The sequence below is a fragment of the Streptomyces sp. WG7 genome (assembly GCF_049975785.1).
GTDB lineage: Bacteria > Actinomycetota > Actinomycetes > Streptomycetales > Streptomycetaceae > Streptomyces.
Window position 1 is genome coordinate 173015 of record NZ_JBNGGE010000005.1, and the last position, 57671, is coordinate 230685.

44 protein-coding genes and 1 pseudogene (2 of these 45 running past the window's edge) are annotated in these 57671 nt (G+C 72.7%); 34 read left to right on the forward strand and 11 right to left on the reverse strand.

Annotated features, from left to right (window positions below; genetic code table 11):
- Window positions 1-371 carry the start of a TauD/TfdA family dioxygenase gene (locus tag ACP4J0_RS08150; RefSeq protein ID WP_426597934.1) on the reverse strand. Its footprint begins 424 nt before the window's first position, so only the first 371 of its 795 coding nucleotides appear in the window; its start codon is at window positions 369-371; the stop codon falls past the left edge of the window.
- Between the two features lie 17 nt (window positions 372-388).
- Window positions 389-1699, reverse strand: a complete 1311-nt coding sequence (locus tag ACP4J0_RS08155) for an MFS transporter (RefSeq protein ID WP_426597935.1) — start codon at window positions 1697-1699, stop codon at window positions 389-391.
- A gap of 426 nt (window positions 1700-2125) precedes the next feature.
- Between ACP4J0_RS08155 and ACP4J0_RS08160 the strand changes: the two genes are divergently transcribed.
- The 4 genes from ACP4J0_RS08160 to ACP4J0_RS08175 all read left to right on the forward strand — a co-directional run bounded on the left by ACP4J0_RS08160 (window position 2126) and on the right by ACP4J0_RS08175 (window position 6467).
- Complete coding sequence (locus ACP4J0_RS08160; RefSeq protein ID WP_426598015.1) at window positions 2126-3145, forward strand: FecCD family ABC transporter permease; 1020 nt, start codon at window positions 2126-2128, stop codon at window positions 3143-3145.
- Window position 3146: 1 nt separating this feature from the next.
- Window positions 3147-3920, forward strand: coding sequence for an ABC transporter ATP-binding protein (locus ACP4J0_RS08165; protein ID WP_426597936.1), 774 nt, complete (start codon window positions 3147-3149; stop codon window positions 3918-3920).
- Window positions 3921-3934: 14 nt separating this feature from the next.
- On the forward strand, window positions 3935-4945 hold the full coding sequence (locus ACP4J0_RS08170) for an ABC transporter substrate-binding protein (RefSeq protein WP_426597937.1): 1011 nt from the start codon (window positions 3935-3937) through the stop codon (window positions 4943-4945).
- A gap of 298 nt (window positions 4946-5243) precedes the next feature.
- On the forward strand, window positions 5244-6467 hold the full coding sequence (locus tag ACP4J0_RS08175; protein WP_426597938.1) for a Clp protease N-terminal domain-containing protein: 1224 nt from the start codon (window positions 5244-5246) through the stop codon (window positions 6465-6467).
- Window positions 6468-6827: 360 nt separating this feature from the next.
- On the opposite strand, the gene ACP4J0_RS08180 is transcribed toward ACP4J0_RS08175, so the two are convergent.
- Window positions 6828-7721, reverse strand: coding sequence for a helix-turn-helix domain-containing protein (locus ACP4J0_RS08180; protein ID WP_426597939.1), 894 nt, complete (start codon window positions 7719-7721; stop codon window positions 6828-6830).
- 359 nt (window positions 7722-8080) lie between these two features.
- On the opposite strand from ACP4J0_RS08180, the gene ACP4J0_RS08185 reads away from it, so the two are divergent.
- Window positions 8081-8995, forward strand: coding sequence for an MBL fold metallo-hydrolase (locus ACP4J0_RS08185; protein ID WP_426597940.1), 915 nt, complete (start codon window positions 8081-8083; stop codon window positions 8993-8995).
- A gap of 21 nt (window positions 8996-9016) precedes the next feature.
- Complete coding sequence (locus ACP4J0_RS08190) at window positions 9017-10507, forward strand: carboxylesterase/lipase family protein (protein WP_426597941.1); 1491 nt, start codon at window positions 9017-9019, stop codon at window positions 10505-10507.
- 148 nt (window positions 10508-10655) lie between these two features.
- Here the strand turns inward: ACP4J0_RS08190 and ACP4J0_RS08195 are convergent, their stop codons facing one another.
- The gene (locus ACP4J0_RS08195; protein WP_426597942.1) at window positions 10656-11264 is read right to left on the reverse strand and encodes a TetR/AcrR family transcriptional regulator; all 609 of its coding nucleotides are present in this window, start codon (window positions 11262-11264) and stop codon (window positions 10656-10658) included.
- A gap of 94 nt (window positions 11265-11358) precedes the next feature.
- Here ACP4J0_RS08195 and ACP4J0_RS08200 point away from each other — a divergent pair, with 94 nt between their 5' ends.
- Window positions 11359-12108 carry an SDR family oxidoreductase gene (locus ACP4J0_RS08200; protein WP_426597943.1) on the forward strand — a complete coding sequence of 250 codons (750 nt, stop codon included), beginning with the start codon at window positions 11359-11361 and terminating at the stop codon, window positions 12106-12108.
- Between the two features lie 238 nt (window positions 12109-12346).
- Here ACP4J0_RS08200 and ACP4J0_RS08205 read toward each other — a convergent pair whose 3' ends face one another.
- The 3 genes from ACP4J0_RS08205 to ACP4J0_RS08215 all read right to left on the reverse strand — a co-directional run bounded on the left by ACP4J0_RS08205 (window position 12347) and on the right by ACP4J0_RS08215 (window position 14574).
- A complete protein-coding gene (locus ACP4J0_RS08205) occupies window positions 12347-12661 on the reverse strand; it encodes a hypothetical protein (protein ID WP_426597944.1) in 315 nt (104 codons plus the stop codon).
- A 274-nt stretch (window positions 12662-12935) separates the two neighbouring features.
- Window positions 12936-14018, reverse strand: a complete 1083-nt coding sequence (locus ACP4J0_RS08210) for a methyltransferase (protein ID WP_426597945.1) — start codon at window positions 14016-14018, stop codon at window positions 12936-12938.
- A 142-nt stretch (window positions 14019-14160) separates the two neighbouring features.
- Complete coding sequence (locus ACP4J0_RS08215; protein WP_426597946.1) at window positions 14161-14574, reverse strand: nuclear transport factor 2 family protein; 414 nt, start codon at window positions 14572-14574, stop codon at window positions 14161-14163.
- Window positions 14575-14873: 299 nt separating this feature from the next.
- On the opposite strand from ACP4J0_RS08215, the gene ACP4J0_RS08220 reads away from it, so the two are divergent.
- The 11 genes and pseudogenes from ACP4J0_RS08220 (at window position 14874) to ACP4J0_RS08270 (ending at window position 31175) form a co-directional block, all read left to right on the forward strand.
- Complete coding sequence (locus ACP4J0_RS08220; RefSeq protein ID WP_426597947.1) at window positions 14874-16406, forward strand: HD domain-containing phosphohydrolase; 1533 nt, start codon at window positions 14874-14876, stop codon at window positions 16404-16406.
- 362 nt (window positions 16407-16768) lie between these two features.
- Window positions 16769-16936, forward strand: a pseudogene (locus ACP4J0_RS08225) (Atu4866 domain-containing protein); the annotation flags it as partial.
- Between the two features lie 321 nt (window positions 16937-17257).
- A complete protein-coding gene (locus ACP4J0_RS08230) occupies window positions 17258-18094 on the forward strand; it encodes an alpha/beta fold hydrolase (protein WP_426597948.1) in 837 nt (278 codons plus the stop codon).
- Window positions 18095-18116: 22 nt separating this feature from the next.
- Window positions 18117-18680, forward strand: coding sequence for a TetR/AcrR family transcriptional regulator (locus tag ACP4J0_RS08235; RefSeq protein WP_426598016.1), 564 nt, complete (start codon window positions 18117-18119; stop codon window positions 18678-18680).
- A 252-nt stretch (window positions 18681-18932) separates the two neighbouring features.
- Window positions 18933-19814 (forward strand): helix-turn-helix domain-containing protein, encoded by an 882-nt coding sequence (locus ACP4J0_RS08240; protein WP_426597949.1) that lies wholly within the window; start codon window positions 18933-18935, stop codon window positions 19812-19814.
- Between the two features lie 165 nt (window positions 19815-19979).
- Entirely contained in the window at window positions 19980-20846 is an 867-nt protein-coding gene (locus tag ACP4J0_RS08245; protein WP_426597950.1) for an ABC transporter ATP-binding protein, read from the forward strand.
- A gap of 89 nt (window positions 20847-20935) precedes the next feature.
- Complete coding sequence (locus ACP4J0_RS08250) at window positions 20936-22000, forward strand: iron-siderophore ABC transporter substrate-binding protein (protein ID WP_426597951.1); 1065 nt, start codon at window positions 20936-20938, stop codon at window positions 21998-22000.
- Window positions 21997-24099: an iron ABC transporter permease gene (locus ACP4J0_RS08255; protein ID WP_426597952.1), complete on the forward strand. Its 2103-nt coding sequence runs from the start codon at window positions 21997-21999 to the stop codon at window positions 24097-24099. The genes ACP4J0_RS08250 and ACP4J0_RS08255 overlap by 4 nt, the downstream gene beginning before the upstream one ends.
- 511 nt (window positions 24100-24610) lie before the next feature.
- On the forward strand, window positions 24611-25681 hold the full coding sequence (locus ACP4J0_RS08260; RefSeq protein WP_426597953.1) for a peptidase C39 family protein: 1071 nt from the start codon (window positions 24611-24613) through the stop codon (window positions 25679-25681).
- Window positions 25682-25809: 128 nt separating this feature from the next.
- A complete protein-coding gene (locus ACP4J0_RS08265; protein WP_426597954.1) occupies window positions 25810-26394 on the forward strand; it encodes an effector-associated constant component EACC1 in 585 nt (194 codons plus the stop codon).
- A gap of 32 nt (window positions 26395-26426) precedes the next feature.
- Entirely contained in the window at window positions 26427-31175 is a 4749-nt protein-coding gene (locus tag ACP4J0_RS08270) for a caspase, EACC1-associated type (protein ID WP_426597955.1), read from the forward strand.
- A 240-nt stretch (window positions 31176-31415) separates the two neighbouring features.
- Here ACP4J0_RS08270 and ACP4J0_RS08275 read toward each other — a convergent pair whose 3' ends face one another.
- Window positions 31416-32345 carry a MerR family transcriptional regulator gene (locus tag ACP4J0_RS08275; RefSeq protein WP_426597956.1) on the reverse strand — a complete coding sequence of 310 codons (930 nt, stop codon included), beginning with the start codon at window positions 32343-32345 and terminating at the stop codon, window positions 31416-31418.
- A gap of 237 nt (window positions 32346-32582) precedes the next feature.
- The gene (locus ACP4J0_RS08280; protein WP_426597957.1) at window positions 32583-33215 is read right to left on the reverse strand and encodes a TetR/AcrR family transcriptional regulator; all 633 of its coding nucleotides are present in this window, start codon (window positions 33213-33215) and stop codon (window positions 32583-32585) included.
- A gap of 62 nt (window positions 33216-33277) precedes the next feature.
- On the opposite strand from ACP4J0_RS08280, the gene ACP4J0_RS08285 reads away from it, so the two are divergent.
- On the forward strand, window positions 33278-34507 hold the full coding sequence (locus tag ACP4J0_RS08285) for a serine hydrolase domain-containing protein (RefSeq protein WP_426597958.1): 1230 nt from the start codon (window positions 33278-33280) through the stop codon (window positions 34505-34507).
- A 291-nt stretch (window positions 34508-34798) separates the two neighbouring features.
- Here ACP4J0_RS08285 and ACP4J0_RS08290 read toward each other — a convergent pair whose 3' ends face one another.
- A complete protein-coding gene (locus ACP4J0_RS08290; RefSeq protein ID WP_426598017.1) occupies window positions 34799-35515 on the reverse strand; it encodes a TetR/AcrR family transcriptional regulator C-terminal domain-containing protein in 717 nt (238 codons plus the stop codon).
- A gap of 98 nt (window positions 35516-35613) precedes the next feature.
- Between ACP4J0_RS08290 and ACP4J0_RS08295 the strand changes: the two genes are divergently transcribed.
- The 5 genes from ACP4J0_RS08295 to ACP4J0_RS08315 all read left to right on the forward strand — a co-directional run bounded on the left by ACP4J0_RS08295 (window position 35614) and on the right by ACP4J0_RS08315 (window position 42071).
- Window positions 35614-37302 (forward strand): CocE/NonD family hydrolase, encoded by a 1689-nt coding sequence (locus tag ACP4J0_RS08295; protein WP_426598018.1) that lies wholly within the window; start codon window positions 35614-35616, stop codon window positions 37300-37302.
- A gap of 177 nt (window positions 37303-37479) precedes the next feature.
- Window positions 37480-37557 (forward strand): 50S ribosomal protein bL37, encoded by a 78-nt coding sequence (locus ACP4J0_RS08300; protein WP_370443954.1) that lies wholly within the window; start codon window positions 37480-37482, stop codon window positions 37555-37557.
- Between the two features lie 114 nt (window positions 37558-37671).
- Window positions 37672-39024, forward strand: coding sequence for an APC family permease (locus ACP4J0_RS08305; RefSeq protein ID WP_426597959.1), 1353 nt, complete (start codon window positions 37672-37674; stop codon window positions 39022-39024).
- A gap of 200 nt (window positions 39025-39224) precedes the next feature.
- Window positions 39225-39881, forward strand: a complete 657-nt coding sequence (locus ACP4J0_RS08310) for a TetR/AcrR family transcriptional regulator (RefSeq protein WP_426597960.1) — start codon at window positions 39225-39227, stop codon at window positions 39879-39881.
- A gap of 576 nt (window positions 39882-40457) precedes the next feature.
- A complete protein-coding gene (locus tag ACP4J0_RS08315; protein WP_426597961.1) occupies window positions 40458-42071 on the forward strand; it encodes an MFS transporter in 1614 nt (537 codons plus the stop codon).
- Window positions 42072-42277: 206 nt separating this feature from the next.
- Here the strand turns inward: ACP4J0_RS08315 and ACP4J0_RS08320 are convergent, their stop codons facing one another.
- A complete protein-coding gene (locus ACP4J0_RS08320) occupies window positions 42278-45409 on the reverse strand; it encodes an FAD-binding and (Fe-S)-binding domain-containing protein (RefSeq protein WP_426597962.1) in 3132 nt (1043 codons plus the stop codon).
- A gap of 334 nt (window positions 45410-45743) precedes the next feature.
- On the opposite strand from ACP4J0_RS08320, the gene ACP4J0_RS08325 reads away from it, so the two are divergent.
- The 10 genes from ACP4J0_RS08325 to fxsT form a co-directional block, all read left to right on the forward strand.
- The gene (locus ACP4J0_RS08325; RefSeq protein ID WP_426597963.1) at window positions 45744-46136 is read left to right on the forward strand and encodes a cell division protein SepF; all 393 of its coding nucleotides are present in this window, start codon (window positions 45744-45746) and stop codon (window positions 46134-46136) included.
- A gap of 478 nt (window positions 46137-46614) precedes the next feature.
- Window positions 46615-47889: an ATP-binding protein gene (locus ACP4J0_RS08330; RefSeq protein ID WP_426597964.1), complete on the forward strand. Its 1275-nt coding sequence runs from the start codon at window positions 46615-46617 to the stop codon at window positions 47887-47889.
- Window positions 47886-48293, forward strand: a complete 408-nt coding sequence (locus ACP4J0_RS08335; protein WP_426597965.1) for a nucleotide pyrophosphohydrolase — start codon at window positions 47886-47888, stop codon at window positions 48291-48293. The genes ACP4J0_RS08330 and ACP4J0_RS08335 overlap by 4 nt, the downstream gene beginning before the upstream one ends.
- A gap of 120 nt (window positions 48294-48413) precedes the next feature.
- Window positions 48414-48884, forward strand: coding sequence for a DUF6099 family protein (locus ACP4J0_RS08340; protein WP_426597966.1), 471 nt, complete (start codon window positions 48414-48416; stop codon window positions 48882-48884).
- Window positions 48885-49098: 214 nt separating this feature from the next.
- Window positions 49099-50022 (forward strand): LLM class F420-dependent oxidoreductase, encoded by a 924-nt coding sequence (locus ACP4J0_RS08345; RefSeq protein ID WP_426597967.1) that lies wholly within the window; start codon window positions 49099-49101, stop codon window positions 50020-50022.
- Between the two features lie 177 nt (window positions 50023-50199).
- Window positions 50200-51732, forward strand: coding sequence for a 3' terminal RNA ribose 2'-O-methyltransferase Hen1 (locus ACP4J0_RS08350; protein ID WP_426597968.1), 1533 nt, complete (start codon window positions 50200-50202; stop codon window positions 51730-51732).
- On the forward strand, window positions 51729-54323 hold the full coding sequence (locus ACP4J0_RS08355; protein WP_426597969.1) for a polynucleotide kinase-phosphatase: 2595 nt from the start codon (window positions 51729-51731) through the stop codon (window positions 54321-54323). The genes ACP4J0_RS08350 and ACP4J0_RS08355 overlap by 4 nt, the downstream gene beginning before the upstream one ends.
- A 145-nt stretch (window positions 54324-54468) precedes the next feature.
- On the forward strand, window positions 54469-56022 hold the full coding sequence (locus ACP4J0_RS08360; protein WP_426597970.1) for an effector-associated domain 2-containing protein: 1554 nt from the start codon (window positions 54469-54471) through the stop codon (window positions 56020-56022).
- On the forward strand, window positions 56019-57146 hold the full coding sequence (locus tag ACP4J0_RS08365; RefSeq protein ID WP_426597971.1) for a MoxR family ATPase: 1128 nt from the start codon (window positions 56019-56021) through the stop codon (window positions 57144-57146). The genes ACP4J0_RS08360 and ACP4J0_RS08365 overlap by 4 nt, the downstream gene beginning before the upstream one ends.
- Before the next feature lies 1 nt (window position 57147).
- Window positions 57148-57671: the 5' end (the start) of an FxSxx-COOH system tetratricopeptide repeat protein gene (fxsT, locus tag ACP4J0_RS08370; protein WP_426597972.1), read on the forward strand. The gene runs 4105 nt beyond the window's last position; the window shows 524 of its 4629 coding nt (coding positions 1-524); its start codon is at window positions 57148-57150; the stop codon falls past the right edge of the window.

Consider the following 57671-nt stretch of genomic DNA (forward strand, 5'->3'; position numbering starts at 1 on the left):
CCGCCCTCAGGTGCCGGCCGGGCGCACTGGACCAGGACGTGGTCCTCGTCGGGGTGGCGCCGCCGGTGGGGCACCCCGCCGATGTCGACGGTGCTGTCGAAGCTGTCCGCGTGCAGGTGGACCAGGCCGCCGTTGTGCGAGGTGCGGACCCGGTGCGGGTACAGCTCGCGCAGGCGGTCGCCGATGACCAGGGCCGCCGCGACCACCAGGGCGTCGGAGGTGTTCCCGTGACCGGTGAGGATCACCGCCCCGTCGCGGGAGAGCAGTCCGGGTGCCTCGCGGACACGGTCCCCAGGGACGCGGGCCGGGGTGATGCCCGGGCCGCGGGCGGGGTTCTCTTGTGCGGGGGAGGACTGAGCGGGTGCGTGCATGTCCACAGGTTGTCCCATCAAGGGGTTGTGCTTCGCCGGGACGGGTCAGGGGTGTCGTGGTGGGCGGGGTTCCGGGAGAAGGTGCGGGCGCCGGGGGCGAGGGCGGCGGCGGCCGGTGCCGCGAAGCAGACGACCGCGCAGCCCGCGAGGACCGCCCTGGCGCCGAAGGTGTCGATGGCGGGGGCGATGACGGCGAGTCCGACCGGGGCGAGGCCGTAGGAGAGCAGGAAATCCAGGGAGGAGACCCGGGCCAGCTTGTCCGGGGCGACTTCGCGCTGGGCGGCGGTGAACCACGGGACGTTGAACAGCTCGATGCCGATGCCCGCGACGGCGTAGGAGGCCATCACGACGACCGGGTGCACGGGGAAGACCAGACTGAGCGGGGCGAGTCCGTAGGCCGCGAGGCCGGCCAGGGCGGCCCAGCCGGGGGAGCGCGGGTGCCGGCGGGCGATGAGCAGCGCACCGGCCAGCGCACCGGCGGTGTAGGCGGTCAGCGCACCCGCGAGGACGACTTCGGTGCCGTACTCGTCGCGGCTGACCAGGGGAAGGGCTACGCCGGTCGCGGAGTACCCGGTGGCTATGACGGCGGTCAGAGCGCCCAGGCCGGCCAGGAACCACGGGTGCCTGCGCGCCTCGCGGACACCTTCGGCGAACTCGTCGAGGAACGACGTCCTGCCCGTCCCGGCCGAAGGCTCCGACGCGTCCTCCGCGGTCCCGGAGCGTGCACCACGCCCGGGGACGAACGCGGCGACCAGCCAGAGCACTCCGATGCCCGCGAGCAGTGTCCGGGTGTCCAGGAAGACGGCGAGCAGGGCGGCCAGGGAGGGGCCCACGAGGGTGGTGACCCGCACGGCCAGGGTCATGGCGGCGTTGGCCTGCTGCCTGCGGTCGGCGTCGACCACCTCGGCTGTCAGGGCCTGGTAGGCGGGCCGGCAGGCGCCCTGGCCCGCTCCCGCCACCGCGGCGGCCGCCGCCGTCAGCAGCACCGAGCGGTCCAGACCGACGGCGATCACCGGGGCCGAGAGGCCGGCGGTGAGCCCCGCCCACAGGACCACGCCCCGGCGGGAGTGCCGGTCGGCCAGCACCCCGGCCACGGGCACCGCGGCGAGGAACCCGACCGTGCGTGCCGCGAGGAGCAGACCGAGATCGGTGGCGGCCAGCGTCCGGTCGAAGACGGCGAGGCCGAGCACGAAGGGCAGGGCCCACGTGGCGAGGCCCGACGCGGTGGCACCCGTCCAGAGGCGGAGGAAGGACGGGTCGAGCAGGATCGAACGCCGCCCGGGGCGTGGAGCCTCGACGGAGGAGGGCGGGGTGGAGGGGGTGGGCACGGGCAGGCACTCCTGTCCTGTCGGGGGCGACGGTGAGGACGCGAAGCGGCGTCAACTGCCGGCAGCGACAGTGAGGTCGTGGGACGACGTCGGCCGGTGCGCACGGCGGGCAACGCGGCGGCGCCGTGCCGGACGACACGCTACCGCAGTGATAATCATTTCCATTAGGGTATCTTCGGTCGATGTCGTGCGGCGGCCGGTTCGGGGGTGCGTGTTCTGTCGCTCCAGGCTGCCTGCCGCGTCCGGAGTGTGTGCCGGATTCCCGCTCGTGGGAGCGATTTCCATTATCTGGAGGAGGTGAGAGTAGTGCACATGTCTCCGCCCTCGACCTCCGCCTCTGCTGACGGAGGGACGGTCGAACCGGCCGAAGTGCCGGATCCCCGGCCGGTGTCGGCCGCACACCGACTCGCGTCCCGGAAGGCGCTGCTGCTCGTTTGTGCGGTGCTGGCCGCCGTTCTGCTCCTGTCCGTCGTCATCGCCATCGGGCTCGGCCCCGCGGTCGTCACCCCGGGGGAGACCGCTCGTCATCTCTGGGCGGCTCTCAGCGGCGGGCGCGTCGGAGCCGACGAGGTGACGACGTATCAGATCATCTGGCAGATCCGTACACCGCGCGTGCTGCTGGCGGCACTGGTGGGGGCCGGGCTGAGTGCGGTCGGGGTGGCCGTCCAGGCCATGGTGCGCAACGCGCTGGCCGATCCCTTCGTCCTCGGTGTCTCGTCCGGCGCCTCGGTGGGTGCCGTCGGCGTCACGGTCACCGGAGGGCTTGCGGCACTCGGCATCTACGCCGTTTCCGTGGGTGCCTTCGTGGGGGCGCTAGTCGCCTCGCTCCTGGTGTACGCCGCCGCCTCCGTCCGGGGCGTGCTGTCACCGCTGCGCCTCGTGCTGACGGGCGTGGCCATGTCCCTGGGGTTCCAGGCTGTCATGAGCCTGACCATCTACTTCGCGCCGGACAGCGAGGCGACGAGCATGGTCCTGTACTGGACCATGGGCAGTTTCGGTGCCGCGACCTGGGGCGCGCTGCCGGTCGTCTCCGCGGTGGTGATCGTCGGACTCGTGGCCCTGTACCGGTACGGGCGGGTGCTGGACGTCCTCTCCCTCGGCGACGAGACCGCCGCGAGCCTCGGCTTCGATCCCGACCGGTACCGCAAGGTGCTGCTGGTACTCGTCTCGCTCGTCACGGGCGTCATGGTCGCCGTGAGCGGTGCCATCGCCTTCGTCGGGCTCGTCATGCCGCACGTGGTGCGGATGGCCGTCGGTGCCACGCACGCCCGGGTGCTCGCCGTGGCCCCACTGATCGGCGCGATCTTCATGGTGTGGGTGGATCTGGCGGCGCGAACCCTGGTGGCCCCGCGCGAGTTGCCGCTCGGGGTCATCACCGCGCTCGTGGGAGTGCCCGTCTTCATCACCCTGATGCGCCGCAGGGGCTACACGTTCGGAGGACGCTGACGTGGACCTGAGACTGGACGCGCTCTCCGTGGTGACGGACGGCAGGAGTCTCGTGCGAGGGCTGTCCCTGGAGGTGCCGGACGGTCAGGTCGTGGGGCTGGTGGGGCCCAACGGGAGCGGCAAGTCCACCGCGCTGCGGTGCGTGTACCGCGCGCTGCGGCCCAGTTCGGGAACCGTCTGGGTGGGCGAGCAGGACCTGGCGGGGCTTCCGCCGCGCCACAGTGCCCGCACCGTCGCGGCCATGACCCAGGACGGCGGCGTCGACTTCGACTTCACGGTCGAGGAGGTCGTCGCCCTCGGACGCGCGCCCCACCTGCGCGGCAACCAGGCGCTCAGCGCCCGGGAGCGCGGCCTGTGTGCGCGGGCGATGGACCAGCTCGACATCGGGCACCTCGCGCACCGCGGCGTCCTGACCCTGTCGGGCGGCGAGCGCCAGCGCGTCCTGCTGGCCCGGGCGCTCGTGCAGGAACCGAAGATCCTCGTACTGGACGAGCCGACGAACCACCTGGACGTCCGCCATCAGGTCGGCCTGCTCTCGCTTCTGCGGGATTCCGGGCTCACCGTCCTCGTCGTCCTGCACGACCTCAACCTCGCGGCGGCGGCCTGCGACCGGCTCGGCGTGCTCTCCCGCGGTCGCCTGGTGGCCTCCGGCGCGCCCGCGGAGGTGCTCACGACCCAGCTGGTCGGTGACGTCTTCGGCGTCAGGGCGAGCGTCGTCGCCCACCCGCTGACCGGGGACCCCCAGCTGCTGTATTCGCTCGACTCCACCTGCTGAAAGGCTGCTCACGCATGCGTACGTCCCAAACCTCCGGCACGCTTCGCCGGCCGGCCGCTCTCGGGACCGCCCTGGCGGCCGTGCTGGTGCTCGGCGGATGCGGCGCCGAGGTCGAGTCGGACGCGGAGGAGTCCGGCAAGGTCACCGTCAAGCGCTGCGGTGAACCGGTGCAGTACACGGTGCCCGAGCGCGCTGTCGCCTACGAAGGCGGCAGCGCGGACAAGCTGTTCGCCCTCGGCCTGACCGATCACGTGTACGGCTATGTGATGCCGCCCGCGAACCCGCCGGTGAGCGAGTCCCCGTGGGCGTCCGAGTACGCCAAGGTGAAGATGCTCAGCGACGACCTCCTCAACAAGGAGGTCGTCGTCGAGGCCGAGTCCGACTTCGTCGTGGCCGGCTGGAACTCCGGTTTCAAGGATGAGCGGGGCATCACACCCGCGATCCTGGACAAGCTCGGCATCCAGAGCTTCATGCACACCGAGAGCTGCTTCAACTACCCGGGTCACCCCGAGAGGATGAGCCCCTTCGAGGCCCTCTACTCCGACTTCGAACGGCTCGGGGCGATCTTCCGGGTCGAGGAGAAGGCCGAGGAAGTCGTCGACGGGTTGAAGAAGCGCGTGAAGGCGGTCGAGGCCAAGGCCCCGGAGAGTGATCCGGTGCCCGTCTTCCTCTACGACTCCGGCACCGACCAGCCGTTCACCGCGGGCAACCAGGTGCCCCCCAACGACATCATCGGGACGGCGGGCGGCCGGAACATCTTCGACGGCCTCGACGAGCGCTGGACCCAGGTCAACTGGGAATCCGTCGCGGCGGCCGAACCCGAGGTCGTCGTCATCCTCGACTACGGTGACCTGCCCGCCGAGAAGAAGATCGACTTCCTGAAGAAGTCCCCTCACACGAGAGGGCTCCCCGCCGTGAAGAAGAACAACTTCTTCATCCTCGACTACAACGAGGGCATCAGCGGCCCCCGCACCATCGACGGCCTGGAGAAGTTCGCCGCCTACCTGCGCGGACTCGAGGGCTGAGACACCCCGCGCCACGGCCTGCCCGGCCGGGCGGAACACCCGCCCGCCCGGCAGGCCGCACTCGGGCATGGGCGCGTGCCACCCCGTCGTGTGACGAGAAGGCCCCATGGACCGCTGAGTGATCGGCCAGGCTCTGCCGGCGCTGCAAGTCCCCCGTCCGCACGGACAGAGCGAGCCGGCCGGCCGGACCGCAAGCCCGGTCGGTCGGACCGGAAGCCCGGTCGGTCGGCCGACGTGGAGCCGGAGGGCGCGGGCGGGCGTCCTTGGTGGTAAGCAACCACCACGGAGGGGTAACCCGATGGATCAGCGAACGTCCGACCGCACCGCCGACGCGACCACCGAGTTCGAGAGGGACGTCGTCAAGCTGCTGCTGGAGACGATGCGCGCGGTGGCCAAGCAGGACCGTGAGGACGTCGGTACGGAAGGCCTGTTGTACGCACTCGTGTCGGGTGAATGGGCCGCAGGCTCGGCGATCGCCCCCGGAATGAAGGCCTCCGGCTCACTCGGCGGCTCGATCGCAGGCCGGGGGACCTCGGTGTGGATCAGTGGGGACGCCGGAGACGGCGCGGTGGGGAGTCCGGACGACGAGCGGGAGATCGACGCCTGCTGGCGGGAGGTCCGGCAGGAGGAGGCCAAGAGGCTGCGCTGGAAGAACCGGAAGGAGGAGGAGCCGGAGAGCTTCGCACTCCCTCCGATGACCGCCGCGTTGCGCACCTGTCTGCGCAGGGCGCTGGAGGCGGCACGGGAAGAGGGCACCGTTTCCGTACGCGTCCGCCACGTGGCGCGAGCCCTGGTGGAGCTGCCCGATACGCGTGCCCGCGAGGCCATGGTGGTGGAGAAGCTGGACGTCTCGGCGGCCTCGGCCGCGCTCGACGCGCTGCGGGGGAGCGACGAGGCGCCGGAGCCCGGTCCGGTGCTGATGATGCGCAAGGCGGGAACGTTCGGGAAGAGCGGTAATCCACTGACCCGGAAGTTCATCGCCTGGGTATTCGGGGGCGGCGCCGGGTTCGGCTCCGCGGTCGTCGGCGCGGTGCGCTCGGAGGCACAGCGGAGTGCGGTGCGGCGCGGGGCGCCGGAGACGGAAGCGGTCGATGTGCTGCTGGGGATCCTGGCGCTGGACCGGTCGTTGACCGTCGCGGAGCGTGAGCTGCCCGAGGAGCTGACGGGAGCGAACCGGGGGGCGGAACTCCTGCGCCGACACGGCGCACGACAGGGTGCTGTCGCCCGGGTGCTGCTTCCCTCCACCGGGGTCGCGGAGGGGGTGCCCCCGGAGGTCGCCGGCTCCGCCGAGTTCGAGCGACGGCTCCTGCACGTCACGCAGTTCACCGCCTCCGCCCAGGGCTCGCCGACGGTCGGCACGACTCATCTGCTGGCGGCCCTGCTGGACGAGACCGGGACGGACCCGGAGTCCGCGGCGGAGGTCGGGCGGGTGCTGACGGAGAGTGGGGTGGACGTCGACGGGCTGCGGGCGGAGCCGGAGCTTCGGGTCCCGGTCCCCGGAGGAGCGGCACAGGGAGACTGAGACGGCCGCGGTTCACCCACGCGTACGACGAGGGCGGCTGTCGGGGGCGCCGCCACTCGTACGGAGGAAGCCATGGGCCCGGCGGTGCGGCCGTGGAGACCGCCGCACCGCCGCACCGCCGGGCTGCCGCACCGCCGGGCCGCCGGGCTGCCGCACCGCCGGGCCGCCGGGCCGCCGCGAGAGCGTGGAACGGACAGGACGCACGGGACGGTTCGGCCGGCCGGCCCGGGAGAGTGTGCGTCACCGCCGGGGGTCTTCAGGGGCGGTCCACCGCGGTCGCCGCACTCGTCGTTCTCCGGGTGCCCTCGGGCGGTCCTCCCGCTGGATGAGGTGAGTTCCGTTGTGTCGCGTCCGATGGCTTCACCGAGCGGGACCGGGAGCGGGGCGCTCCAGACGGGCGGACGGGGCGGTCGCCCGGGAGAGCAGGTGGAGTGCGGCCTGCGACGGGGAGTCGGGTTCGGCGATGGCGAGCACGATGTGCCGTTCCTCGTCCTGCGGGGGACGCAGGCTCTGCTGCGTCACGGTGAGGCTGCCGACCAGCGGGTGGTGCATCTCGTACGTCGCGGAGTCACAGGGACTGACCCTGTGATCGGCCCACATGGCGGCGAACTCCGGACTCCTCATGGTCAACTCGCCGACGAGCGAGGTGAGCAGCGTGTCGTCGGGGTGTCGGCCGGCCGTCATACGGAGGTTCTCGACGACCGCCCTCGCCTTGCTCGGCCAGTCGGCGTACAGCGCGCGGGTGTGGGGGTCGAGGAAGACGAGGCGGGCCAGGTTGGGGCGGTCGCCGGGCTCCGCCGGGCCGGCCGGGTCGATGTGGGAGGCGAACAGCGCGTGTCCCATCCGGTTCCAGGCCAGTACGTCACCGCGCCGTCCGCTGACGAGGGCGGGGACGTCACCGAAGGCCGTCAGGAGGTTGAAGGTCGCCGCGTCGGCGTGTTCGGCGGGCGGGCGGCGGACGACCGTACGCCGCTTCGCGCTGTTCGCCAGGTCGTGGAGGTGACGCTGCTCGGCCTCGTCCAGGCGCAGCGCCCGGCTGATGGCGTCGAGGACCTCCGGTGAGGCGCCCACGGACTGGCCCTGTTCCAGACGGGTGTAGTACGAGGAACTCACGCCGGCCAGCAGTGCCAGTTCTTCACGGCGCAGACCGGGCACCCGGCGCCGGTCCCCGTAGTCCGGCAGCCCCACGTCCTCGGGGCGCAGCTGAGCCCGCCGGGTCTGCAGGAAGTTCCCGAGTTCTCGCTGTCCGCTCATGGGACCCAGTATGTGGATCCCGCCGGCCGGGAGCCTGACCCGGCCAGGGATAGGCACCGCCGGGTCTGGCTCGGCCGCCGTGATGCCGCTGACATGGGTCCCGCACCGTTCACCTGCTGCGACGACGGCACGCCCCGCGCAGCGCACATCTCCTGAGGACGACCCCATGACCGAGATCTCTGATTCCTCGGCGGGCCCCGGCGAAGCCGGCGGCGAGGCACCGAACCGCACCGCCGAGCGAGGCGGCACCACCAGCCCCTGACGCCGGGGCAGCATCCCCCGCCCCGCCCCGCCCCGCCCCGCCACCGACAGCCGTCCCGCCGGACGGACCTCACGCGAAACACATTGGGAGACCGACCGTGAACACCATCACCCTGGGTGACGTCACCCTCACCCGTGTCCGGGAGTACTTCGGGCCCGTGGACATGACTCCCGAGACGTTCTTCCCGGACAGCCCCGCGAGGGCGTGGGAAGAACACCGCACCATGCTGGTCCCGGACTTCCTGGCCGACGACACCCGGATCGTCAACTCGGCGATCCAGACCTGGCTGCTGCGCAGCGAGGGCAGGACCATCCTCGTCGACACCGGCGTCGGCAATCACAAGGAGCGCCCGTACGCCCCTGTGTGGAGCCGGATGGACACCGGATTCCTCGACAACCTCGCCCGCGCCGGGGTCCGCCCCGAGGACGTGGACATCGTGATCAACACACACCTTCACATCGATCACGTCGGCTGGAACACGTATCTCGACGGGCGTACCTGGGTCCCCACCTTTCCCAACGCCACCTACCTGATGCCGAAGGACGACTTCGACTTCTGGAACCCGGAGAACGGCCACGAGAGCGTACTCGGCCGCGGCAACCAGAACGTGTTCGAGGACAGCGTCCTCCCGGTGTACCAGGCCGGCCAGGCTCTGCTGTGGGAGGACGGCCACCAGATCGACGCCGCTCTGCGCCTGGAACCCGCCCCGGGCCACACCCCCGGCTCCTCCGTGCTGACCCTCACCTCCGGGACGGACCGCGCGGTCTTCGTCGGCGACCTGCTGCACAGTCCGGTGCAAATCCTCGAACCGGACTCCAACAGCTGCTTCTGCGAGGACCCCGCGCAGGCGCGCGCCACCCGTCACAAGGTGCTGGGCCGGGCAGCGGACGACAACGCGCTCGTCATTCCCGCGCACCTGGGCGGCCACGGCGCCGCTCAGGTGGTGCGCGACGGCAGCAGGTTCGCCGTCAAGGGCTGGGCCCCCTTCACCCCGTACACCGAACAGGGCTGAGCCCTGCGGAAAGGCACTCCCGTGAACCAGCACACCGACCCCGTCGTCACCACGACGCGGGGATCCGTACGCGGCCTGCGCCAGTGCGGCGTCACCACGTTCCTGAACATCCCCTACGCCGCCCCGCCCCGCGGCGCCGGCCGGTTCGCGGCGCCCCGCCCGCACGAGCCGTGGGACGGCGTACGGGACGCCACGAGGCCGGGGCCCAACGCCCCGCAGGCCGCACGCAGGCTCGGCCGCGTGGACATGTCCCCCTACTTCGGGGACGGTTGGCACCGTGGCGAGGACTACCTCACGGTCAACGTGTGGACACCGGCCGACGCGGACGGTGACCTGCCCGTCATGGTGTTCGTCCACGGCGGTGGATTCGTCGCGGGGTCGACGAGGTCCGCGCTGTACGACGGCTCCGCCTTCGCCCGCGACGGAGTCGTCCTCGTCACCCTCAACTACCGGCTCGGCACAGCGGGGTTCCTCGACCTTCCCGGAGCACCCGCCAACCGGGGCCTGCTCGACGTCGTGGCCGCGCTGCGCTGGGTACGGGACAACATCGCCGCCTTCGGTGGCGCCCCGCACAACGTCACCCTCTTCGGCCAGTCGGCGGGAGCAACCGTCGTCGGGGGAGTCCTGGCCACTCCCGAGGCCGCGGGACTGTTCCGCCGGGCGATCGTCCAGAGCGGCAGCGGCCTGGGCGCGTTCACGACCGAGCAGGCCGCCCGCGTCACCAGGGCGGCGGCCCGGGTCCTGGGCGTCGAGCCGCACGTCGACGCCTTCGCGGAGATCCCGGACGAGCGCCTGGTGGAAGCGGCCTCCGCACTCGCCGGCACGGACCTGCGGACGGCTGCGCACCACGACCCGCTGATCGGGCTCAGCCCCTTCAGCCTGGTCCTGGACACCCAGCCGGCCGTATCCGTCGCCGCGGGCCTCGGTGCCGGCGTCGACCTGCTCGTCGGCACCAACACGGAGGAGGGAAACCTCTACCTGGTCCCGGTGGACGCGTACGCCACGTCGACCCGTGCGGACGTCGACGCCGTCGCGGCACGCGCGCATCCCGATCCGGTCCGGCTCGTGGAGACGTACCGCAGGACCCGCCCGAGGGCGTCCTACGGTGAGCTGCGGTCCGCCGTCATGGGCGACGCCCTGTTCGGCGCGGGCAGCCGGGCCCTTGCCGACGCACACGCCGACCGGTCCGGTGCCGCCACCTACCGCTACGAGTTCGCATGGCGCTCCCACGCCCTGGACGGACAGCTCGGCGCCGCCCACGCGGTGGAGCTGCCCTTCGTCTTCGATCTCACGCGGCTGCCCGGGTTGCACGGTGCCCATGCCCTGCTCGGCCCCGACAGACCACCCGCCGATCTCGCTCCCCACGTGCACGGGGCATGGATCCGGTTCGCCGCGACGGGCGATCCCGGCTGGGACCCGTACGGCCCCGAGCGCCGGGCCACCATGCGCATCGACGCGGACTGGACCCAGATCGACGACCCTCGCGGCCAGGAACGACAGGCATGGAACTGACCCGGCACGCACGACGCGCTCCTTCGCGCGGTGAGCTGTGGGCAGGGCGTGGGCGGTCCCACGCGGGGCCCGGCCTTCGCGGTCGAACACGGCGCTGCCTCCGGTTGCCGGGTGGTCCTCAGCCGGGTTGTCCTCAGCCGGGTTGTCCTCAGGTGAGCGGCCAGTTGCGCAGGGCGGCGTCGGCCATCTCCTGGAGTTCGTCGCGGGTGACACCGCTCGCGGCTTGCACGGAGATGCCGAACGCCAAGGTGGTGACGTAGCGGGCCAGCAGTCCCGGATCGGTCTCGGGAGGCAGTTCGCCTTCGTCGACGGCCCGCTGGAACCGCTCGCGCACGCGGGAGCAGCCGTCGTTGCGCCAGGCGGCGAGCAGGTCGCGGACGTCGTGCCCGGGGTCGCTGGTGGCCAGGGCTCCATGGACGCCCAGGCATCCATGGGGACCGGCCGGGCGGGTGGTGGTCCGGACGGTGCCGGCCAGGACCGCGGTGGCGACGCCGAGGGCGGTCGGCTCCTCAAGAGCCCGGGTCAGGTAGGCGCCGGGGCCTTCGGTGTAACGCTCCAGGGCCTTGCGGAACAGCTCCTCCTTGTTGCCGAAGGCCGCGTACATGCTGGTGGTGGAGATGCCCATCGCCTGGGTCAGGCCGGACAGGCTGGCCCCTTCGTAGCCGTGCTCCCAGAAGACCACCATGGCGCGCTCGAGAGCCTCGTCGGTGTCGAATCCCCGCGGCCGGCCGACGGGGCCGCTCTGTTTGGTTCCCACCCCCGCAGCCTACCTCTTCCGCATCGATCGATACGGAAGTGCTACTGTTCGACTTCCGCATCGATCGATGCAGAAACCGAAGGGGGTTGTTCACATGGGACTGCTGGAGGGCAAGACCGCTCTGGTCACCGGCGGCGGCAGCGGAATCGGCCTGGCCAGTGCGGTACGGCTGGCGGCCGAGGGCGCACACGTGTTCATCACCGGCCGACGCAAGACCGAACTCGACGCGGCCGTCGAAGTGATCGGATCATCGGCCACCGCGTTGACCGGCGACATCTCGGACCTGGCCGACCTGGACCGCCTGTACGAGACGATCCGCGGCCGGGGGCGGGGCCTGGACGTACTGTTCGCGAACGCCTCCGTCGCCGAGTTCCTGCCGCTCGAGCAGGTCACCGAAGAACACTTCGACACTCTCTTCGGTATCAACGCCCGGGGCACGCTGTTCACCGTCCAGAAGGCGCTGCCGCTGCTCAACGACGGCGCGTCGGTGATATTGAACGGCTCCACCAACGAGGACGTCGGCGCGGAGGCGTTCGGCGTGTACGCGGCGACCAAGGCCGCCACCCGATCGTTCGCCCGGACCTGGGCCAACGAACTCAAGGGGCGCGGCATCCGGGTCAACACCATCACGCCCGGCCCGACCGACACCCCCGGTCTGTCGGGGCTCGCCCCCGATCCGGAGCAGGCCGCCGGTTTCAGGCAGCACCTGGCGACGCAGGTGCCGCTGGGCCGGCTCGGGCGCCCGGAGGAGATCGCCGCCGCCGTGGCCTTCCTCGCCTCCGGGCAGAGCAGCTTCATCACCGGTTCGAGCCTGTACGTCGACGGTGGCATGAACCAGATCTGAGTTCCTCACCGCACGACCGGTGAGGACGGAGGTGCCCGGCCGACCGGGTTCGCCCGGGCGGCGACCCCGGTCGTCCTCGACCCCCGCCGGACGGCCGGGCGGGCAGCCGGACGCCGCATCGATCACGCGGTTCGCCGACGGCGGCGAGGGCGGGATCACGGACCCGTGCGACGAGCACCCGCCTCAGCGCGCGGCTGACCCGGCGGAATACAGAACGCCCGGGTGGACGGGGCGGAGCTCACGCGTCGATCTCCCGGTGGGAGGAGCGCCGATCGGCGCGTGTGCCCCGGAAGGACATGATTCCCCGGTAGGCCGACGCGACGAGCGCGGCGAACAGGACGTTCACGCTGACCATGAAGGTCCACTCGGCCGGCGGCCGCCCGGTGCCCGCGGCCGACTCCAGCGCCGAGAACAGCTCCCTGCCCGCGGGGTAGAAGGCGGCACACAGGAGGACGAAGAACCAGAACGGCTGCTTCTCCAGCGGTTTGGACCACACCACGACGGCAAGGGCCAGGGCGGCCACCAGGGCGGTGAGAACATCGATTCGATCCATGTGACGATCCTTTCGCCCCGGGGACGACGCGGCGTCGGCCACCGGGAGGAACACCGTCTAGGCCGCAGGACATAGAGCGTCGGCACGGCGCCCGGAACCGGCCCGGTCGCGCTCCTTGGCACGCTTCCCCCGGTGGCGAGGACTTCAGGTGCCCGCGGAAGGTACCGGAGCCGGGGGCCGCCTCGTCCACACGAACGCGAGAACCGAGTCGACCGCCACGGACGTGCCACGGGCGTGTCACGGACGTGTCCGCGGCTTCGCGGAGGCCGGTTCCTCAGGGCACCAGCCGCAGCGTCCTGAGCGCGGGTTCGGTGGGGGCGAGTTCCAGGACGGAGACCAGGGACGCGGACGACATCGTCCTGACCGGCTTCAGGCCGGCCCGCTCGAAGAGGTTCTCGAACTCGTCGAGGCTGCGCTCGCGTCCGGTCGACAGGGCCATCATGTTGAGGTCCATCAGCGGCTCCAGGCCGGGTCGGCCCACCTCGTCCACGACGAGCTCCATCACCAGCACGCGTCCGCCCGGCTCGAGCGCCTCCCGGCAGTTGCGCAGGATGCGCACGCAGGCGTCGTCGTCCCAGTCGTGCAGGACGAACTTCAGCAGGTACAGGTCCCCGGACGGCACCTCCTCGAAGAAGTCACCGCCGACGAAGGTGAACCGGTCCGTGACGCCCAGGACCGACGCGGAGGCTTCCGCCTCGGCGCTCACGTGCGGAAGGTCGAGAACCATCCCGGTCAGTCCGGGATGCCGCCGCATGAGCGTCTGGACGAGGTTGCCGCCGGCACCGCCGACGTCCACGACGACTTCGGTGCCCTCCACCTCGATCACGTCGGCCAGCTGATGGGCCAGGCCGTGCGTCATGGCCGTCATGGCGTTGGTGAAGACCCCGGCTTCGGACGGGACGGTGGCAAGCCAGTCGAAGAAGGGGGCGCCGAGGGCGGCTTCGGCCTGGGTGGTGCCGGTGCGGATCGCGTCCGACAGCCGCCCCCAGGGCAGCCAGTGCGACTCGGCGCCGCCCCACAGGGCCAGGTCCCGCAGGGAACCCGGGACGTCGCTGCGCAAGGTGTCCAGCAAGGACGTACTGACGAACCGTTTCCCGTCCGTCGACGAGGCGAGCCCGAGGGAAGCGCACGCCCGCAGGAACCGGAAGGTCGAGTCCGGGTCCAGTGACTCCGCCGCGGCCACTTCCGCAGGCGTGGCACCGCCGGCCCGCAGGTGGTCGGCGATGCGCAACTCGGCCGCTGTGCGCACCACTTGGGTCACCCAGTACCCGGTCATCATCTGGAGCATCCGCCCCGTGTCATCCACCGGCGGCTCGGTGGAGCCCGCCGCGACGAAATCATGCTCGAACAAGGTCATGTGCTGCGTCTTTCGATGGGAGAGGTCGTTTGAAGAGATCGATTGGAGAGATCCAGAAATGGTCCACGAGGGGGCGGAGCCGGGAACGTCCGACCGGATAGGCCCGGAGCGGCGTTCCGCTCGGCCGGCGGGGAGAGCCGGTTCACATCGCGGCGACCATGGTGTGGGTGTCGAGGACGGTCTCGAAGTGCACGGGGACGCCGTCCGGCAGTCGCCACACATGCACGAAACGGGTCCTCATCGGCTTCCCGGTCACCAGATTCCGGCCGCTGTAGTGGCCGAGTGCGATGACACGGTCCCCGGCGTCCAGGATCTCCGCAGGGGTGACGGTGAAGTCGTGCCACTCGCTGACGAAACGGGCGAACACGTTCTCGAGCACCTCCTCACGTCCCCGGTACGTGCCTCCGTAATGCAGACCCGGCGGAACGACCCATTCGATCCGCTCGTCGAGTCCCGCGAGCAGCGCGGTGACGTCCCCCTGGGCGAGCGAGCCGTACAACGCTTCCACCACCGCGCTCCCGGTGGTGGTGTGTTCGTCGTGGTGGTGCGTGGTCATGCGGTACCTCCGTGCTGTGTGGATGAGCGGCCGGCGCGTTCCGGCAGCCCGCCGCCCGGGCACGGAACGCGGGTCCGAGCGCTGCGGCCGAGCTCGCGCCCCGCCTCCGCAGATCCTTCTCGTGAACCGGCCGACGCGCATCGGCTGATCGACCTATGTCGCTGGTCCACCTGCCTCGCGGGGATGTTCGCCCTCCTCGCACCGCGGCCGCCGGTGCGCGTCCTGTGCGCGTCCAGTGCGCAAGGGGGAGCCGTGCGGGCACGTCCGAGGCGCTGGTCAGGGGCGGTTACGCTTGAGCGGTGGAAGAGGTTCGTCTGGCCGAGGTACTGGCGGCACTGTCCCTGACGACCGACCTGGCCGCGGGCATGACCTTCGAGAAAGGCCTGCGTACCTGCGTCGTCGCCACGGTGTTCGCCCGGGACGTCCTCGCGGGCGACCGGGAGACCTGCCGGGCGGTCTACGAGACGGCACTGCTGCGCTCGGTCGGCTGCACGTCGTTCGCACCCGAGCTCGCGGCGGTCTTCGGCGACGAGGTGGCGTTCCAGAGTGCGCTGAAGCACCTCGACCCGGGGGACGACGTGCCCATGTCCGAGCAGTTGTTCCGGCTCGGCGGCTGGACGCGGGAGAAGGCCCGGCGGTTGGCGGACACGTTCACCGAGGTGCTGCCCACGGTCGGGGTGGAGGCCATGCGCAACGGCTGCGAGGCCAGTCGGGCGCTCGGTTCGGGCCTCGGCGTGCTGCCGCGGACCCTCGCGGCGTTGGACGACGTGTACGAGCGTTGGGACGGACGGGGAATCCCCCTGGGAACCGCGGGTGAGCGCGTTTCCTTCGCCGCTCGTGTCGTCCACGTGGCCGAACAGGCGGTTCTGGCCCATGCGAGAGGCGGCGAGCCGGCCGCGGTCGCGCAGGTGGTCAGGCGCGCGGGCGGTCACCTCGATCCCGAACTTGCGCGTGCGTTCGCGGCCGACGCCGCGAAGGTGCTCGCCCCGCTCCGGGAGCCCGACGCCGTCGCCTCCACGGTGGCCGCCGAGCCGCCGCCGTACGTCACGGTGTCCGCCGAGGAGGTCTCCGACCTGTGCGCGGTCCTCGGCAGGTTCGTGGACCTCAAGGGCAAGTGGCTGGTCGGGCACAGCGAGCACGTCGCGCGGCTGGCGGAGAGCGCCGGCCGGCTGGGAGGCCTCGCCGCCGACGAGGTGACCCGGCTGCGTCGCGCGGCCCTGCTGCACGATCTGGGGCGGGCCGGGATCTCCGCCGACGTGTGGGACCGGACCGGTCCGTTGAGCACCGCTGACATGGAGCGGGTGCGGATGCACACGTACTGGACCCAGCGAGTGCTGGAGCGCGTGCCCGCGCTCGCTCCGCTGGCGCCGATCGCCGCCGCACACCATGAGCGCGTCGACGGCAGTGGCTACCACCGCGGTGAGCTCGGCACCCGTACCTCTCCCGCGGCCCGTATCCTCGCCGCCGCTGACGTGTTCGCCGCACTGACCGAGCCGCGGGCGCACCGGGGCGCCTTCAGCGTCGACGAAGCCGTCGGGCACCTGACGCGCGAGGCGGACTCCGGCACCCTGGACCGCGCCGCCTGCGAACTCGTGATCCGGGCCGCGGGCGGACAGCCGTCCCGGCCCCGCCGTCCGGCCGGGCTCACACCGCGGGAGGTCGAAGTGCTGCGACTGGCCGCCCGCGGACTGACCAACCACCAGATAGGCGCGGAACTGTCCATATCGAGCCGCACCGTGGGCCACCACCTCGGGCACATCTACGACAAGACCGGGCGGCGCACCCGGGCCGGGGTGGCTGTCTTCGCCATGGAGCAGCAGCTTCTGCCCTGACCGTCGACCGGCCCCGACCGTCGACCGGCCCTCGCCGTCGCGGACGCCCCCTCGACGGGGTGAGCCACGGCACCGGGCCGCGCCCGGCCTGGGAGCACTGGGACCTGGGACGTGGGACCTGGGAACTGGGAACTGGAGCCAGGCTCCCAGCCGCTCGGGAGCCTGGCCTGCGCGCCATGACAACCTCGAAACTGGGCGACCACCTGCGGAGCAGGCGCGTCCAGGTGACGCCGTCCGACGTCGGTCTGCCCCCCAGGGCGGGCGGCGGCGCGTGCCCGGCCCTCACCGCGTGCGCCTCGGCACCGGACAGCGGGAGACTCCCGGGCCCGGCCGCGGACATCCCGCCGCACCCGTACGTCGGGATGTGGGTGACCGCGGACGGCCACATCCGCCAGGAACTGCTCCCGAACGGCCGCTACGACGAGGCCCGGGGCAATCCCCGGAGCGCCTACACCGGCCGCTGCACCGTCACCGGCAACCACCTCGACTACGTCGACGACTCCGGCTTCACCGCCACCGGCGACGTCCGGACGGCAGGGCTCTCGCCTTCGTACGGTGGTCAAGCGGGCCGGAGGGCCCGGCAGGACGGTGTGGGCCGAGTGGATCCTCGCGACTTCCGCATGAGCTCATGGGCGGGCGCGTACGACGCGGCGCGCGGGCAGCGCGGGGAGCTTCAAGCGGTTGCGCCGCACGCCATCGTCACGCAGTCGCGGGCGCTGCTGGTGATCGCTGCGAGGCTCCCGCAGTGCTTCGTCACCCCTCCTGGCCGCGCCGGAGAATCCGCCGTTGACAAGGTTGGCTAATGGCATTAGCTTTTAGCTAACAAGGTTAGCCAGGATCTGGGGGATGCCATGACCGAGTACCTTGCCGTCGACGGCGGCACGATCGCTTACGAGGTGACGGGGTCCGGCCCCCTGATCGTCCTCGCGCACGGCATGGGCGACAGCCGTGCCGCGTACCGTGCTGTGATCCCGCCGCTGGTGGCGGCGGGCTACCGGGTCGCCGCGGTCGATCTGCGCGGCTGCGGGGAGTCCAGCGCGGACTGGCCGGCCTGGAGCCGCACCGACATCGCCGGCGACCTGCTCGCGGTGGTCCGTCACCTGGGCGGCCCGGCCGTGCTCGTCGGTCACTCGGTCTCCGGCGGTGCCGCCACCATCGCCGCGGCGCGGGAACCCTCGCTGATCACCTCGGTGGTCGAGCTGGCGCCGTTCACCCGCAAGCAGTCGGTCCGCCTCGGCGACCTGCGCGTGAGGCGTTTCCGTCAGGGCATGCTCCGGCTGCTCGGCGCAGGGGCGTTCGGCAGCGTGCCGCTCTGGCGCTCGTACCTCGACGTGGCCTACCCCGGCGTGAAGCCGGCCGACTGGGCCGAGCGGCTCGGCCGCATCGACTCCCTGCTGCGCGAGCCGGGCCGGATGAAGGCCATGCAGGGCATGGGCCGCTGCGCCCCGACCGACGCCGGCGCGCAGCTCGGCAACGTCCGCTGCCCGGTCCTGGTCGTGATGGGCACGCTCGACCCCGACTGGGCCGACCCGCACTCCGAGGGTTCGGCGATCGTGGACGCCCTGCCGTCCGGCCTCGGCCGCCTCGAGATGATCGAGGGCGCCGGGCACTACCCGCACGACCAGTTCCCCGACCAGGTGGTTTCGCTGGTGCTGGCCTTCATCCGGACGGAGGCCGCTCGTGCCTAGGGCCGGCCTGGACCCGGCGGCCGTGGTCGCGGCCGGTGCCGCCCTCGCCGACGAGGTGGGCCTCGCCAACCTGACGATGGGTCTGCTGGCCGAGCGGGTGGGCGTGCGCACCCCGTCCCTGTACAAGCACGTGGGCGGCCAGGAAGACCTCAACCGGCGCATCGCGGCCTTGGCGTTGAGTGAGGCCGCCGACGCCGTCGGTGGCGCGATCCAGGGGTATGCGGGCCGTGACGCCTTGGCCGCTGCGGCGCGCGCCTTCAGAGGCTTCGTCCTGGAGCACCCCGGCCGGTATGCCGCGACGATCGGCGCGGAATCGTCGGGCCCGGACGATCCGCTGGCCATCGAGGGGCAGCGGCTGCTCGGCGCGTTCACGGCGGTCCTGCGTGGCTACGAGATCGGAGAGGCCGACGCGGACCACGCCCTGCGCATGCTCCGCAGCCTCTGCCACGGCTTCGCCACGTTGCAGGCGGCCAACGGTTTCCAGTGGAGCACCGGCATCGACGAGAGCTTCGAGTGGCTGATCGCCTTCGCCGACCGGGGGCTGCGCGCCATGAGCATGCTGTCGCCGTCGACGACTCCGGCCTGACCGGCACTTCGGTCTGCCTCGTCGGCATGGCTGTGACCGCGTACGCCTGCCCTGCGGGCGCTGACCGGCGGGCGCGGAGCGTTCCGTGACCTCCATGACCGAGCGGATCTCCGGGGTGCGATCGCCGAGCCGCTCGCCGGTTTCAGGGCAGGCCAAGGGCAGGCCAAGGGCAGGTCAGCAGCGGGGCCGGGGGCGGGGTCGGGGCAGACCGGGAGGTCAGGCGCCGGTGCGGGCCCGGATAGACTCGCCCGCATGGTCCGATCGTCCCGTGGCGAGCCGAGCCCCGGGATGTGGCGGCGCGAGGCGGGCACCGTGGTGCGCCGGGCCGTGGCGCTCCCGGAGCAGGCGGAATCCCCTTTCGTCATCAGCTCCGGGGTCCGGATTCCGCGCGTTCCCACGGAGTGGGCACCGCACTCGCACCCCTCGCACGAGCTCGTCTGGGTACGCGGGGGAACGCTGACGTCCCGGGTGGACGACCGCGTCTTCACCGTGTCCGAGGGATACGGGCTGTGGATGCCCGCCGGAGTGGTGCACGGAGGCCGGGCGACGGTGGGCGCGGAGTTCCACGACGCCTTCTTCGCCCCGGACCGCACGCCGTTCGCGTTCGCGTTCGAGGAGCCGAAGGCGATCGCGATGACGCCGTTGCTCGAGTCGCTGCTGACCCATCTGTCCCGTACGGATCTCGACGCGGGTGCCAGGGCGCGGGCGGAGTCGGTCGTGTTCGACGTCCTCCAGCCGGCCGAGCGGCAGTTCGCGTTGCCGTTGCCCGGTGACCCCCGGATCGACGCGATCGCCGAGGCCCTGCTGGACGACCCCGCCGACTGCCGCTCCCTGGAGGAGTGGGCACGGTCGCTGGGGATCAGTGAGCGCACGATCACCCGCGCGTTCCGTCACGCGACGGGTCTCTCCTTCGCGCAGTGGCGGCAGGTGCTGCGGGTGCACCGGGCGCTGACGCTCCTGTCCGAGGGCTTCGACGTGATGACGGTCTCCGAGACGCTCGGCTACGCGCAGCCCAGCTCCTTCATCGCCGCCTTCCGGCGGGTCATGGGAACCACGCCGGGCGCGTTCTTCGACGCGGCCGACGGCACCCGCGAGGGTGTCCGGAATCCCGTATCGCATGTCCAGAACTCCTGATTGTCGACATGGCGAGCGGAATATAACCTTCTCGGAGTTAGGTAACCCTTAGTTGTTGCTCGCCGTGAACGGTGCTCCGCGTGCGCGGAGGGTTCGCGGACCGGCCGGCGCAGGCCGGACGGAGGGTGCCGCAGTCCGTTCCCCTCCGACCATCCGGATCCGACGATGTTCACGAGCCCCTCCCGGCGCGCCGAGCGCCCCGCCGCCGACCCCGCCGCCGCCCCGGTGACCGCGCTCAACGGGCACGACCTCGTGCTGCGGTACGGCGGCGAGCAGGTCGTCCACGGCGTCTCGCTCGCCCTGGAACCCGGCCGCGCGACCGCCCTGGTGGGACCGAACGGCAGCGGGAAGTCCACGCTGCTGCGCGCGCTCTCCCGACTGCACCGGGTGGACGCCGGCCGGGTGACGCTCGGCGCCCCCGACGGAGCACCCGAGCGTGACGCGGCCCTGCTCAGCGCCCGCCGGTTCGCCCGCGAGGTCACCCTGTTCTCCCAGTCGAGGCCCGCACCCCAGGGCCTGACGGTCTCGGAGGTCGTGGCGTTCGGACGCCACCCCTACCGGCGCGGCTTCGCCGGACCGACCGCCGAGGACCGGGCCGCCATCGACCACGCCATGGGCGTCACGGGCGTACGGAACATGGCCGGCCGGCCGGTCGGGGAACTCTCCGGCGGGGAGATGCAGCGTGTCTGGCTCGCGGCCTGCCTGGCCCAGGAGACCGGCGTCGTACTGCTGGACGAACCGACCAACCACCTGGACCTGCGCTACCAGATCGAGACGCTCGACCTGGTGCGCGATCTCGTCGAGGAGCACGGCATCGCGGTCGGGATCGTGCTGCACGACCTCGACCAGGCGTCCCGCGTCGCGGACACGCTGGTCCTGATGCGCTCCGGCCGCGTGCACGCGGTGGGGAAACCCGCCGACGTCCTCACCGCCGAGAACATCGGCGAGGTCTACGACATCCGTGTCGAGGTCGGCGCCGATCCCCGCACGGGCCGTCTCCGTATCGACCCGGTCGGGCGGCATCCCGCCTGAGGCGGCGCGCACCGACGCCCGCTCCAACACGTTGACAACACATCGTCATTCACATACATCACATTGCATCGTAAGAAAGAGGACTTTTCATGAACCGTGCCCGTCGCCTGGCGGCATCCGCCTCCACCGGGCTCGTCGTCCTCCTCGCAACGGCCTGCGGCACGACCGACGTCGACAAGACCGAGGCCGGCAGCGGCACCAGCACGTCGCCCGTGTCGAGGAGCTGTGCCGAGGACACCACGGCCACCTCGACCGGGCCGGTCTCCTTCAAGGACGGCGTCGGCCGGCAGGTGAAGCTCGACAAGCCCGCCGAACGGATCGCGGTCCTGGAATGGCAGCAGATCGAGGACGCGCTGACCCTGTGCGTCACCCCCACCGCCGTATCCGACGCGAAGGGATACAGCACCTGGGTCAGCGCGGAGAAGCTGCCCGACGGGGTGACGGACATCGGCACCCGCGAGGAGCCCGACCTCGACACCCTCTACGCGGCCAAGCCCGACCTGATCGTCGTGGAGGCGTTCGACGCCGACGACGAGACGATCAAGAAGCTGGAGAAGCGGGGCGTCCCCGTGATGGCCACGCGAGGGGCGGACCCGAAGGACCCGATCGGGAACATGCGCGAGGTGTTCAGCATGATCGGCAAGGCGACGGGACGCACCGAGCGGGCCGACCAGGTGCTCAAGGAGTTCGACAAGCACCTCGCGACCGCGAAGCAGAAGGTCACCGACGCCGAACTCCCGACGAAGGACTTCGTGTTCTTCGACGGATGGCTGCAGGGCGGCAACCTCACCGTCCGCCCCTACAGCGACGGCGCCCTGTTCACCGAGATAGGCAAGGAACTCGGCCTGAACCCCGCGTGGACCAACGACGTCAACAAGGAGCACGGTGACGGGGGCGTCGACCCCGCCTACGGCCTCGCGCAGACCGACGTCGAGGGACTCACCGCGGTCGGCAGCGCCAACCTCTTCTACGCGAACGACGAAGGAGCCGGCGGGTACGTCGCGGCGCTGAACAAGAACCCGATCTGGAAGTCCCTCCCGGCCGTCAAGGAGGGCCGCGCCCACTCGTTCCCGGCGCGGGTGTGGGGCGCCGGCGGTCCGCGCTCCTGCGAGCAGGCGATCGACGCCTACGTCGACGTACTCGACAAGAAGTGAGCGCACCGCGGACCACGGCACCCGGAGGGGAATCGCCGCCGCGCACCGAGCGCGGCGGCGGTCCCGCCGGAGTGGCCGTCCTGACACTCCTTCTCGGCCTGACCGTCCTGGTGGGCATGTGGCACCTGACGCAGGGAACGTCGGGCGTCGGCGTCGGCGACCTGGTGCGCCATCTCACCGGGGAACGGCAGGACACCGGTGGGGCGCCGGTCGGCGAGATCCTCACCGGCTCGCGCCTGCCGCGCCTGCTCGCCGGCGTGGCGGTGGGCTTCGCCCTCGGCTGTGCCGGCGCGCTGCTCCAGTCCGTCACGCACAACACGCTCGCCTCCCCCGACACCCTCGCGGTCACGGCCGGGGCCCACTTCACCATCACCCTGGTCGCCGCCTTCGGCCTCGCCGTACCCCTGTGGGCGTCGGGCGCCGTCGCCTTCGCCGGCGGCCTGGTCGCGGCGGCGCTCGTGCTGCTCCTCGCGGGCCGGGCCGCGGGCACCACGGGCACCCGCCTCGTCCTCGCCGGATCGGCGACGGCGATGGCCCTGGACGCGGCGACCGGGATGCTCCTCATCCTCTTCAACCAGAACACCACCGGTCTCTTCGCCTGGGGGAGCGGCTCCCTCGCGCAGCTCAACATCGACGCGTCGGTACGCGCCTTCCCCCTCGTGGCCGTGGTGCTGTGCGTCGCTCTGGCACTGTCCCGGCGGCTGGACGTGATGAACCTCGGCGACGACGCCGCGTCCACGCTCGGCGTGCCGATCCGGACCACCCGCGTGACCGCCGTGATCTGCGCGGTGCTGCTGACCAGCACCGCGGTGACCCTCGCGGGTCCCATCGCCTTCGTCGGTCTCGGCGCGCCCGTCCTGGCCCGCCTGACCGCGGGGCGGGTCCGCGCACTGCGCCGGCACCTCCTCCTGGTGCCCGCGGCCGGGCTGTTCGGCGCGCTGCTCATCCTGCTCGCCGACGCGACCCTGCGCGCCGTGCAGGGTGCGGACGGGGCCGCGGCCATCCCCACCGGCGTGCCGACCGCGCTGCTCGGCTCCGTCGTGATCGTGGTCCTCGCGCTGCGCCTGCGGGACACGGGCGGGTTCCGGCAACCCCCGCACTCACGGGTCGCCGTACGGTCGCGCCGCGCGTTCCTCCTCGTCGTGTCCGGCTCGGTGGCGCTGCTGGCCGGGGCGGCCCTCGTTGCGGTCCTGGCGGGGAGCCTCTGGCTGCGGACGGGGGACGTCGTGCTCTGGGTCCAGGGCGCCGCCCCCGACCTGATCGGCCAGGCGCTCGACGACCGGGTCCCGCGCGTGACCGCCGCCGTCCTCGCCGGCGCGGCGCTCGGACTGGCCGGATGCGTCGTGCAGAGTTCGGTACGCAACCCGCTGGCGGAGCCGGGGGTGCTCGGCATCACGGCGGGCGCCGGTCTGGGGGCGGCGAGCGTCGTCACGTCGGGCCTGTCCGGCGGACAGCCGGTGCTCGTCGCGGTCGCGGTCGCGGCGGGGCTCGCCACGTTCGGGGTGATCGCCCTGCTGGCCTGGCGCGGCGGCTTCCTGCCCGACCGGTTCGTACTGATCGGCATAGGCATGGGGTACGGCATCACCTCCGTCACCACCTTCCTCCTGCTGCGTGCCGACCCGTACAACACGCCCCGGATCTTCACCTGGCTCTCCGGTACGACCTACGGCCGCACGCTGCCCGACGTCGTACCGGTCGCGGTGGCCCTGGCACTCGCCCTTCCCGTGCTGCTCGCCATGCGCGGCCGGCTCGACCTCCTCGCCGTCGACGAGGACACACCGCGCATCGTCGGCGTCAGGGTGGAACGCACGCGTTTCGCCGCGCTGGCGATCGCCGCGGTGCTCGCGGCGCTCAGCGTGATCGCCGTCGGAGTCGTCGGCTTCGTGGGGCTCGTCGCCCCGCACCTGGCCCGGTCACTGGTGGGCGCCCGGAACGGCCGCGCGATCCCGGTCGCGATGCTGCTCGGCGGACTGCTGGTGTGCGTGGCGGACGCCCTCGGCCGCACGCTCGTCGCACCCGCGCAGGTGCCGGCGGGCCTCATGATCGCCCTGGTCGGTGCGCCGTACTTCGTCTGGGTGCTCCGGCAGTCCCGCGCATGACACCGGGCGGCAGCACCCGTACCGCCGGGCACGCGGCCGGCGCCGTGGCACGCTGCGTCACGCCGCCGGTCCCGTGGTGTGCTGTGCCATGCCGCCGGTCCCGTGGTGCGCTGTGCCATGCCGCCGACCTCCGGGCACGCTGCGTGGCGACGCCGGTTCCGGGGCACGCTGCGTGGCGCGACGCCCAGGGCTCCGTCCGCGTCCGCCCCGTCAAGCGGCCCGGTCCGGATCCTGGCCCGGGTCCCGGCCCGGGTCCCGGTCGGCGACCGGCCCGGCCGGATGCTCATCCCGTCAACTGGCCCTGCGCCGGTCCCCGGCCCGGCGGCCGGCGAGTCGCTCCCGGCCGCCGACGGGTCCTCTCTCGGCGGCCGGCGGCTGCCATGTACCCGCGGGGAGCCCGAATCGGAAGTCCGAATCGGAAGTCCGAATCGGGAGTCCGAATCGGGAGTCCAAATCCCCGCCCCGCCCCCACCCTGTCCCTCCCCCTCTCCGTCTCGCCAGGAGCACCGGAATGCCGTCCCAGCAGGAAACGCCCGTGAAGAGCATCGTCGTCCCGTTCGAGCCCGATACCTCGCCGGCCCTGCTGAGGCGGCTCGGACACCATGAGGTGCCGGAGCGCTGGCACACGGTCGACCGCTCCGCTCACGCCCCTCACCTCGTGGCCGTTCCGGGCGACGACGGGGAGGACTGGGCCGCCGCCGCGCTCGTGACGGCGCGCCCGCACACGGCCTACCTGAAGATCGTCGACGCCGTCGGCGACGTGCCGGCAGCGGTCGCGGCCGTCGTCGCCCACGCGCGCAGCCGCCGGCTCGCGCAGGTCAAGTGGGAAGGATGGACGGCGAACCCCGAGGACGCCGCTGCCGCCGGCTTCGCTCCCCTGGGTCCTCCGCTCACACAGCCCGAGGGCGCGGCCGGACCGGCTGCCGGTTACGTCCGCTGGCTGAGCGACGGCCCGGTGGCCGAGCCGCCGTACTACGGGCAGACCACGCACTTCACCTGCGGTGCCGTCACCGCGCTGGTCGCGCAGGCGCACGCCGGGACGCTGCCGTGGGAAGCCCTCGACCGCCGGGCGGAGCTGACGCTGTGGCGCGACGCGACCAACTTCCTCGCGTGCGAGCCCGTCGGCCTGGGCGTCGCCGTGCGCCGGACCTGGCCGTCGTCCTCGGTCACGGTCCACCTCGACACGGACCGGCCCGTCCTGCTCGACCACCTCGCGGAGAACGAACAGGAGTGGCGGGCCCTGCTCCAGCGCACGTCGCGTACGGACGCCGAACGGATCGGCGTTCCGATCGATGCCGGCCACCTCTCCATGACCGCGATCCGGGATGCGATCGGCCGACGGGAACACGTGCTGCTCCTGCTCTCGCTCGCCGGGATGCAGGGGTTCGACGTGCCGCACTGGGTGCTCTGCCACGGCGTCGTACCCGGCGCCGTCGTGGTCGAGGATCCCTGGGCCAACGCGGCGACGGGGGACACCTGGGTCGACGCCCACCTCCTGCCGGTCCCCGACCCCTCACTCGACACGATGTCGGCCCTCTCGCCGGACCGCTTCCGAGGCGCCGTGACCATCGGCCGGCCGTAGCGTCGCGGCGCGTCCGGCTGCGCAACCTGCCGACCGCTGCGCCGTCCCGCGTTACCACGTTGCCAACTCGCGTGTTGGAGGGGAAAGTTGGGAATCATGCGCCGTGTTGCAGCTGGAGGGCAGCAGAGATGAGAGTGACACTGTCCGTCGATGCCGGGGACGGAGACGTGGCCGGAGCCTGCGACGACCTCTACCAGTGGCTTCGCCAGGACCCTGATCTGCGCGTGTTCGTCCGCCGGGAGGCTCCCGCCGCGCCGTCGGGCGGAGCCATGGGTGCCCTGGGGGAGCTGATCTCGCTGCTGCTGGCTCCCGGTGGTCCGACGGCGGCTGTGGGAGCGGCCGTCGTGGTGTGGCTGCAGGGCCGCCGGGGCAATCAGACCGTCACCCTCACCCTGCCGGACGGTACCCAGACCGTCGTCACCTCCGAGAAGGTGCGCGGGCTGACCGCCGAAGGCGCCAGCGAGCTGGCCGAACGGGTCGCCGCGGCGCTCCAGCAGGAGCGGGACCCGGGCACGGCGCCCGCAACGCGGACGCCGGCAACGCGGACGCCGCAGGAAGCCCGAGGGCGGCCCCGACAGAGGGAAGAAGGCCAGGGGGCACAACGGAGTCAGGAGGCAGAAGGGGTTCCGGAGACAGAAACAGAAGAAGTCCGGGGGACGGGAGACACGGCGGAGGGCGACGGCCGCGTCGGTCCGTCCCGAGAAGCGGGCTGACCGTGGTCGCGGGGGACGTGAAGGGTCTGGCGGTGAGGGCGGATCTGGCGGCGGCCGGCTGCCACGCGCTGGTGGTCGGGACGGCCGCCCATCCGGGGGAGCTGCTGCCCGCTCTGCCGTCCGCGCACCGGTCGGCGCGGGACGTGGCCGAGACCCTGAGCACGGTGTGCGGCATGGGCGACCGGGTCACGCTGCTCACCGATCCGACCTCGCCGAGCGACGTCCTGGAGGCGCTGGCGACGGTCATCGGCCGGGCCGAGCCCACCGAGCAGCGGTACGAGCGCGGAACCGTCCTCCTCTACTTCGTCGGGCACGGGCTGCGCGGACCCGGCCGGCAGCTCTACCTCGCGACGGCGAGGACCAAGTCCCAGACCGACACGGCGCACTCCGTTCCCTACACGGAGATCGAGCACTATCTGAGCGACGCCGCCGCCGACCCGGTCGTGATCCTCGACTGCTGTTTCGCCGGCAACGCACAGGAACCCGGCCGGCCCGCCCACGCGGACCCGTTCGCCGGCGCCCGGCCCACCGGCAGCTACCTGCTCGCCTCGGCGATGCGCGACGCCCTGGCGTACGCCCCGCCGGACGCGGAGCACACCCTCTTCAGCGGCCACCTGCTCGCCCTGCTTCGGGAAGGCCACGCCGGGGGCCCCAAGTGGCTGACGCTGGGCGGCGTGTACCGGCTGCTCGACCAGCGGCTCCAGGGCAGCGCCGCCCGCCCGTACGGCGGTGGAACCGCGCGCATGAGCGAGCTGACCCTCGCCGTCAACCGGCGGTACGAGCCGCTGACGGGCCCGGACACCGAGCAGCGGGCGGCCGACACCCCGGACCCCGACGCCGTCTGCCCCTACCCCGGCATCCTTCCCTTCCTCCCCGAGCAGCACCGTCTCTTCTTCGGCCGTGAGGAACTGACCCGGGAGTTGCTGCTCCGCGTCCGACAGGCCCGCCCCGGCGAGCCGGTGGTCCTGGTGGGGCCGTCGGGGGTCGGCAAGTCCTCACTCCTTCGGGCGGGACTCAGCGTGGCCGCGGAACAGGCGGGTCTCGGCCCCGTGCGGCTGGTGCCGGCACCGGGTGACCGGCCCTTCCGCAGCCTCGCCGAGGCGTGGGCGGCGGCGGTGGGCAGGGCGCCTTCCGACGTCGTACGGGATCTGGAACGCGGGCACTTCAGCCGCCCCGCGGCGACGGGGGAGGGGACCGGAGCAGGGCAGGCACCGCGCCTCCTCGTCATCGACCAGCTCGAGGAGTACTTCACGCTCTGCTCGGACGACGCCGAACGCGAGCGGTTCGCCGCCGCCCTCACCGCGGGCGCGGACGGGGAGCGGGCCGGGGACGCGGCCCCCGGTCCGCGTCTGGTCCTGGCCCTGCGCGCCGACTACTACGGCGACGCCCTCAGCGACCCCCGTCTGGCGTCCGTCGTGCGGCCGGGTCACTTCGCGGTGCCCGCGCTGACCGACGACGAGGTCGAGGCCGCGATCGTCCGCCCGGCGCAGTACGCGGGCCTGCGGTGGGAGGAGGGCGTACCGCAGCTCCTGCGGCGCGATGTGAACGAGGAGCGACGCACCACGGGTGATGCCGCGGCGCTGCCCTTCCTCGCCTACGCCCTCCCCGAGATCTGGCTGAGGCGCCGGGGGACGACCCTGACGTACGCCGGGTACGCCGCCGCCGGCGGAATCCGGGGCGCGGTGGCCACGGCGGCCGAAGGGATCTACGACTCCCTCGACGACGCCGGCCGCACGGCTCTGCGGAGCCTCCTGCTCGCCATGGTCCACGTCGCCGACGGCGAGGGGCGGCTGGTCCGCCGCCGGGTGCTTCCGGCGGAGGCGGCCGGCAGCGAGGGTCTGCTGCGCCGGCTCGCGGACGCCCGCCTGGTCGTCGTGGACGAGGAGGGCGGGGCGCAGCTCGGCCACGACTCGCTGCTGCACGCGTGGGCGAGGCTGAGCGGCTGGATCGACGAGGTGCGGGACGACCTGCTGAGACTCCGCCGGCTGACCGCGGCGGCGCAGGGCTGGGCCGAGGCCGGACGCAGGCCGAGCGGCCTCTACGAGGGCGATGCGCTGGAGGAGGCGAAGAAGCTCACCACGGAGTACGCGCGGCGGCTTCGGGAAGCCCCGCTCGCCCCGGACCGCCGGCGGGTCGGGTGGCCGACTCGGAAAGTCCCGACTCGGAAAGTCCCGCCCGCCCAGGGCGACCGGCCGGCTCGGAAGGCCCGGCACATGACCGCCGACGGTCCGGCAGGCGCTGCCGCGCAGACCGTGGTCCGCGTACCCGTCCCGCAGGTGGTGGGGGAGTTCGTCGCCGCGAGCGACCACGCGCAGCGCCGACGACGCCTCGTCACGCGGGCGTGGATCGCCTCCCTGTCGGTGCTGTCGCTGGTGGCGGTGTCCCTCTTCGGCTGGGCCGCCCATGAGAACGAGCAGGCGGAAAGCCGGGAGAAGAGCCTGATCGCCAGGGAGCTGGCCGCCCGGGCCGACGCCCTGCGGGAGCACGACCCGCAGACCGCGCTCCGCCTGAGCCTGGCCGCCTACCGCACGGCGGTGACCCCCGAGACCCGCTCCAGCCTCTACACCGCCTCGATGACCGTCACACCGGCCCACCTCGTGCCCGAGGAGCGGCATCGCCAGGCCGTTCTCAACCTCGCCTACAGCCCGGACGGAAAGGTGCTGGCCGCGAGCCACCGGGACAGCGGACCCGACGGCGGCCGGGTCCAGCTGTGGGACGTGTCCGCGCCGACCAGGCCGGCCGAAGCGGGCCGGTTCCAGCTGACGAGCAGTCCGGTCATCGCGTTCCACCCCCGCTCCCGGATCCTCGCCGCGCAGTCGGCGGACGAACTGACGCTGTGGGACGCCGCGGACCCGCGGAAGCCGAGACGGCTCGCCCTGGTGCCGCTCTCCCACCAAACGACGTACACGCTGGCCTTCAGCAAGGACGGCCGGACCCTCGCGGCGGGCAGCGACAAGGGACTGCTGCGGCTGTGGAACGTGGCCGAGCCGGCCCGGCCCACGCTGCGAGCGCAGCGGACGGTCGCCGGGTCCGAGCTGATCTCCCTGGCCTTCACCCGGGACGGGGACCACCTGATCACGGGCAACGGCAACGGGGACACGGGCAGCGGACAGCCCGCACAGGTACGGCTCTGGGACATCGGCGACCCGGACCGGCCCGTGCTGCGGGACACGGAACAGGCCGAGACGGTCACCGCGGTGGCCGCCCATCCCCGCCGCGACCTGGTGGTCGCCGCCGGCGGATACGGAAAGATCGCCTGGTGGGAAGTGGTGGACGGACAGAACCTGCGGCGTGTGGAGGCGGAGGAGTACCGGGACACCTGGGGCACCGACAACGACGGCATGCCGTCGCTGGCCTTCAGCGCGGACGGCAGGTTCCTGGCGGGAGCCGACCGCGGCCACGGCGTCAGACGGACCGACACGACGAGGAAGGTGTCGGAGCTGGTGGACAGCGCATCCGGGGTGACGCTGCCGACGGGCGAACCGTCCCAGTCGGTCGCTTACAGCCCGGACAGCAGATACCTGGCAGTCGGCGAGGTGGACGGAGAGGTGCGGTTGTGGCCCGACCGGCCCAGGGCGCCGTCGATCGAGGGCGGCATCCACGTCATGCCCCAGAGGGGCACCAGCCCCTTCAGTGCCGACGGTGAGCTGGTCATCGCCTCGCAGAACGAGGGCGGGGGCCGCACGACGAAGGTGTGGGACGTCAGCGACCCCGAGGCGCCGAAGGTCCGGTACGCCCTGCCGAGGGGATGGGAGGCGAAGTTCTTCCTGATACGCCGCGAGAAGCCGGTGCTCCTGGCCCACCACTGGACCGGAGGGCTGGACCACACCCTCCAGGTCTGGCAGGTGGAACCGGGCGAAGCCGTGCGGAAGGGGCCCGGCATCCGGTTCACCGCCGACAACCCGACCATCGCGGTGAGCCCCGACGGCATGCTCCTCGCGGTGGGCTCGCACGAGGAACCCGACACCGCGCTGTGGGACATCAGTGATCCGGCGAGCCCCGTGCGCCGGGGCACGCTCGAGGTGAGGGCGAGCAGCGCGCTCGGGAGCTCGGGAAGCCTGTGGTTCGCCGGAGACCGGTCGCTCGCGACGACGGAGCAGGGCCGGCACATCAGGTTCTGGGACGTCTCCGACCCCGCCCGCCCCCGCAAGGGCGGTCGCATCGAGGACGCGGCGTCGATGGCCGGCGCGATGTACCACGGCTCGTCCCGGCTGCTCGTCACCGAGGCGGTGGGACACGAGATCCAGCTCTGGGACCTCTCCCGGCCCGCGCACCCCGTCAAGGGTGCCAAGCTACCGGCCGCCCCCCGGGGGTACTTCCCCATGGCCAAGGGGCAGTTGGCGGTGATGCTGGCCGACGGAGGCGTCGAGTTCTGGGACGTATCCGATCCGGCACGTCCCGAGAGGACGGGCCACGACCTCCTGTTCGACCGCGCGGTCGGTTCGATCGACCTGACCTCCGACGGCCGCTACGCGGTGACGAGCGAGCCCTATCGCCTCTGGTCCATCGGGAAGGACGGGCGGTGGGGCACCCCCGAGCTCTTCACGCTGGAGAACGCGGGAGCGGTACACGTGCCCCCGGTGACATCACCGGAGGGCCCCCGATGGCTGGCCGTCACCGCCCAGGACCCCACCGGCATCACACCGGAGACGACCTACGTGCTCGACTTCGCCACCGACGGCCTCTACGAGGACCTGTGCACGGCCCATCCCGCAAGCATCCCCGAGGACCGGTGGCGCCAGATGTTCCCGCACCTGACCTACCGCCAGTCCTGCGACTGACGCTGGACGTCCCCGTCCCTGGAGTCCGGCTCGTGAAGGCGCCGTCTCGGAGCACGCGACGCGTGCTTGACGCTCCGGCCCGGCTGCCCGCCTGCCCGCCGTCCGGCTGCCCGCCTGCCCGCCGTCCGGCTGCCCGGCTGCCCGGCTGCCCGCCGTCCGGCTCCGGCTGCCCCGCCGGACAGCCGGCGAAGGGTGAGTCCTTCACCGGCCACCGATGATGGGGCGTCAGGGCCGTGACTCTCAGCGGTCCCTCCGCAAAGCCTGGATGAGCCAGGTGTACACAGGGATCAGATTCGGAATCACCTGCCAGTCGTTGACGGTCCACACCAGGCGCCAGTACTCGTCCACCCGGGGGTCGTGGGCCAGTTCGAACTGCTGGGCCATCCAGTCCCGGAATTCCGCGTCCGGAGCTCGGCCGAACGCCTCCGCGAATCGCCGCACGAGATCGTCGACGACGGGTGCGGCCTCGTCGCTGAGCGGGTCGATGCCGGCGCTCCTGGCCTCGGCGAGTCTCTGGCGAGTGAACCCCACCAGTTCGTCACCGGCGTCGGTCTCGATGTCGAGCGTGAGCTGATGGGACTGATGGCCGGCCACCCGGCGCATGCGGGCCCGGAAGTACTCGTCGCCGATCATCTCGGCGATCCCCACCCAGGCGGCGACCTGGTCGGTGGACGGATCATCCGGCAGATCAGGAGTGGCGGCGCGAACCATGGCCGCACTCGGGTCGGCGCTCTCCGCGCCGAAGGTCCTGTCGATGAAATCGTCGATCAGGCGGTGGCGCTCCTCGCCGGACAATCGCGTGAGCTTGTGCATGAGCTTGGTCTCCTTGGGACTGGATCCGAATCTGGCCGCAGCTCGCAGGACACTCCGACGCAGTTGCAGCGTCCGGATCTGGACGTCCAGGGCATCGGCGTGCGCCGAGGCGACTTCCGCCACGGAGCGTTCACGGTCCAGCACCTGCTGGATCGTGGGGAGATCGATCCCCAGCTCACGGAGAGTGCGCACGAGCTCCAGGCGAAGCAACGCGTCGAGGTCGTAGAGCCGGTATCCGGCGGGAGTGCGACAGGTCGGCGCGACCACGTTCGCATCGGAGTAGAACCGGATCGTCTTCACTGACAAACCGGTGCGCCGGGAGAGTTCGCCGATCGAGTAGAGAGTCGTGCCGCCCATGTCTCCTACCTTGATGTCTCCAGTTACTGGAGAGTCAAGGCCGGAGCGGGGCGATTGACCTGAGTCCCCACCGACCGGGACGTGTGGGCACCGTGCCGCGGGAGTCCGCCGAACACGCGGCCCACCTCGCCGAGCCGTGGTCCGCACTGTGCTGGGAGTGCCGGGTGTGCTGGGTGTGCCGGCCGCGCTGGTCCGAAGCCGGCCGCGGGGTCCCGGGCGCTGTCCTGACGGGTGGGGCTATCCGATCCGTGCCCGGCGGCAGGTTCCGGTGAAGACGCGGCCGAGTTGGCCGTCCAGGGCGGCGAGGGCCGCCGGTTCCGGTGTGCCGTCGGGGTCGATGTGCGTGTGCAGGGCGAGTCCTTCGGTGAACGCGACGACCCGCAGGGCGTGCTCGGTCGCGTCGGCCCCCCGGGCGACCTCTCCGCATACCGTGCCGTTGCCGATGGCCCGGGCGACGCGTGAGCGAATGCCCATGAGGGTCTCTCTCTGGACGGCGGCGAGGCGGGCGTCGTGCGCGGCCTGGCCCGCGAAGGCGAGACGGACCAGGAACTCGGCGCGGCGGGCCTCGTCGAGCGGTACCAGTTCGGCCAGCGCCTGCCTCAGCATCTCGGCGATGGTGCGGCCCGCGGCCTCGCCGCGGTTCACCAGTTCGTCCACTCGCGCGGTGAAACGCCCGTTGACCCGGGTGAACGTGGCCAGCAGCATTTCGTCCTTCGCCGCGAAGTAGTGCTGCACCAGGCCCACGGACACACCCGCTTCGGCCGCGGTGCGCGCGACGGTCACGGTGCTCAGCCCGTACCGCACGATCAGGCGTTGGACGGCGTCGGTGATCTGCCCGTGTCGGGCGTCATGGTCGGCAACTCTCGGCACGCAAGGACGGTACCGCGTGCTATAACCGTATGCCTGTATTGCTATCCGAAGGGAGTCCTGCGGTGATCCGGAGACGAACAACGCGCTTATGGGGTCTGGGACTTGCTCTTGCCCTCCTGCTGCCGCCCGGTGTGGCCACCGCGGGCCAGGCCAGTGACGGACAGACGGCCGGCAGCCGCCGTGACCCGGTCCTGCAGGCCCTGGCCGACCAGGTGGTGGCCGACCCGAACCCCAACCCGGGCGCTTTCCTGCTCGCCCGCCACGGCTCGGACGAGCGCTTCGGCGCGGCCGGTGTCGCCGACCGGTCCGCCGGCACGCCGATGGCCCCGGACCTGAGGTTCCGCACCGGGAGCGTCACCAAGACCTTCACCGCGACGGTCGTCCTGCAACTCGTCGCCGAGCGCCGGCTGAGACTCGACGACACCGTGCAGAGCCTGCTGCCCGACCAGGTCCGCGCCGACAACGCGCTGTCCGGCGCGCCCATCACCGTCCGCCAGCTGCTCAACCACACGAGCGGGCTGTACGACTACCTCGACGGGTTGCTTCCCCACTTCCGCGCACTCGACCAGTACTGGCCCCGCGACCAGCTGATCGGCATCGGCCTCGGCCGGCCCCGGTACTTCCCGGCTCCCGGCGCCCGATTCCGGTACTCCAACACCAACTACCTGCTGCTCGACCTGATCGTCGAACGGGTCACCGACCGCGACCTGCGCACCAACCTCGAACGCCGCCTCTTCGCCCCCCTCGGACTGCGCGACACCTCGTACCCGCTGGCGCGGACCGCCATCGACGGAGCCCACGTCCACGGCTACGCGGACGTCTCGCCCCTGCTGCCGAACGCGCCGGACCCGACCCGGTCCGACGTCACCGCGTTCAGCCCGTCCGAGGCCGGCGCATCGGGCGCCCTCGTCACGACCGCGGCCGACATCTCACGCTTCTACCGGGCCCTGCTGCGAGGGCGTCTGCTTCCCCCGGACCTGCTGCGCCGGATGCTCACGGACACCGTCCCCACGACCGGCGGTGCCGCCCCGCCCGCTGTCGCCTACGGCCTGGGCATCTACGTCTACGCCACCGACTGCGGCCGTGCGTACGGCCACGGCGGCACCGCACTCGGGTACCTGACCTTCGCGCTCAACAGCCGCGACGGGCGCGGCCAACTCGTCGCCCACACCAACTGGAGCTCGCTCGCCGACACCGGGATCGACGACGATTTCTGGACCGCCTTCCAGCAGGGTTACTGCCGAACGTCGGGGCAGACCGGGACACCCGCGGCGCAAGGCGCGGCGGACTGACGTCTTGCGGGGCCGGGTGAGCACCGAACAGCGGGCGGGGCGGGGCGGGGCGCGGTCCTGTCACCGCCCTCACCTCGAGGCGGTCGCGGCATCCGGCCGGTGCCCGCCGGGTCGAGGGCGCCGTCGAAGCCGGTCACGGCGTCGTGCTCCCCGCCGGCGCGGACCCATCCGTCGCCCCCGTCACCGGTCGCCTCGCCGCCCGTGGGTCCCTTGTCGATCCGGCGCGCGCCGGGGCCCCGCGCCGTGCTCGAGCGGGTCCTCGGCTCGGTGTGGACAGGCAGGCGAGCGGGATCAGTCGGTGTCGAGGCCGTCGACCAGGCGGTTGAGGAACCGGGTGAACGTGGCCTCGGGGGTGAGGGCGCGGCCGGGCGCGGAAAGGGCCTCGGCGAGTTCCGGGTGGCGGCCGTCGGCGGCGACAGCGGCGAGGTAGCGGGCCTCGGCCGCGGCCCGGCCCGGGGACCGCGCGGCCGTGGCCTGTGCGATCTCGTGGGCGACGTGTCCGGCCACGAACGCGGTGAGCTGGGCGAAGACCTCCATCTTCGCGGCACCGTCCAGTCCGGTGGGCCGCAGGACGGCGAGGGCGTGTTCCAGGAAGGCCAGCGTGTTGGGGCCCGGCACGCGACGGGTGGACAAGGCGGAGGTCAGCCAGGGGTGGCGCAGGATGTGGGCGCGCTGCAGATGGGCGATGGTCTTCAGATCGGCGCGCCAGTCGCCGCTGGGCGGTTCGGTGACGGTCAGTTCGCCGGTGACGTGGTCGACCATCAGCTCCAGCAGGGTCTCCTTGTCGGGAGCGTAGCTGTAGAGCGACATGGCGCCGGCGCCGACCGCGGCGGCCACCCGCCGGATGGTGACCGCTTCGAGCCCTTCGGCGTCCGCCAGGGCGACGGCCGCCACGGTGATCTGCTCCCGGCTGAAGGAGGGCCTGCGGCCCTTGCGGGGCTCAGTGGGAGGCAGCCAGAGCTGTTCGGGGTCGACGCCCGCGGCGCCGGGCCTCACGTCACGGGGCACGGTCTCGCGCTCCTTCGCCTGGTCGTCGGGACGGCTCTTGCGTAGGTCATCCAAGCACCCCCTATTCTCGTACACTGTACGGAATGAAGGAGGGGATGATGTCATCACGCACGCCCGACGCCGTGGCCGGACCGGTAGGGGCGCGACCCGCCGGGAAACCGCCGCTGTCCTCACGGATGATGAGGGCGACCTGGCGGAACCTGCCGGCGAAACGGCACGAGGTGGAATGGGAGCCGGGGCTGGCGGTGCCGGCCGCCGACGGCAGCCCGTTGGTCACCGACCACTACTTCCCCCGTGCGGAGGGCGACTTCCCCACCCTCCTGGTCCGCTCGCCGTACGGCCGGGGCCTGCCGTGGTCGCCCCAGTACGGCCTGCTCTTCGCCGAACAGGGCTTTCACGTGGTCCTCCAGAGCTGCCGCGGCACCGGCGGCTCGGGCGGCGCGTTCGACCTGTGGCGCAACGAGGCCGCCGACGGCCGGGCCACGGTGTCCTGGCTGCGCGAGCAACCCTGGTTCAACGGAACCCTCGGTACCGTCGGCCCCAGTTACCTGGGTTACGTGCAATGGGCCCTGGCCCTGGACCCGCCGCCGGAGCTGAAGGCCATGGTGGTCCAGGTGGGCCTGCACGATCCCCACGCCCTGTTCCACTCCGGCGGCACGCTGCTGCTGGAGAACACCCTCGCCGTCGGCTCCGGCATGACCTACCAGCACCAGGGCATGGGACCGTTCGTGAAGGCGACCCTGCGCCTGCAACGCCGCCTGCGCACCGTCACCACCGCGCAGCCCCTGCGAGGTGCGTACGTGCCCGCCCTCGGCGGCGAAGTACCCTGGCTGGATGACGTGATGACCCACCCGGACGCCCAGGACGCCTACTGGCACGGCGCGTCGCCGGCGGAGTCGGCGGAGCGGCACCGCGTGCCCACGGCTCTGATCACCGGATGGCACGACGCGCTGGTCGACCAGACCTTCGAGCAGTACCACCGGCTGCGCCGGGCCGGCTGCGAGACCGCCCTGCTCGTCGGCCCCTGGACCCACACCTCCGCCCTGCAGCAGGGCTGGCCCGAGGTGTTCGCCGAAAGCCTCGCCTGGCTCCGCGCCCACCTGAACGCCGACCCCTCCGGCCTGCGCCCCACCGCGGTGCGCGCGCACATCGGCGGCGAGAACACCTGGCGGGACCTCGACGACTGGCCGCCGCCGCACACCCCCACCCCCTGGCACCCCACCCCGGACGGACACCTGACCCGGCAGACCCCCACGGACTCCGCACCCCTGACGGCGTTCCGCTACGACCCGGCCGACCCCACCCCGTCCCTCGGCGGCCCGCTGCTCTCCCGCACCGCCGGCCCACGCGACAACAACACCCTGGAGGCCCGGGACGACGTCCTGACGTTCACCGGCCCGCCACTGACCGAGCCCGTGGACGTCGCCGGCCCGGTCTCCGCACGGCTGAGCGTCTCCACGGACACCGGGCACGCCGACGTCTTCACCCGCCTGTGCGACGTGGACGCCCAGGGCCGCTCCGTCAACGTCTGCGACGGGCTGGGCAGGCTGCGGACGACCGGCGACACACCCTCGCAGGTCACCGTGCCGATGAGCACCACCGCCCACCGCTTCGCCGCCGGGCACCGCATACGCTGGCAGATCAGCGGAGGCGCCCACCCGCGCTACGCCCGCAGCCCCGGCACCGGGGACTCCCCGCTGGACGCCACCACCTTCACACCGGTGCGCATCACCCTCCACGCGGACTCGGCGCTGGTGCTTCCCCACGGCTCGGTCGAGGCACGCTGACCCGGGGAGGGCAGGAGCCGGCGCGCCGGTACACGACTGTCGCACCCCGTGACATAGGCCACCCGTGTGCATTTCGCGTCGGGTGTTTGCCGTCGCGTCAGTGGGAAAGGCGCCCCACGTTCTCCGGAGTCACAATCCGGTGGACAGTACGTGAAAGCACAGGGAGAGGAGGCTTCGATGTCCTCGAAGCGACGTCGTAAGAAGAAGGCTCGCCGCAAGAACGGCGCGAACCACGGAAGCCGTCCCCAGAGCTGAGGACGCGTCGACGCATCGGGTGGGTGGCAGGTGCCACCCACCCGAGCGCTTTCCCGGCGCGGCGAGCGGCGGGACCATGGCGTGCTTCCCGTCCTGCGGGAAACCTGAGGCGCCATGGCGAGACTCGAGAACCAGCCGTCGGCGGACGCGCGGGGCGGCCCGGCGCTCAAGCGCGCGCTGACCACCCCGCTGCTGTACTTCTTCATCCTGGGCGACGTGCTCGGCGCCGGGGTGTACGTCCTGGTGGGGCAGGTGGCCGCCGACGCCGGCGGAGCGGTGTGGGTGCCGCTGGTCGTCGCCCTGCTGCTGGCGATGCTGACCGCCGCCTCCTACGCCGAGCTGGCCACGAAGTACCCGCGGGCGGGCGGCGCCTCCCACTACGCCACCCGGGCCTTCGGGCCGTTCGCCGGGTTCGTCGCGGGCTTCTGCATGCTCGCCGCCGGCATCGTCTCGGTGGCCGCGCTGGCCCGCGGCTTCGGCGGCGACTACCTGTCGGCCTTCGTGACGCTGCCGGTCGGGCTCGTCGCCGTGCTGTTCCTCGCCCTGCTCGCGCTGGTCAACGCGCGCGGCATCAAGGAGTCGACCCGCGCCAACGTCGCCGCCACCGTCGTCGAGGTGGGCGGCCTCCTCGTCATCGTCGTCCTCGGGGTCTGGCTGCTGCTGCGCGGCGACGGCGACCCGGCGCGCCTCGGGCAGCTCGGTACGCCGGAGAAGGGGGCCGCGGCGGCCGTACTGAGCGGGTCGGTACTGGCGTACTACTCCTTCGTCGGCTTCGAGACCTCGGTGAACGTCGCCGAGGAGACCCGCGACCCCCGGCGCTCCTACCCGCGCGCCCTGTTCGGTGCCCTCGCCACCGCGGGCGCCGTGTACGTGCTGGTGGGACTCGCCGCGTCCGTGGCGGTGCCGACGTCCCGGCTGGCCGGGTCGAGCGGGCCGCTGCTGGAGGTCGTCGAGACGGCCGGCGGCGTGCCGACCCGGCTGTTCAGCGCCATCGCGCTGGTCGCCGTGGCGAACGGCGCGCTGCTCACCGGCATCATGTCCTCCCGCCTGGCCTACGGCATGGCCCGGGACGGGCTGCTGCCCGCCGCGCTGACCAAGGTCCTGCCCGGCCGCCGCACGCCGTGGGCCGCGATCGCGGTCACCACCCTGCTGTCGATGATCCTCGCGCTCACCGGCAGTGTCGCCACCCTGGCGTCCACCCTGGTCCTGCTGCTGCTCGTGGTCTTCCTCATGGTCAACACGGCCGTACTCGTCCTGCGCCGCGACGACCGCGGCGAGGCCGACCACTTCCGGGCCCCGACCGTGCTCCCCGTGCTGGGCATCGCGTCCTGCGTGGTGCTCGCCACGCAGATCGAGGCCGAGGTGTGGCTGCGCGGGTTGCTCGTCGTGGCCGTGGGGACGGTTCTCGCCTCGCTCGGTGCCGTACGGCGGGCGGCCAGGGGCGCGGGCCCGGCCGGGCGGGGGTGACCGGTCGCGGAGCCGGCGGCGAGAGCCGTCGATGAGAGCCGTGACGAGATCCCCCGGCGAGAGCGGCCGATCGGGCAGCCGTCGGCCACGACAGTGTCATGCCGGCGCAGGGGAGGGCACGCCACCGGCCGGGCCGGGCCCGGACCCCCGTGCCAGAATGGACGCCCCCGCAGCCCCGCTCTCCCGCCCAGAGGTCCCCCGTGCCCAAGCCCGTCGCCCGTGAGCCGCAGCGACGCAACGCGCGGTCCAACCGGGCGCGCATCCTGGCCACGGCCCGCCGGGAGCTGGGGCGGAACCCGGACACCACCCTCGAGGAACTGGCCCGGGCCGCCGGTGTCGTACGGCGGACCCTCTTCGGTCACTTCCCGGGGCGCTCGGCGCTGCTGGAGGCTCTTGCCGAAGAGGCTTCCGAGGTGCTGCGCGGCGCGATGGCCGCCGGGGCGGAACGGACCGGGCCGGCCGAACCGGCCGAGCGCGCACTCGCCCACTTCCAGTTGCTGATGTGGCCCGTGGGCGACCGCTACCGGATGCTCCTGGCGCTGGCCCGGCACGACCTGGGCGTGGAGCGCGTGGCCGAGATCCTGGCCCCGGCCCGCGCCGAGGTCACCGCCATCCTGGAGCGGGGGCAGAGGGACGGTGTCTTCCCCGGTCACCTGCCTCCGGCCGTGTTGAGCGCCGGGCTGGAGGCGATGATGGTCGCGCTGCTGGAGCAGGTCAACACCGGGACGCTGGAGGACGACGGCACCCGGGCCGCCGCCGCCACGCTCATCGCGGCCGGCGTACCGGAGGAGCGGGCCCGCGCCGTGGTCGAGGACGTTGCCCCGACGGTCACCGCGGAAGTCGTCCCGGGCGAGTGAGCCGCCGCCCGCGTCGCCGTACGACGGGTACGCCCGCGTAGGCCCCGGCCCGTCGCCGCGGAGACCGTGCGGGCTGCGGGCTGCGGGCCGCGCGGGCCGTGCGGGCTGGGGACCGTGGCGTCCCCGCGAGCCGTGCGGTCTCCGCGAGCCGTGGGGACCGCGCAGCCCGCGTGCACCTCGTCTCGCTGACAAGGTCGCCGTCGTCGCACCCACCGCCGTCGCATCGGCGTTCCCCGTCCCGGCGACGGCCAGCGCGGCCACGGGAGGCGCCCGTGCCGTCGTCGTCCGGGACCGGCGCGCGGTCCGCGTCCGCCGTCGCGCGCCGTGCCGACCGCCCCCATGGCCTCCTCGACGAGCCCTCCGCCCAGCGCGCCCAGGCCGGTGAAGCGGCCGGAGAGGGTGCGGCGCGTCACGCCGGCCGCAGCGGCGCCCGCGACTACTACGGAGGGGGCCGCCGTGCCGCGGGACGCCGAGAGGAATCCAGTTATTTGCACGTCACTGTGCAACAAACTACTCTGCACGAGCCTGCACACCGATGGGCAATTAACCTGTCCTCGTTCCCCCTGGGAGCCCTCCATGCCCCTCCTGGCCACCACACCCGTCGAGAAGATGACCGGGCCGTACGCACGGCGCTGGTGGGCGCTCCTCGTGCTGTGCCTGAGCCTGCTGATCGTCGTCATGGCCAACACGTCCCTGATCGTGGCCGCCCCGGCCATGACCGCCGACCTCGGTCTGAGCAGCAGCGACCTGCAGTGGGTCATCGACGGCTACACCGTCCCGTACGCCGCGCTGATGCTGGTGCTCGGCTCGATCGGCGACAAGTACAGCCGCCGCGGCGCCCTGATCACCGGTCTGGTGATCTTCGCGGGCGGTTCGGTGATGGGCAGCCTGGTGGACGAGACCGGACTGGTCATCGCGGCCCGGGCGGTCATGGGCGTCGGCGCCGCCGTCGTCATGCCGGCCACGCTGTCCCTGCTGGTCGCCGTCTTCCCCAAGGAGGAGCGGGCCCGCGCGATCACGGCCTGGACCGCCACCTCCGGCCTCGCCATCGCGGTCGGTCCGCTGGTCGCCGGCCGGCTCCTGGAGGACCACGCCTGGGGTTCGACCTTCCTGGTCAACGTCCCCATCGCGGTCGTCGCCGTCATCGGCGCGCTGCTCCTCGTACCGCCGTCCAAGGCGGCCGGCATGGGCCGGATCGACTACGTGGGCGGCCTGCTCTCCATCGTCTCCGTCGGCAGCCTGGTCTACGCGACCATCGAGGGCCCGCACTTCGGCTGGGGCGCCGGCCCGGTCTCCGCGGCCGTCGTCGCGGTCGTCGGCCTGGTCGCCTTCGTGGCCTGGGAGCTGCGCCATCCGCACCCGATGCTGGACGTGCGCAGGTTCCTGCTGCGGCCGTTCAGCGGCTCGATGCTGGCGGTGCTGTTCTTCTTCTTCGGCACCTACGGCGCCATCTACTACGCCACCCAGTTCCTCCAGTTCGTCCTCGGCTACGGCGCGCTGGAGACCGGCGTACGGCTGCTGCCGCTGGCCGGGGCGGTGTTCGTCGGCGCAGCGGTCACCGGGAAGCTGACCCCCAGGCTGGGCGTGAAGACGATGGTGGGCTCCGGCATGGTGATCGGCACCGTCGGTGTCTTCCTGCTGGTCCTCATCGAGAAGGACTCCGCCTACGCCGACTTCCTGGCCCCGATGCTGCTGCTGGGCCTCGCGATCGGGCTGAGCGTGTCACCGGCCACCGACACCATCATGGGCTCCTTCCCGGAGAGCGAACTGGGCGTCGGCGGCGGTGCCAACGACACCGCGCTGGAACTCGGCGGCTCGCTGGGCATCGCCGTACTGGGCTCCCTGCTCGGCACCGCCTACCGCGACGAACTCGCCGACCTGGCCGGAGACCGGCTCCCGGCCGCCGCGCTGGAAACCGCCCAGGACTCCGTGGGCGGCGGACTGGCCGTCGCCGAGCGGCTCGCCACGAACCCCGCCGCCGGACCCCGGCAGGCCGAGGCCCTGGCCGACGCCGTGAACCAGTCCTTCGCCCACGGCGTCGCCACGACCAGCCTCGTCGGCGGGATCATCATGGCCGCCGGCACCCTGATCGTCCTCGCCGTCCTGCCCGGCCGCCGCGGCGCCCGGCAGCGGACCGAGGAGAAGCCGGCCGAGGTCAGGGAAGCGGAGCACAGCGCCTCGGCGCGGTGAGCCCGGAACACCCGAGCCACGGCCCCGTCAGCCCGTGGGGCCGGACCTCGCGGCGGGCAGGCCAGGGCTCAGCGGTCCGAAGGACACGTACCGAAGGACACGTACCGAAGGACACGTACCGAACGACATGTACCGAACGACGTGTACCGAACGACGTGTACCGAAGGACACGTCGGACACGGCCCGCGCCACCGGCGCCGCGAAGCTCAGCGGCGGTGCAGCGCCCGAGCCAGCGTCGCCGCCGCGCCGACGGCGGCGACGCCCGTCGCCGCGAGGGCCAGGGCCTTCGCCCGGCGCCCCGGGGCCACCGGCCGGGCGCCCGGCGCCGTGCCGTACGCGCTGCCGGGGACGTCCGTGTCTCCCGCGGCGCCGGGCAGCGCTGAGGCCAGCAGTTCCGCCAGGTGCACGCCCTCGTGTCCGCCGCTGTCGAACTCGTGGATCTGCGTCCGGCAGCTGAAGCCGTCGGCGAGTACGACGGTCGCCTCGTCCTCCTCCCGCAGCCGCGGCAGCAGCACCCGCTCCGCGCACGCCTCGCTGACATCGAGGTGACCGCGTTCGAAGCCGAAGTTGCCGGCCAGCCCGCAGCACCCGGAGTCCAGCCGCTCGGCGTCCACCCCGGCCCGGCGCAGCAGTTCCCGGTCGGCCTCCCAGCCGAGGACGGCGTGCTGGTGGCAGTGCACCTGGGCGAGCGCCCGCGCGGACCGTTCGGGCACCCGCGGCGGCTCGTAGCCGGGTGAGTGTTCGGCCAGCAGCTCCGCCAGCGTCACCGTCTGCTCGCGCAGCCGGCGCACGTCGTGGTCGCCGGGAAACATCTCCGCCGCGTCCGCCCGGAACACCGCCGCGCAGCTCGGCTCCAGCACCACCACCAGGCCACCGGCCCGTACGTGCTCGGCCAGGCCGCGCACGGTCCGGGTCAGGACCTTCCGCGCCGTCCCGAGCTGCCCGGTGGAGATCCAGGTCAGCCCGCAGCACAGCGGCCCGGCCGGCAGCACCACCCGCCAGCCGGCGTGCTCCAGCACCCGTACCGCGGCCCGTCCGATGTGCGGGTGGAAATGGTTGGTGAAGGTGTCCGGCCACAGCAGCACGGTGCCGCGCTCCCCGTCGCCGTACGGTTCGTGACGCGCGAACCACTGCTCGAAGGTCTGCTCCGCGAACAGCGGTACCTCACGGTCCGCCACCCCCGCGACGGCCATCGCGGCCCTCGCCAGCAGCGGGGCGTGCGTGAGCGCGTTGACGGCCGGCGCGAGGCGGGTGCGGCCCACGACCCGCGCGAGCACGGGCAGCCAGCCCATCGACCAGTCGGAACGCGGCCTGCGCCACGGCCGTCCCGCGTAGTGGTGGGACAGGAACTCCGCCTTGTACGTGGCCATGTCCACGTCCGCCGGACAGTCCTTCCTGCACCCCTTGCAGGCCAGGCACAGATCGAGGGCGTCCTTGACCGCCTCCGACCGCCAGCCGTCCCGGATCGCCGAGTCCCCGTGCCCGTCGAGCATCTCGAACAGCAGCCGGGCCCGGCCCCGGGTGGAGTGCTCCTCCTCCCGCGTCACCTGGTACGACGGACACATCACCGTGCCGTCACTGGTGTGCTGCCGGCACTTCCCCACGCCGACGCAGCGATTGGCCGCCCGGGAGAACGACCCGCCGTCGTGCGGAAACCGGAAGCGCAGGTCATGGGGCTCGTACGGGGCCCAGTCACCGCCCAGGCGCAGGTTCTCGTCCAGTCCGTACGGCGCGACGACCTTCCCCGGGTTCATCCGGTCCAGCGGGTCGAAGACGGCCTTCAGCCGCCGGAACGCCTCGACCAGATCCTGGCCGAACATCCGCGGCAGCAACTCGCCCCGACTCTGCCCGTCCCCGTGCTCGCCGGACAGCGACCCGCCGAACTCGACGACGAGATCCGCCGCCCGCTCCATGAACGTCCGGTACGCAGCCACCCCGTCCGCGGTGTACAGGTCGAAGGGGATCCGGGTGTGCACGCAGCCCTGCCCGAAGTGGCCGTACAGGCTGGGCCCGGTGTCGCTCAGGTAGCCGAACTCCTCGAACAGCGCGCGCAGCCGCCGCAGGTAGTCGCCCAGCCTGTCCGGGGCGACCGCCGAGTCCTCCCAGCCCTCGAAGGTGTCGGGCCTGCCCGGGATGTGCGCGGTGGCGCCGAGACCGGCCTCCCGCACCTGCCACAGCTGCCGCTCGTTCGCCGGGTCGTCCATGAAGGCGCAGTCGGCGTCGTGCTCGGAGCGGTGCACCGCGCGGAGCATCCGGTGGGCCCGCGCGTCCGCCTCCTCGACGGTGTCGCCGCCGAACTGCACCATCAGGAAGGCGTTCCCGTCGGGCAGCTCGGCCAGCGCCTTCTCGTTGAGGCGCTTGATCCGCTCGTCGCGGACCAGCCGGGCGTCGACGCCCTCCAGCGCGATCGGCTCGTGCGGCAGGATCTCGGGCACCGCGTCGGCGGCCTTGTCGATGGTGTCGAACCCCAGCACCACCAGAGTCCGTTCCCGCACCACCGGCACCAGCTCCAGCTCCGCCCGCAGGACGGTGACCAGCGTCGACTCGCTGCCCACCAGCAGCCCGGCGACGTCGAAGCCGTACTCCGGCAACAGGGAGTCCAGGTTGTAGCCGGAGACCCGGCGCGGGATGTCCGGGAAGCGGCGGCGGATCTCCTGCGCGTAGGTGTCCCGCAGGGCGCGCAGCCGCCGGTAGACGGTCGCCCGCAGATCGCCCTGCCGCTCGATGCCGGCGTACTCCTCGTCGCTGGTCTGCCCGCACCAGAAACGGGTGCCGTCGTAGAGCAGCACCTCCAGACGGGCGATGTTGTCGACGACCTTGCCGTGCGCCTGTGCGGTGGCGCCGCAGGAGTTGTTGCCGATCATGCCGCCGATGGTGCAGTTGGCGTGGGTGGCGGGTTCGGGCCCGTAGCGCAGGCCGTGCGGCGCGAGCCGCCGGTTGAGGTCGTCCAGCACGATCCCGGGCTGCACGACACAGGTGCGGGCGCCGGCGTCCACCGACTCCACGCGCGTGCAGTACTTCGACCAGTCGAGCACCACACCGGCACCCGTGCACTGCCCGGCCAGGCTCGTCCCGCCGCCCCTCGACAGCACCGGCGCGCCGAACTCCCGCGCCACCGCCACCGCCTCGGCGCCGGCTTCGGGGGTGCGCGGCACGACCACGCCGAGCGGCGTCTGCCGGAAGTTCGAGGCGTCCGTGGAGTACGCCGCCCGGCTCCCGGCGTCGAAGCGGACCTCACCGTCGACCCGCTCGCGCAGAGCGGCCCGGAGTGCGGCGGTGTCGACCGGCGGCGGCGCCCCTTCGCGAGTGACGGGCTCGGGCAGGTCCAGCGCACCCATGGGCTCTCCTTCGGGTGTCGGCGCGTACGAACTGCGGCCGCGTGTGCGGGACGACTGCGGCCGCGTGTGCGGGACGACTGCGCCCGCGCGTGCGGGACAACACCGCCCGCGCGTGCGGGACAATGGCGTCCGTGTTTGCGGAGCAACGGCCCCTGCGCAGGCGGGAGAACGGCCCCCGCGCGTGCGGAGCGGCCGTCGCTGGGTACCCCGGCTGCCACCGGGCAATCACCGGATACGGAGCGTCGCGAACCGTGTCGGTGTTGGGCCGAACGGGTGACTTGGCGTAAGAATTGGCTGGTGCAGGCAATGAAGGCGAGTGAAATCGGGGGAGCCGGTGAACAGTCACGACGTCACCGATGAACAGTGGGAAGGGCTCGCCCAGGTCGTTCCGTTGCGCGGGCGCGACGCATGGCCGTCCGCGGTCGGCCACCGGGCGATGCCGGAGGCGGAGACGGAGACACGCCGCCGTTTCGTCGTCCTCAGGGTCAACGTGTTCGCGGACGCCCGCGAGGTCGCGGAGACCCTGATGACGGGCATTCCGGTCCTCCTGGACCTGACCAGCGCCGAGACCGACGTCGCCAAACGGGTCCTGGACTTCAGCACGGGCGTCGTATTCGGCCTGGCCAGCGGCATGCACCGCGTCGACCGCAACGTCTTCCTGCTGACACCCGCGGGGACCGAGGTGAACGGGCTGATGGAGAGCGCGGCGGATGTTCCCGGTATGTGACGGGGCCTGCGGGCTCGCCGGGGGGGAACGGGGCGTGCGGGCTCCTGGCTGTGAACCGAGCGTGCGGGCTCCTGGCTGTGAACGGGGCTTATGGGCTTCCGGGGTGTGAGCGGAGCACGTTGGCTGCCGGGTGTGAACGGGGACTGTGGGCTCCTGGGGTGTGAGCGGAGCGTGCCGGCTCCCGGGTGTGAACGGGGGCTGTGGGCTTCCGGGGTGTGAACGGAGCGTGCCGGCTCCCGGGTGTGAACGGGCCTCTGGGCTTCCGGGCTGTGAACGGTGCGTGCCGGCTCCCGGGTGTGAACGGGGCCTGTCGGCTCCCAGCGTGTGACCGGGGCCGGTCGACCCGCGGGGTGTGACGCGCCGGTCGGCCCCCGGAGGTGTGACCGGGCCGGCCGGCCATGACGGTCCCGTCCCCCGATCGTAGGAACGCGGGACGGGTAAAACGGTTCGGCGTGCGGCGGAGTTCTACGGTCCGCACATGGCAGCGTCACTTGCGTCACCTGCGTCAACGTCACCCGAGGCAGCGGTGCCCGCCGCGCCCCGTTCGGACCGGCCCCACGTCACGGAGCTGCGGCTGTCCGCCTTCGCCGGGCACCGGGGCACCGTGCTGCGGCTCGGGCCGCTCACCGTGCTCGCCGGGCCCAGCGGCTGCGGGAAGACCAGCGCGCTCGCGGCGTACGAGGCCCTGGCCCGGCTCGGGGGCGGCGCCGAGCTCGGCGCGGTCTTCCCCGATCCGGTCGCCTGCGTGCCCGAGCGGGCCCGGCCCGACGCCCAGCACCGCCGCGGCTTCCGCATCGGCTGCACGGTCGACGGAGCCGCGGGCCCGGTACGCCTCGACGTCGCCGTGCAGGCCGAGCCCGAGCTGCGCATCGTGGGGGAGCGGCTGACCGCGGACGGCGTCGTGCTGCTGCAGACCGCCCTGCGCGACCCAGGCCGCCGTGCCGTGCAGGCGGCCTGGCACACGGCCGGGTCGGCGCCCGTGACCCGCGCCCCGCTGCCGGACGACCGGCTCGGCACCCCACTGCTGCCGCTGCGGGTGGCCGGCAAGACGGAAGGGCAGCGCAGGGTGCTGGCCGCGGCCGAGCAGGTGGTGGTCGCCCTGCGCTCCGTCTTCGCCTGCGATCCGCGGCCCGGCCGGATGAGGGAGCCCGTGCCCGTCGGCTCCGGGCGCCTGCTCGGCGGGTGCGACAACCTCGCCGACGTGCTGTGGCGCACCCGTGCCGAGTGCGGGAGGCGGCACGCGCAGTTCGTCGGGGCGGTACGCGCCGGATGCGCGGGGCCCGTCGCGGACGTCCTGGCCGAGCCGGCCGCCGGCGGTGTGGTCCGTGCGCTGCTGGACCGGGGTGACGGCATCCGCACCGGCCTCGCCCGGCTCGGCTACGGCGAGCTGCGCTACCTCGCCCACGCGCTGGTGCTGTTCACCGGCCCCGGTGTGCTGGAGGTCGACCCGGCCGGAGAGGTGCCCGCCGCGTTGCAGACACTCACCGTCCTCGCCGACGGTTTCGACCGCGGCCTGGACGTGCGGCAGCGCGCGGAACTGCTCCGGCTGGCGGCCCGGATGTGCGACCGCGGGCACATCCGCCTCGTCGCGGCGGTCGCCGACGCTTCGTGGGTGGCCGGGGCAGTGGGTGCGGCCGGAGCGGGTGCGGCCGGAGAAGCGGGTGCGGCCGGGGGAGCGGGTACCGCCGGGGAAGCCGGTGCCGACGGTGCCGACGGTGCCGACGGAGTCACAGTGGTACACCTGGTCCCGTGACCGATCATCCCGACCTCGCGGCGTTGCAGCGCAGGCTGGCCGAGTTCGCCGCCGCGCGGAACTGGCAGCCGTACCACACCCCCAAGAACCTCGTGGCCGCGCTCAGCGTGGAGGCTTCCGAACTCCTGGAGATCTTCCAGTGGCTGACGCCCGAGCAGTCGGCCCGTGTCATGGCCGACCCGGACACCGCCCACCGGGTCCGGGACGAGGTCGCCGACGTACTGGCGTACCTGCTCCAGTTCTGCGAGGTGCTCGGCGTCGACCCGCTGGCCGCGCTGGAGGCGAAGATCGAGCGGAACGCGCTCAGGTTCCCCGCGCCCGGAGGGCCGGGGGACCGAGCACGGAGGAGCCACGAACTCCGTTATCACGCTCCGGAGTCGGAAACAGGCCCTGGTTCAACATAGTGTCCGAAGATTTCCGTCTTCCTCTGGCTTTTCGTCCCACATGCCTTCACGCTGGGTAGTGAACAACGGAGTTCGGGCGGACGCGCCGCGGGCGCGTCGGAGACAGACGGGGGCAGCGGCATGGACGCTGTGCGGCTCATCGTGGCGAGTGGGCGGGCCTTGGCCGCGGGCGGCGAGGTGCCGGAGATCCTGACCGAGGTGTGGCAGGTGCAGGCCCTGGCGCAGGCGATCGGCAGCCGGCTGGCGGTCTCCGGACCACCGGAACTGCGCGGCGAGGCACTGGGACTGACCGAGCTCGCGGGCCGCGGATGCGGAGTGCTGCGTACCCCGGAGCTGGCCCCGGGCGAGCTGCGTGCAGCCCGGCTCACCGAGCTGGGCGATGCCCGCCAGGCGCTGATGCGCCTCGGCACCCTGCTCGGCGAGACCGGTATCGCGCTCGTCGGCGTCGCCAGCGCCGCGGCCGACGAGGCCACGTACTGGCAGTGCATGGAGGCCATCGACGCGGCGGACGAGTCGCGGGACCGCGTCCTGGAGATGCTGCGCAAACTGGCGGACCGGGACGCGGAGTTACCGCAGCGGGAGGCGGGCTAGCCACGGCACCGCGAGCCGTCGGCCGCACCGCAGCTCAGCCGCGGGCCAGTCACGGCACCGCGAGCCGTCGGCCGCACCCCCGCCCAGCCGCGGGCCAGTCACGGCACCGCGAGCCGTCGGCCGCACCCCCGCCCAGCCGCGGCAGCGGCCGGGAACGCGCCGGGCCGCCGGGAGCCTGTGCGCCGTACCCGCACCGAGCAGGCAGGATGGAGACATGGATCTCCGTATCTTCACCGAGCCCCAGCAGGGGGCCACCTACGACACCTTGCTCACCGTGGCCAAGGCCACCGAGGATCTCGGCTTCGACGCCTTCTTCCGCAGCGACCACTATCTCCGCATGGGCTCCGTGGACGGCCTCCCCGGCCCCACCGACGCCTGGATCACCCTGGCCGGCCTCGCGCGCGAGACCAAGCGCATCCGGCTCGGCACCCTGATGACCGCCGGCACCTTCCGGCTGCCCGGCGTCCTCGCCATCCAGGTCGCCCAGGTCGACCAGATGTCGGGCGGCCGGGTCGAGCTGGGCCTGGGCGCGGGCTGGTTCGAGGAGGAGCACAAGGCGTACGGCATCCCCTTCCCGAAGGAGAAGTTCGCCCGCCTGGAAGAGCAGCTCGAGATCGTCACCGGCCTGTGGGCCACCGAGACCGGCAAGACCTTCGACTTCCACGGCAAGTTCTACGACCTCACCGAGTCGCCCGCGCTGCCCAAGCCCGCGCAGGCGAAGGTCCCGGTGCTCATCGGCGGCCACGGCGCCACCCGCACCCCGCGGCTGGCCGCCCAGTACGCCGACGAGTTCAACATCCCGTTCGCCTCGATCGAGGACACCGAGCGCCAGTTCGGCCGGGTGCGGACGGCCGCCGAGGAGGCCGGCCGCCCGGCCGACGCCCTCACCTACTCCAACGCCCTCGTCGCCTGCGTCGGCAAGGACGACGCCGAGGTCGCCCGCCGCGCCGCCGTCATCGGCCGCGAGGTCGACGAGCTGAAGGCCAACGGCCTGGCGGGCTCCCCGGCCGAGGTCGTCGAGAAGATCGGCCGCTATGCCGAGGTCGGCGCGCAGCGGATCTACCTCCAGATCCTCGACCTCGACGACCTGGACCACCTGGAGCTGATCTCCTCCCAGGTCCAGTCCCAGCTGACCTGAGGCCGCCAGTCCGGCAACGGAAGGCGCCGGTCACCCGTCCGATAACCGAAGGCGGCGGTCACCCGTCCCGTGCGATGGTATGACCGTCGTCCTGCCGGAGCCCCCAGGATCAACACCCTGGGGGCTCCCGCGCGTACGGCACCTCGTCAGCATCCACCGGCCGGAGAGGCCCTCAGCATGTTCCTGACCATCACCACCACCGGTACCCCCGAGCACCCCGCGACCGATCTCGGCTTCCTGCTGCACAAGCATCCGGACAAGGCGCAGGCGTTCTCCACCTCCTTCGGCACCGCCCACGTGCTCTACCCGGAGGCGGAGGATCAGCGTTGCACGGCGGCGCTGCTGCTGGAGGTCGACGCGGTGGCGCTGGTCCGGCGCGGCCGGGGCAAGGGCCGTGGCGGTGCGCCCGACGCGGCACTCGCGCAGTACGTCAACGACCGCCCCTACGCCGCCTCCTCACTCCTCGCCGTCGCGCTGAGCAACGTCTTCTCCAGCGCGATGCGAGGCGTGTGCAAGTCCCGCCCGGAGCGCGCGGCCGAGCCGCTGCCGCTGCGCGTCGAGGTACCGGCGCTGCCCGCTCGCGGCGGCCCCGGCCTCGTACAGCGCCTCTTCGAGCCGCTCGGCTGGGCGGTCACCGTCGAGGCCGTCCCGCTGGACACCGAGTTCCCCGAGTGGGGCGACTCGCGCTACGTCCGCCTCGTCCTGGAGTCCGCGGCCCTCACCCTCGCCGAGGCCCTGCGGCACCTGTACGTCCTGCTCCCGGTGCTCGACGACGCCAAGCACTACTGGGTCTCCCCGGACGAGGTCGACAAGCTGCTGCGGGCCGGCGAGGGCTGGCTGCCCGGCCACCCGGAGCACAAGCTGATCACCAGCCGCTACCTGTCCCGCCGCTGGTCCCTGACCCGTGAGGCGATGGACCGGCTGGAGCTGATCCGGCTGGCGGAGACCGACGACAGCGACGTCGAGGACATCGACAACGCGGTCGCGCAGGAGACGGCGCCCGAGGCCGAGGAGAAGCCCACGCCGCTGGCCGTGCACCGCCGTGAGGCGATCCTCACCGCCCTCCGGGACCACGGAGCCGCCCGCGTCCTCGACCTCGGCTGCGGCGAGGGGCACCTGGTGCGGGAACTGCTCAAGGAGCCGCGGTTCACCGAGATCGTCGGCGTGGACGTGTCGGTGCGCGCCCTCACCATCGCCTCGCGGCGGCTCAAGCTGGACCGCATGGGAGAGCGGCAGGCCGCCCGTGTCAACCTCTTCCAGGGCTCCCTCGCCTACACCGACAAGCGCCTGGGGGGCTACGACGCCGCCGTGCTCAGCGAGGTGATCGAGCACCTCGACCTGCCCAGGCTGCCCGCCCTGGAGTACGCCGTGTTCGGATCGGCCCGCCCGCGCACCGTCGTCGTCACCACGCCGAACGTCGAGTACAACGTGCGCTGGGAGACCCTCCCGGCCGGCCACGTCCGCCACCGCGACCACCGCTTCGAGTGGACCCGCGAGGAGTTCCGCACCTGGGCGGAGGCGGTGGCCGAACGGCACGGCTACACCGCTGAGTTCCGCCCCGTCGGTCCCGAAGACCCCGAGGTGGGCCCGCCCACCCAGATGGCCGTGTTCACCCAGGCCGCGAATGACCCCAAGACCGCGAACGACCCCAAGACCGCCAAGACCGCCAAGACCGCGGACGAGAACCAGAAGGAGGCGAAGGCCGCATGACCACCACCGGAAACACCGACACCACCGACACCACCGACACCACTGGCACCACTGGCACCACCGTGCGGGCCCGCGCCCTGCCGGTCACCGACCTCTCCCTCGTCGTACTGATCGGCGCATCCGGCTCCGGCAAGTCCACCTTCGCCCGGCGCCACTTCAAGCGCACCGAGGTCATCTCCTCCGACTTCTGCCGGGGCCTGGTCGCCGACGACGAGAACGACCAGAGCGCCAGCCGGGACGCCTTCGACGTCCTCCACTACATCGCCGGCAAGCGCCTCGCCGCCGGCCGTCGCACCGTCGTCGACGCGACCAACGTGCAGCAGGACGCCCGGCGTCAGCTGATCGAGCTGGCCAGGAAGCACGACGTCCTGCCGATCGCCATCGTCCTCGACGTCCCCGAAGAGGTGTGCGCCGAGCGGAACGCCACCCGCACCGACCGGGCCGACATGCCCCGCCGGGTCATCCAGCGCCACACCCGCGAACTCCGCCGCTCCCTGCGCCACCTGGAGCGCGAGGGCTTCCGCAAGGTGCACGTCCTGCGTGGCGTGGCGGAGACCGAGCAGGCCACCGTCGTCACCGAGAAGCGCTTCAACGACCTCACCCACCTCACCGGCCCCTTCGACATCGTCGGCGACATCCACGGCTGCGCGGCCGAGCTGGAGTCGCTGCTGGGCAAGCTCGGCTACACCGACGGCGTCCACCCCGACGGCCGCACCGCCGTCTTCGTCGGCGACCTGGTCGACCGCGGCCCGGACAGCCCCGGCGTCCTGCGCCGCGTGATGTCGATGGTGAAGTCGGGCAACGCCCTGTGCGTCCCCGGCAACCACGAGAACAAGTACGGCCGCCACCTCAAGGGCCGCAAGGTCCAGCACACGCACGGACTCGCCGAGACCATCGAGCAGATGGACGGCGAGAGCGACGAGTTCCGCGCCGAGGTGCGGGAGTTCATCGACGGCCTGGTCAGCCACTACGTCCTCGACGGCGGCCGGCTCGTGGTCTGCCACGCCGGTCTGCCGGAGAAGTACCACGGCCGCACCTCCGGCCGGGTCCGCTCCCACGCCCTGTACGGCGACACCACCGGCGAGACCGACGAGTTCGGGCTGCCGGTGCGCTACCCGTGGGCCGAGGACTACCGGGGTCGCGCGGCCGTCGTCTACGGCCACACCCCGGTACCCGAGGCCACCTGGCTCAACAACACCATCTGCCTGGACACCGGCGCCGTCTTCGGCGGCAAGCTCACCGCGCTGCGCTGGCCGGAGCGCGAACTGGTCGACGTACCGGCCGAGCGGGTCTGGTACGAGCCGGCCAAGCCGCTGCGCACCGAGGCGCCCGGCGGACACGACGGCCGCCCGCTCGACCTGGCCGACGTGCACGGACGCCGGGTGGTCGAGACCCGGTACGCCGGCCGGATCACCGTGCGGGAGGAGAACGGGGCGGCGGCCCTCGAGGTCATGAGCCGCTTCGCGACCGACCCGCGCCTGCTGCCGTACCTGCCGCCGACCATGGCACCGACCGCCACCTCCGGGGTGGAGGGCTACCTGGAGCACCCGAAGGAGGCGTTCGCGCAGTACGCGGCGGACGGGGTGGCGCGGGTCGTGTGCGAGGAGAAGCACATGGGCTCGCGGGCGGTGGTCCTGGTCTGCCGCGACGCGGACACGGCCCGCGCCCGCTTCGGGGTCGACGGCCCCACCGGGTCCCTCTACACCCGTACCGGCCGCCCCTTCCTCGACGACGCGACCGTCACCGAGGCGATCCTCGACCGGCTGCGCACGGCGATCGCCGAGGCCGGCCTGTGGGACGAGCTGTCCACCGACTGGCTGCTGCTGGACACCGAGCTGATGCCGTGGTCGCTGAAGGCCTCCGGGCTGCTGCGTTCCCAGTACGCCGCCGTGGGTGCCGCCTCCGGCGCGGTGTTCCCGGGCGCGCTGGCCGCGCTGGAGGGCGCCGCCGCGCGCGGCGTCGAGGTCACCGACCTCCTCGCCCGCCAGCGCGCCCGGTCCGCCGACGCCGCCGCGTTCACCGACGCCTACCGGCGCTATTGCTGGCCCACCGACGGCCTGGACGGTGTCCACATGGCGCCGTTCCAGATCCTCGCCGTCCAGGGGCGCAGCCTGGCCGCCCTGCCGCACGACGAGCAGCTCGCCCTCATCGACCGGCTCGTCGAGCACGACGGCAGTGGCCTGCTCCGGACCACCCGGCGGCTGTACGTCGACACCGGCGACCCCGAGTCGGTGTCGGCGGGAGTCGACTGGTGGCTGGAGATGACCGGCCGCGGCGGCGAGGGCATGGTGGTCAAGCCGATCGGCGCCGTCGTCCGCGACGCGAAGGACCGCCTGGTGCAGCCCGGCATCAAGTGCCGCGGCCGCGAGTACCTGCGGATCATCTACGGCCCCGAGTACACGCGCCCCGACAACCTCGCCCGGCTGCGGCAGCGGTTCCTGAACCACAAGAGGTCCCTGGCGATCCGCGAGTACGCCCTCGGCCTGGAGGCCCTGGACCGCCTCGCGGACGGCGAGCCGCTGTGGCGGGTGCACGAGGCGGTGTTCGGCGTGCTGGCGCTGGAGTCGGAGCCGGTGGACCCGCGGCTCTAGCGAACGTTTCCGGCCGAGTCGCCCCGAAGAGGCGACTCGGCCGGACTCCGTGTCCCCCACCCCACCGGTCCCTGGTGAACCGTCAGTTGCCGTGCTAACTTCGCAGGTCCGTCAGGCAGACGTACCGACTCATGGGGGACAGTCGGTGGAGACAGGCGCGGGATTCGGGGCAGCCGAGGGCGGTTCCGGGCATGCGCGCGGGCCGGCACTGCTGCTGGAGCTGACCGAGGCGCTGTGCGGGCTGGGCTGCACGGAGGATCCGCAGGGGCGGAGCCAGTTCGCCACGGTGCTCGGGGACCACCTGGGTCTGACACGCCCCGTCGACCTGCGCGGCGTCAAGCAGCGCGAGGACGTGGTCACCCTGGTCCGCACCGCCCTGAAAGTGGAGGGCGGGGAACACGTGCTCGTCACGGTGGTGCGCATCCTCGAAGGGACGTCGGCCGGTGACGAACTGGACCGGCTGATCATCCCCGACCCGCCCGCCCCGCCGCAGGCGCCGCCGGGCCCGCTCGGCCGCGACGACGAGGCCCGGGCGCGCGCCGTCCTCGCCGGGGGCGAACTCCCCGCCGGCCGGCTGCGCGACGACCTCGCCGAGGAACTCAACGGCCTCGACCTGCCCACCGGACTCTTACCCGACCAGCTGTTCCTCCACGTCCTCGCGTGGAACGCCCAGCCGGACGGCCTGCCGCCCGCCGTGCTCCTCCTCGACCGGGCGGGCCCGCTCGCCGCCACGCGCGGCCACCGCGCGGCGCTCTCCGGCTGGGTCGACGACTGGGCCCGGCGGGCCGGCCTCACCCAGGAACTGGTCCGGCGCCGGGAGGCCCGCGCCCGGACGGTGCGCGACCCCGACATCCCCCGCTGCCTCGTCGTCGCCGTCGAGCCCGCCCGGGACGGCTCCGACGAGGTCGTCGTACGTCCCTGGCTCAACACCGTGCCGGGCCACTGGGACCCGCAGCCCGGCGCGCCGGCCGTGACCACCCTGGACGCGCTCGGCCCGGCCGTCGACGACGCGCTGCGGCAGGGCGGCCGGCTCTGGGCCGGGCCGGGGGAGTCGCCCGCCGGTGGACACCGGCAGCCGTCGGCGTACGTGGAGTTCGTCCTTCCGTACGAGCTCCTCAACCACGATGTGGCGAGTTTGACGTACCGGATCGGTGACGGGCGGCCGTTGCCGCTCGGGCTGAAGTACGGGGTACACCTGCGCAGTCTGGACCGGATGCGCACCGACGACGCACTGGTGCGACACCAGTGGCAGGAGCGCTGGCACGCGCTGAGGCAGCACGGGGTCAGCGTGCACGGCTGGAGCGAGCCGGACGCGCAGCGGATCGACGCATGGCAGGCGACACTCGCGGGGGACACCAGGCACACGGCCGTGGTGATGGACGCCCCGGCCCGGATCTCCGCCATGGAGGCCCTCAAGGCCGCCATAGCGGAAGGTGTCGGGCTGGCGGTGTGGGACCGCAGAGGAGCCTTCCCCGAGGAGCGACGTGAGGTGGTGACGGCCGTCTTCGCAGCCGTACCGACGCCCGGACAGATCCCGCTCGCCATCCACCGCCTGCGGCAGAACGCCGAACTGAACCGGCAGGGTCCCGGTCGGCTCCTCGGTCGTCACATCGGCTTCTTCTGGGACGACCCCACCCGCATTGTCGACATGCATACCATTGATCCCGGCGAACTCGCCGACGAGGAGGCACCGGCATGAACGCGCAGGAGCAGACGTCCCCGAACGGCTGGCGCGTGTTCCACGGCACCGGCCGGCCGCCGGTCGTCCCGCCCCCGCTGCCGCAGGCGCCGCCCTGGCGACGGTTCCTCGGCGCGCCGTCCCAGCCCGCACCGCCGGACGAGCCGGAAGCCGCGGTACGCAGGCTGGGTCGCGGAGACGTCACCCCGCAGCTCGGCCCCGACGAGATCGACACCGTCAACGCCGCCCTGTTGCTGCGCCGGCCGCTGCTGATCACCGGACCGCCCGGAATCGGCAAGTCCACGCTCGCCTACGTGATCTCCCGGGAGCTGGGCCTCGGCCGGGTCCTGGAGTGGAGCATCGTCAGCCGGACCACGCTGCGGGACGGGCTGTACGTCCATGACGCCATGGGCCGCGCCCAGACCATCGCGGCCTGGCAGGCCGGACTGCGCGGCACCGCGCCCCGCGTACCGGAACCGGGCGGTACGACGGCGACGGCGGACGCGGAGGGCGGGACCGCGGAGCCGGACGGCGTCAACCCGTCGGTCGTGTCAGCACACCGGCAACTCCCGCCCCTTCTGGGGGACTTCATTACCCTCGGCCCACTGGGCACCGCCCTGCTGCCCTACGATCGTCCCCGGGTGCTCCTCGTCGACGAACTCGACAAGAGCGACATCGACCTGCCGAACGACCTGCTGCACGTCCTGGAGAACGGAAGCTATGACGTCCCGGAACTGGTGCGCGACGCCGCGGACACCGCACGCGTCCACACCAGCGACCCCGCCGGTCAGGCGCTGGTGCGGGGCGGGCGCGTCGAGTGCCGGGAGTTCCCGGTCGTGGTGATCACCAGCAACGGGGAGCGGGAGTTCCCCGCCGCCTTCCGCCGGCGCTGCCTTCCGCTGGAGATGCGCACCCCCGGCCGCGAGCAGCTGCTCGCCCTGGTGGAAGGACACCTGGGTGTCCGGCCCGAGGGCACCGAGGACCTGGTGGACGAGTTCGTGCGGCAGATCCAGTCCGGCGGAACCCACTCCCTGGACCAGCTGCTCAACGCGGTGCAGATGACTACCGCGGGTGGTTTCCAGGCGGACGGTGACGGGCGTAAGCTCGTGGAAATGCTCCTCCGCGACCTCGCGAAGGGCCGCTGAATTGACCGGCTTTCCCAGGGAGCGCGCATCCGGACCGGGCGACGGTGATCCCGTATCAGGGACGTCGCCCCCGTCGGCGTTCCCCGATTCCGTCGAAGGCGCGAGTGGGTACGGAGCGGCGCTCGCCACTGCCCCGGCCCAGGACTCCGGTGCCCGCGACCAGCCGTACCCCGACGCCTCGCAGCCCGCCGACCCGCACTGGCGGGAGGTCGCCGACGCGGTCTGGCTCGCCGCGTACTGGGACCGTCACGGCGGCCCCGGCTCCGGCCCGGGCGGCCCGGGCAGCGGCCGCCCGGATCCGGCGCAGGACCCCGCACCCCCGCGGCCCGCTCCGCCGCACGCCACCGAGGGCGAACGGACGGCGGACCGGCCCCCGGCCGACCCCGGCGCACGCGCCGCCGACCAGGCACCGGCCGCACGGCCGGCCCCCTCCGGCCCCGACGCCTCCGGCACCCCCGCCGCGCCCGCACCGCCGCCGGCCGACCCCGCGGACCGGTTCGCACCCACCGGCCACCCGGCCGGCGC

Bases quoted from the DNA above. Each gene is read 5' to 3' on its own strand.
- ACP4J0_RS08170 (WP_426597937.1), top strand. From the start codon at position 3,935: ATGCGTACGTCCCAAACCTCCGGCACGCTTCGCCGGCCGGCCGCTCTC.
- ACP4J0_RS08175 (WP_426597938.1), top strand. From the start codon at position 5,244: ATGGATCAGCGAACGTCCGACCGCACCGCCGACGCGACCACCGAGTTC.
- ACP4J0_RS08180 (WP_426597939.1), bottom strand. From the start codon at position 7,721: ATGAGCGGACAGCGAGAACTCGGGAACTTCCTGCAGACCCGGCGGGCT.
- ACP4J0_RS08200 (WP_426597943.1), top strand. From the start codon at position 11,359: ATGGGACTGCTGGAGGGCAAGACCGCTCTGGTCACCGGCGGCGGCAGC.
- ACP4J0_RS08205 (WP_426597944.1), bottom strand. From the start codon at position 12,661: ATGGATCGAATCGATGTTCTCACCGCCCTGGTGGCCGCCCTGGCCCTT.
- ACP4J0_RS08210 (WP_426597945.1), bottom strand. From the start codon at position 14,018: ATGACCTTGTTCGAGCATGATTTCGTCGCGGCGGGCTCCACCGAGCCG.
- ACP4J0_RS08215 (WP_426597946.1), bottom strand. From the start codon at position 14,574: ATGACCACGCACCACCACGACGAACACACCACCACCGGGAGCGCGGTG.
- ACP4J0_RS08230 (WP_426597948.1), top strand. From the start codon at position 17,258: ATGACCGAGTACCTTGCCGTCGACGGCGGCACGATCGCTTACGAGGTG.
- ACP4J0_RS08240 (WP_426597949.1), top strand. From the start codon at position 18,933: ATGGTCCGATCGTCCCGTGGCGAGCCGAGCCCCGGGATGTGGCGGCGC.
- ACP4J0_RS08245 (WP_426597950.1), top strand. From the start codon at position 19,980: ATGTTCACGAGCCCCTCCCGGCGCGCCGAGCGCCCCGCCGCCGACCCC.
- ACP4J0_RS08250 (WP_426597951.1), top strand. From the start codon at position 20,936: ATGAACCGTGCCCGTCGCCTGGCGGCATCCGCCTCCACCGGGCTCGTC.
- ACP4J0_RS08260 (WP_426597953.1), top strand. From the start codon at position 24,611: ATGCCGTCCCAGCAGGAAACGCCCGTGAAGAGCATCGTCGTCCCGTTC.
- ACP4J0_RS08265 (WP_426597954.1), top strand. From the start codon at position 25,810: ATGAGAGTGACACTGTCCGTCGATGCCGGGGACGGAGACGTGGCCGGA.
- ACP4J0_RS08275 (WP_426597956.1), bottom strand. From the start codon at position 32,345: ATGGGCGGCACGACTCTCTACTCGATCGGCGAACTCTCCCGGCGCACC.
- ACP4J0_RS08295 (WP_426598018.1), top strand. From the start codon at position 35,614: ATGTCATCACGCACGCCCGACGCCGTGGCCGGACCGGTAGGGGCGCGA.
- ACP4J0_RS08300 (WP_370443954.1), top strand. From the start codon at position 37,480: ATGTCCTCGAAGCGACGTCGTAAGAAGAAGGCTCGCCGCAAGAACGGC.
- ACP4J0_RS08305 (WP_426597959.1), top strand. From the start codon at position 37,672: ATGGCGAGACTCGAGAACCAGCCGTCGGCGGACGCGCGGGGCGGCCCG.
- ACP4J0_RS08315 (WP_426597961.1), top strand. From the start codon at position 40,458: ATGCCCCTCCTGGCCACCACACCCGTCGAGAAGATGACCGGGCCGTAC.
- ACP4J0_RS08320 (WP_426597962.1), bottom strand. From the start codon at position 45,409: ATGGGTGCGCTGGACCTGCCCGAGCCCGTCACTCGCGAAGGGGCGCCG.
- ACP4J0_RS08330 (WP_426597964.1), top strand. From the start codon at position 46,615: ATGGCAGCGTCACTTGCGTCACCTGCGTCAACGTCACCCGAGGCAGCG.
- ACP4J0_RS08340 (WP_426597966.1), top strand. From the start codon at position 48,414: ATGGACGCTGTGCGGCTCATCGTGGCGAGTGGGCGGGCCTTGGCCGCG.
- ACP4J0_RS08345 (WP_426597967.1), top strand. From the start codon at position 49,099: ATGGATCTCCGTATCTTCACCGAGCCCCAGCAGGGGGCCACCTACGAC.
- ACP4J0_RS08350 (WP_426597968.1), top strand. From the start codon at position 50,200: ATGTTCCTGACCATCACCACCACCGGTACCCCCGAGCACCCCGCGACC.
- ACP4J0_RS08355 (WP_426597969.1), top strand. From the start codon at position 51,729: ATGACCACCACCGGAAACACCGACACCACCGACACCACCGACACCACT.
- ACP4J0_RS08365 (WP_426597971.1), top strand. From the start codon at position 56,019: ATGAACGCGCAGGAGCAGACGTCCCCGAACGGCTGGCGCGTGTTCCAC.